Source organism: Allobosea sp. 05T433 (genome assembly GCF_056396065.1).
On the sequence record NZ_JBFTKS010000001.1, the window covers coordinates 394,725 to 450,534 of the forward strand.

The window sequence follows — 55,810 nt, forward strand, 5'->3', positions numbered from 1 at the left end:
CTCTGGCTCGTCGAGATCGAGAACCGGAAGGGCGATCCCAGACTGGCCCTTGCCGAGGGCTGACCCCCGGCAGCGTATACGAACGCTCAGCCGTGCTCGCGCCCGCCGCGAAGTCCGCGTCTGACCTCGTCGAGGACCGAGCGAGTTTCGGGCCTGGCGGCGCCGGAACGGGCAGGCGTTCCACTCGGGTCGAGGAGGGGCTGGTGCTGGCCCTTGCGGCTGGACAGACCCTTGCTCTCGCCGGATATCTGCATGACGAGCCGATAGGCCACCCCTGGGGTGACCGAGCGCATCAGCGCCACCAGGGCGAAAATGCGCTCCACCGAATGGGCGGCATCGTCGCCAAGCCGGATCAGGAGGCGCGTCGCGTCCTCGACGCTGACGCCGCCGGCGATCAAGGTCAGTGCCGTCAGGTCGCGCGAGTGATCGCGGGCCATTGCCTCGGCGAGACGGATGCCCGTGCCCAGCTGGCTCGAGAGCGCACCGAAGAGGCCATCGCGATCCTGTTCGGCGGTGGCGAGCCAGCCTGCAAAGGTCTCCGGCGTCGGCGCCGGGCGTCTCTCCGATGGGCTGACCGCCTCCAGCGCCGCAAGCGATTCGATTGTGGCGCGGCGTCGTTCGGCTCCGGCATGCAGGAAGAGCGGGATCAGATCTGCGCTGTTGATGTCTCGCCGCACAAGCAGGCCCGGCACATAGGCKGCATCGTCTCGCGCCCGGTCGAGCAGGAGGTCGAGCACGGGCCGGGGCAGGGGGGCGGACGGGTTGGCGAGGAGCGCCAGATCGACTGCCCGCTCGCCCCGACCCGCCAGCATCAGGCTGGCCTTGGCCGGCAGGTCGGCCCGTTCGGCAACGACAATGGCAGCTGCTGCGTCGCCATGGGCTGCAATGTCTTCGAGCTCGGAGGGCGAGATCGGGCCGCCATGGCGCATCAGCGTCGACAGAACAGCCCCACCGCGTGCCTTGAGCGCCTGCAGGACATCAGCCTGCGCATGGCGCCACCCGGCAAGCTTGCGCGCCAGGATGATGGCTGTGCCCTCATCGATGGCGGGAATCAGGGCGAGTGCCATCTCCCGAAACGCCTCCAGATCCTCGCTGGAGGGCTGGGCAGTCGACATCAGCAGATCGGCTTTCACACGCAGTGAAACCTGGCTGAGATCGAGCCCGCCGTCACGCGCGAGACGAGCGAGCTGCGCAAGATCGGCGGAGATTCGGGACGGCATACTGACAACTCGTCGGAGACTCGGGTGGTTTCCGTCAACTTATGCCCGACGCGTTAATGTGGCGTTAACCATGTCGGGGCCTGATGCGGTTTGAGGGCCTCGGCTGCCGGCGCCGGCCCGCGCCGTGCCATCCGTTCCCTGCCTCGACCGCAACCAAGGCGCCAACCAAGGAGGCGCATCATGGCCGTCGTCATTCCTTTCGCGCCGCGTCGGCGCAGGGTTGCTGGCCTGCTCCCGGCCATTCCCCGGGAAGCCGGAACGATCCTGTTCTTCACCGGTGTTCGCTACGAGCGCCCGCCGGAGCCGCGCGCTTCCGGCAGGCCGGAGCGCAAGCCGAGCACCCGGTCCCGTGCCAAGTCCGCTCCGAAGAGTGTCAGGCAGCCGGCGTGATGCTCCTGTTGCGGCGTATGCGTTCCGGTGCGGGCAGGGGGAGCCTGCAATGGGCTCTGGCGGTGGCCCTGTCGGCAGCGGGCTGTGCGCCGGGCAGCGGCGACTTCGGCCGCCCGCGTCCCGGTATCTGGAACGATACCATTGCGCCAAGCATCGGCCTCGGCTCCGCAATCGCACGTGGCGAGGCCGTATCGTATTTCCATATGACAGACGACGAGGAGCAGTTGCGCGATCGCGCCTGGCGCTTCGTCATGCCGGCACATGAACGCAATGTCTTCGAGCGCCAGGTCTCCGATCTGGCCTATGCCCGAATCCTGCCGGCAGCCGCTCAGTCCAGCAACATCTCCGATTATCATCGGTCGCTGATATCCGGCTCCTTTCGGTCGCAGGCCTCGCGCTACAATCGGCTGGCCGAGGATGCCCACGCCGACCGCCTGCTGATCGGGCCGTTCCGGGGCAATGCAGCCAGGGTGGTAGCGGCAGACCGGATCCGGATGAAGACGCTGGAGGCATCGCCTCTCGTGCCGCCCGATCAGAACGATCCGGCCCTGGCGCGCGTGATCGAGAATGAAGGCCTGATTCTCTGGGTCTGCGAGCGTGTCGCCTTCCGGCTGGAAAGCTACCGCTATGCGCTGGCCAATCTCGTCGTCGAGATGCCGGCGCGCGACGCGGTCAGGGCCGAACGCAGCATCATGGCGCTCGAGGCCGAGGCCGGGCCCCTCTGCAAGTTGCCGCTGATCGGCACCTTCCGGAGTGACGAGCCGTCCAGGCCGGTGGTCTACAAGGGCTGATCAATCCGCCAGGCCGCAGGCGACGCCTTTGGCCATCGCCTCGGCATCGGGCCGGTCGGAAGGCAGCTTCGCCAGGACACGCGCGACGATCAGGCCTTGCTCCGTGTCGGACACGACACGCAGTTCGCGGGTGGTCTCTCCCTCCTCGTCGCGTGCCAATCGCTCGTCGAGCTGTTCGCTGGTCATCACCACGAATTCCAGAACCCCGCGGATCGCGGCCCGGTCCGTGATGGCGTAGCCGACACCGCCGCCACGCCGGTGCAGCGATAGTCCCAGCGGCAGTGATCCGACGCGAGCCACCACCCGCATCGGGCCGGCACTCAGATCATAGCTGCAAACGGCGGTCACCAGGGCAGGGTCGGCATCACGCGGGGCCGGCAGGCCTGCGGTCTGCGCCGATACCAGTTCGGCCTGCCCCCCGGCGCCCAAGGCCGCATAAGCCGTTGCCGCATCGCGCTCCGACAAGAGCGGGATCAGCAGCACGATCACGATATGGACGATTCCGGCCAGCACCAGCCCGGCCAGCGTCGCCAGTGCGAAGCGGCGGATCGCGGTCGTGATGCGCAGACGCCAATTCATCGCCCGCTTTGCCTTCGCGACGACCGGACCGGAAACACCGTGGGAGGGCTCGAAACTTGTCATCGGCAATCGATCCGGCCGATGCGGGGAAGGGACTCGGGGCGCAGTTCGCTGGCATGTCCAGAGATCGGGGTATCATAGAGCCTCAGCCKAAACTGGAACCGCCCGCGAATGGGCAATGGCAGCCAGTTCCCCGCCTCCGGCGTCGTCCCGGCAACCACCCGGACACCGGCGCTCTCGTCGCGCACGATCTCGGCATCGGTGAATCCGCTGCGTTCGAGCGGCAGGTGAAAGGCGTGGCCATCGGCGTCCGTGACGTTCAGTGTCCAGCCTCGCGTCGTCGGCGTCGTTCCGGTGACGAGATAGCGGCAGCGCCCGTCGAGCACCTGGCCGCTCTCGTCGCGTTCGGCGATGAACTCGAGCCCTTCGCCGGAGCCAAGGGGCAGATGCACGCCGCGGGCCAGATAGGCCCGCATATAGGGATCGACATCACGCCCGCCGCTGCGCGGCCAGGCGGTCCATGAACCGACCTGCAGCCGTCCGAGCGGAGGGCGCTCCGCGACGGCATAATGCGCCGAGGCGAGCCCGAGCCCGGCACCGAGTGCGATGATGTAGGAGAGCGTTAGGAGGCGCACGGCTAAGCCTGTTCAGCGGATGCGGCTTGCGCCACCCGGTGGCGTCAGGTCCTGGATGCCGGCCTGGGCCGTCCGTCCTGCCGCCCGCACCGGCTCGATCGTGCGGAACATCGCGCCGACCGCCGAGAGAACCTCGAAGGACTGGCGCGGCATATGTCCTGCGCCGGCGCCCAGCGCTGCGGCATCGGCTGCCGGAGCATTGGCCTTGGCGAGTGCTGCGACCTTCGGGTCGGTCACAGGCGTGACACCCGGGATCGGTTTCAGCTCCAGCCCCTGATGGGCGAACTGCATGATCTCCTTCCAGGTCATTGCCGGCAGGGAACCACCCGTCATATTCGCCGTCTCCGACGAGTCGTCGTTGCCGAACCACACCGCGCCGACCAGATTGCCGGAATAGCCGACATACCAGGCGTCCTTGTAGCCATTGGTGGTGCCCGTCTTGCCGGCCGTCACGACGCCGTCGAGCGCGGCGCGACGCCCGGTGCCTTCGGTCGGAACCTTGGACAGCATGAAGTTCATGTCCTGCGCGACCTGGACGCTCAGCACGCGCTTGCCGGTGCCGTCGTCGCGATCATGCCGGTAGATCAGCTCGCCCTGCGAATTATGGATATCGATCGCGGCATAGGGCTTGGCCCGCAGCCCGCCATTGGCGAACACGGAATAGCCTGCGGCCATATCCATGACCGTGACTTCGGCTGCGCCGATGGGCAGCGAGACCGTGTCGGTCAGCGGCGTGGTCAAGCCCATGGCGTGCGCCGTCTCGATGATCTTCATCCGGCCGATGCGTGCCGCGCGCGCCTCGTGGGTCTCGCCGGTGGCGCGGCCGATCGCGATCGACATCTGCACCGGGATCGTGTTGATCGACTTCGCCAGCGCCACCGTCAACGGCATCGACCCGGCATAGGAGCGTCCGTAATTGTTCGGGCACCAGTTGCCGATGCAGACCGGGCGGTCGGTCACGATCGTGTTAGGACGATAGAGCCCCGCGGAGAGTGCTGCCGCATAGACGAACGGCTTGAACGAAGAGCCGGGCTGCCTTGCGGCCGTCGCGCGGTTGAACTGGCTCGCACCATAGTCGCGCCCCCCGACGATCGCGCGCACGGCGCCGTCAGGGTCCATCACCACGGTCGCCGCCTGCTTCGCATGATAGGCCGGGCCGTGTTGGCGCAGGACCGTCTCGATCGCGTGGTCGGCGCGATCCTGGATCGCCGGATCATGCGGCGTCTTGACGGTCAGGACCCGGTCCGGGCCGATCTTGCCCTCATCAGCCAGCTTGCGAACCTCTTCGAAGGCCCAGTCGAGATAGTAATCGGGGCTGACGTCGCGCTTACGGTCGACCGGGGTCGCCGGGTTGCGCTTCGCGCTGTCGATCTGGCCTGCGGTCATGAACCCGGCATCGACCATCGCGTTCAGCACGTCATTGGCGCGGGCGCGGGCTGCCGGCAGATTGACATGCGGCGCATATTTGGTCGGCGCCTTGAACAGTCCTGCCAGCATGGCGGCCTCGGCCACGCTGACATCCTTCACGGATTTGCCGAAATAATATTCTGACGCAGCCGCCACGCCGAAGGTGCCGCCGCCCATATAGGCGCGGTCGAGATAGAGCTTGAGGATCTCGTTCTTGGTCAGCCTGTATTCGAGCCACAGAGCCAGGAACGCTTCCTTGATCTTGCGGTCGAGCGAGCGCTCATTGCTCAGGAAGAGGTTCTTGGCGAGCTGTTGGGTCAGCGACGAGCCGCCCTGCACCACGCCCGAGGCGCGCGCGTTCACGGTGATCGCGCGAAAGGTGCCGAAGATGTCGATGCCGAAATGGTCGTAGAAGCGCCGGTCCTCGGTTGCCAGGACGGCCTTGATGAGATGGTCCGGCAGTTCCTCGAGCTTCAGCGAATCGTCATGGCGCGCGCCGCGATGACCGAGCTCGGAGCCGTATCGGTCCAGGAAGGTCACCGCGAAGACTTGATGCTTGAGCGCCTCCTCGCGGCCTTCGTGGAAGGCCGGGATTGCGAGCATGAGCATGACGAGAGCGCCGGCGATCCCGACATTCAGGCCCTCGCTGGCGAACTCCGCTGCGAGCCGCTTGCCGCCGGAGACGGTCAGCCGGTCGGCATAGCTGCGCAAACGTTCATAGGCTTCGCCCGCGCGACGGCCCGCGCCCCAGAGCGTGTCGTCGATCCATGAATCGACGGCAAGCGCGAAGCGCTTGAGACGGGTCGTCCAGTTTGCCTTCCTGAACTCCATCGCCGCCCGGGCCACCCTGACGAAAAACTGCGGTTATCTCCTGCCGCGACCGGATGGTGTTGGCAACCCAAAGTGCCCCTTGGTAGGGACATAGGATCGACCTTCGCGCGCGTGAAGGCCAGTGTCATCCTTTAAGCAGATGAACAGCAGGTTTCGCGCCAGACGATCCGTGCCATTGCGAAACAGTCCGCCCGGATCGACGTGCAGCTGGGATGCGCGGCATCGCGGCGCTTCCCACGAACCCCACGAGGGCGCATAAGCGCCTTCATGACGGACGCACCCATCCGGCCAGAGCCATTCTGGCTTAGCAAGACGCTCGACGAGATGACCATGCAGGAGTGGGAATCGCTCTGTGACGGCTGTGGGCGCTGCTGCCTGGTGAAGCTCGAGGACGACGATACCGGCCGCATCCACGCGACCGATATTGGCTGCCGATTGTTCGATGCCGGGACATGCCGCTGCAAGGATTACTCCCATCGCTCGACGCTCGTTCCCGATTGCGTGACGCTGACCCCGGAAGACGTTCGCACGCTGCCGTGGTTGCCGCCGACCTGCGCCTATCGGCTGGTCGGGGAGGGGCGTGACCTGCCCTGGTGGCATCCGCTGGTGTCTGGCGACCCCGAGACGGTCGTCACGGCCGGCGTCTCCGTGCGCGGCCGGGTCTTCGCCAGTGAAGATGACGTCGATGAGGACGACCTGCCCGAACGTATCGTCAATTGGCCGCTGCGTTGGCCGCGTGCGGCGCGCAACCCTTCGCGTGGCTGAGGAGCGTCGCAGATCTGCAGCAATCCTGCTGCAGCCTCGCTCATTGATTGTTCATCCGCTTTTCGGCATGACCTCGCCCGTCCCTGCCGCCCGGCTGTCTCTGCCGGCGGCGCTTCGCATGAAACTTTTGGATCGCCGGCGCGTTGCTGAGCCCGGCTGGATGAAGAGGTAGTTGTGATGGCTGGTGGGAAGTGGGTCTACACCTTCGGCGACGGCAAGGCCGAGGGTGAAGCGGGCATGAAGAACCTGCTCGGCGGCAAGGGTGCAAACCTCGCCGAGATGAGCAATCTGGGCTTGCCGGTTCCGCCCGGCTTTACGATCACCACCGAGGTCTGCACCCATTATTACGATAATGGCAAGAATTTCCCGTCCGATCTCGCCGGGCAGGTGAAGGCTGCGCTTGCCGAGATGGGGCGTCTCACCGGCAAGCTCTTCGGCGATCCTGCCAATCCGCTTCTGGTGTCGGTGCGCTCCGGCGCTCGCGCCTCGATGCCAGGCATGATGGACACCGTCCTCAACCTTGGCCTCAACGACGTCACCGTCGAGGCCGTGGCGAAGGCCTCGGGCGACGCCCGCTTCGCCTGGGACAGCTATCGCCGCTTCATCACCATGTATTCGAACGTCGTGCTCGACGTCGATCACGGCCATTTCGAGGAGGCGCTCGAAGGCTACAAGGAGCGCAAGGGCTTGCATCTCGATACCGATCTCTCGGCCGATGACTGGAAGGTGCTTGTCGGTCGTTACAAGGACATCGTGAAGAAGGCGCTCGGTGCCGAGTTCCCGCAGGAGCCGCAGGAGCAGCTCTGGGGCGCCGTCGGCGCAGTGTTCTCGTCCTGGATGAATGCCCGCGCGATCAAATACCGCGAACTCAACAATATCCCTGCCTCCTGGGGCACGGCCGTCAATGTCCAGTCGATGGTGTTCGGCAACATGGGCGAGACCTCGGCCACCGGCGTCGCCTTCACCCGCAATCCCTCGACCGGCGAGAACGCGCTCTATGGCGAGTTTCTGATCAATGCGCAGGGTGAGGATGTCGTTGCCGGCATCCGCACTCCGCAGGACATCACCGAGGTGGCGCGTCAGGCCGCCGGCTCGGACAAGCCTTCCATGGAGAAGGCGATGCCCGCGGCCTATGCCGAGCTCTGCCGGATCTACGGCATCCTCGAGAAGCATTATCGCGACATGCAGGACATGGAGTTCACCATCCAGGAGGGCAAGCTCTGGATGCTGCAGACCCGGTCCGGCAAGCGTACCGCCAAGGCCGCGCTCAGGATCGCGGTCGATCTGGCACAGGAGGGATTGATCGGCGAGGAGGAGGCGATCGGCCGCGTCGAGCCCGGCGCCCTCGAACAGCTCCTGCACCCGGCGATCGATCCCAAGGCCGAGCGCCGCGTGCTGACGACCGGCCTGCCGGCTTCGCCCGGTGCGGCGGCCGGGGAGATCGTCTTCAATTCAGACGATGCGGAGGCTGCCAAGAAGACAGGCCGCAAGGTCATCCTGGTCCGGGTCGAGACCAGTCCGGAAGATATCCACGGCATGCATGCCGCCGAAGGCATCTTGACCACGCGTGGCGGCATGACCTCGCATGCGGCGGTCGTGGCGCGCGGGATGGGCAAGCCCTGCGTCTCCGGCGCCGGCCAGATCCGGGTCGACTATGCCAAGGGCACGCTGACGGTGGGGCCGACCACGCTGCGGGCCGGCGATTTCATCACGATCGACGGCACCCTCGGCCAGGTTCTGCTTGGCGAGGTCAAGATGCAACAGCCGGAGCTTTCCGGCGATTTCGGCACGCTGATGGGCTGGGCCGACAAGGTTCGGCGCCTCAAGGTCCGTGCCAATGCCGAGACGCCGCGCGATGCCCGCGCGGCCCGCGATTTCGGCGCCGAGGGCATCGGGCTCTGCCGCACCGAGCACATGTTCTTCGACGAGGATCGCATCCTGCCGATGCGGGAGATGATCCTCGCCGGCGACGACAAGGGACGGCGCGACGCGCTGGCCAAGCTCCTGCCGATGCAGCGGCAGGATTTCGTCGAGCTCTTCACCATCATGCAGGGCCTGCCGGTCACGATCCGGCTGCTCGATCCGCCGCTGCACGAGTTCCTGCCGCATACCGACGAGGAGATCGCCGAGGTGGCGCGCGCCATGGCGGTGACGCCGGACGTGCTCCGGCGCCGGGCGGCCGAGCTGCACGAGTTCAACCCGATGCTCGGCTTCCGCGGCTGCAGGCTGGCGGTGGCGTACCCTGAAATCGCCGAGATGCAGGCCCGCGCCATCTTCGAGGCCGCCGTGATCTCGGCGCGCGAGACCGGCAAGCCGGTCATCCCGGAGGTGATGGTGCCGCTGGTGATGGGCGTCGCCGAGTTCGACCTCGTCAAGGCCCGCATCGACGCCATGGCGAAGGCCGTGATCGGCGAGAGCAAGACCGAGTTCACCTATCAGGTCGGCACGATGATCGAGCTGCCGCGCGCCGCCTTGCGTGCCGAGGAGATCGCCCGCAGCGCCGAATTCTTCTCCTTCGGCACCAATGACCTGACCCAGACCACGCTCGGCATCAGCCGCGACGACGCGGGTTCCTTCCTCGGCTCCTATACCGCCAAGGGCATCCTGGAATTCGACCCCTTCGTCACCATCGACCAGGAGGGCGTCGGCGAACTCGTCAAGCTCGCGGTCGAGCGCGGTCGCCGGAGCCGTCCGCGGATCAAGCTGGGCATCTGCGGCGAGCATGGTGGCGACCCCGCCTCGATCGGCTTCTGCGAGAGCATCGGTCTCGACTACGTCTCCTGCTCGCCCTTCCGGGTGCCGATCGCACGCCTGGCCGCGGCGCAAGCCGCACTGGGCGCGATCAAGGCCAAGGACGCCTGAGCAGGGAGATCCTGATGGTCGGCCTCGAGCCGACCATCTCCTGGACGTCGGTCCCGGGCCTGCGCCATGCTCGGCCTGAGACCGACAATCCTGCATTGCCGCGAGAACGGCCGCCGGTCTAGTTTCGCGCCATGCAGACGCGTATCGGCCAACTCTCCCGCCCCTTCGGCAAGCTCTATTACGAGGTCACGGGCTCTGGCCCGCCCATCGTCTTCGCTCATGGACTGGGCGGCAATCATTTGTCCTGGTGGCAGCAGGTCGCTCATTTCAGTCCGCAGTACAGCTGCGTCACCTTCGCTCATCGCGGTTTCGCGCCGTCGGAGCCGGTGGCCGGAGGCCCCGATCCGGCAGACTATGCCGGCGACCTCGCCGCGCTGATCACCCATCTGTCGTTGGAGCGGCCGGTTCTGGTCGCGCAATCCATGGGCGGCTGGAGTTGTATGGATTATGCGCTGGCGAACCCCGGTCGGGTGAGCGGGCTCGTCATGGCCTGCACCACCGGCACGCTCGATTTCGGCAAGGCCGGAAGGAATATCTCGAGCGAACTCGCGGCCTGGCAGCAGCGTGTCGATGAGACACTGCCGCGTTGGGCCAGGAGCGGTATCCATCCTGCCTGCGGCGAAGCCTTCGCGAAACGCTTGCCGGCGCTCTACGAACTCTACAAATCGATCGACCGCATCAATGCAGGTCTGGACAAGGCGCTGGTGCGGCAACGCATCTGGGAGGCGCGCAACCGCCCGCCGTCCGACCTCGCCGCACTCGATTGTCCAGCCTTGTTCCTGTCCGGCGCCGACGACCTCGTCGTCCCGCCTTGTGGCGTCGCGGCGGTCGCTGCCCATGCTCCCAGGGGCCGCTTCGTCAGCGTTCCCGAAACCGGCCATTCCGTCTATTTCGAGGATGCGGCGCGCTTCAATGCCGAGCTCGACCGCTTCATCTCCGAGTTGAAGGGCTGAACCGTGCCGTCTCGCGCGCTCACCACGATCGGCTTCGATGCCGATGACACGCTCTGGCAGAACGAGCAGTTCTTCCGGCTGACGGAGGAGCGTTTCGTCGCCCTGCTCGGCGAGCACGGCGAAGCCGCCGAAATCTCCGGCAGGTTGCTGGACGCCGAGCGTCGCAATCTCGGCTTCTACGGATTTGGCATCAAGGGCTTCACGCTCTCGATGATCGAGACCGCGATCGAGGTCACAGGCGGCAATGTGCCGGCTTCCGTCATCGCCGAAATCCTTGCCGCCGGGCGCGAGATGCTGGCGCATCCGGTCGAGACGCTTCCGGGGGCACAGGAAACACTGGAGGCGCTGGCCTCCGAATACAGGTTGGTCCTGATCACCAAGGGCGATCTTTTCGATCAGGAACGCAAGCTCGCCCAGTCCGGGCTGGGCGATTTCTTCCAGGCGGTCGAGATCGTCAGCGACAAGAGTGTCACGACCTATGAACGCATCTTCGCGCGTCATGGTGACGGGCCGAGACATGCGATGATGGTGGGTAACTCGCTGAAGTCGGACATCGTGCCGGCGCTGCAGGCGGGGGCCTGGGCTGTGCATGTGCCGCATGAGCTGACCTGGGTGCTCGAACATGCCGAGGAACCGGTCGCGGAGCAGCGCTATCGCCGCCTGGCGGATCTTGGCGGCCTCGTCGGGCTTCTGGGCGAGATCGAATGAGCGCTAGCGACGGCCCCTGGTCGGACCATCCGCCGCGTCAAAGCTGAGGAGCGGCCCGGAAGGCATCCGTTCCAGGGCGCAAGCGAGCAGTCCCCGTTCGAAGACCAGATCGGCAAAGAGTTCGGCCTGCCGATTGACATCGCTCATTGCGGTTATTCTGTCGGCACGCCGACGAAGACGTTGATGCGACGGGTCGAGGGATGCAGCCTCGACGCAGAGCGGGCCTCCGCGGGCCGCCTTCTCCGATGCTCCCGTCTTGCGCGGATGCCGGGAAGGGGGCGCCGTTGCGCATCAGGGCGCTGCGCTGGACCCGCATTGCAATTTATGCTAGTGCCGCCCATGTAAGACGAGATGCGGCCGGGTTCTGGCCAATCCTCCGCGCGGGATTTCCCGGTCGGCGGGCACGATTCAGATCCACCACACATCGTTATCAAGGCCACGGCGAGGCGTCCGCGCGTCAAGTCGTGTCTTCCACATACGAACGCGGATCTGAAACGTAAGGACTACCCTATGAACAAGGGCACCGTGAAGTGGTTCAACACCACCAAGGGCTATGGCTTCATCACCCCTGAGGCCGGCGGCCAGGACGTTTTCGTCCACATCAGCGCTGTCGAGCGTGCTGGTCTGCGCGAACTTCGCGATGGTCAGGTCGTCTCCTTCGAGCTGATCGCCGATCGCAAGACCGGCAAGTCCTCGGCCGGCAACCTCGTCGTCGCCTGAGGCTGAATACTGACCGGGAGGGTGCTCGCACTCTCCCGGCTCTCTCTATCGATACCTTTACAACAATACCTTTCGGCGCAGTGGCTAGCGGTTCGCCGGGCGGAATGACGTACTTCAATGCCGAACCCATTCGGTGGCGCAGCCGGTTTCCACATGCGCCCCTTGCGTTTCGGCTTCAGAAAGACCTGTTTTGACACAATTTACAGACCTCGGCCTCGCCGAGCAGCTTCTCAAGGCGCTCGCGGCTGAAGGTTATTCCAAGCCGACGCCCATCCAGGCGCAGGCCATCCCCCCTATTCTCGAAGGCAAGGATCTGTTCGGCGCGGCCCAGACGGGCACGGGCAAGACGGCCGCCTTCTCGCTGCCGATGCTGCACCGGTTGCTGAACAACCCCCGGCGCATGCAGCCGCGTTCGGTGCGCGCACTCATCCTGAGCCCGACGCGTGAGCTTGCGGCGCAGATCGAGACCAGCATCCGCACCTACGCCCAGTTCACCACGGTCAAATCGGCCGTGATCTTCGGCGGCGTGCCAGTCGGCAAGCAGATCCGTGCGCTTGGCCAGACCGTCGACATCCTCGTCGCCACGCCCGGCCGCCTGCTTGATCTCGTCGACCAGCGCGCAGTCTCGCTGCGCGAGATCGAGTTCCTGGTGCTCGACGAGGCCGATCAGATGCTTGATCTCGGCTTCATCCATGCCCTGCGCCGGATTGCGACGCTGATCCCGGCCAAGCGCCAGACGCTTCTGTTCTCGGCGACCATGCCGAAGCAGATCCGCGAGATCGCCTCGGCCTATCTGACCAATCCGGTCGAGGTCGCGGTGACGCCGGTTGCCACGACTGCCGAGAAGGTCGAGCAGCGCGTCATCTTCACCGATCCCGGCCACAAGCCGGCGCTGCTGGCGAAGACGCTCGGCGTGGCGGAGATGGAGCGCGCGATCGTGTTCACGCGCACCAAGCACGGTGCGGACAAGGTCGTGCGCCAGCTCGAGCAGTCCGGCATCAAGTCGGCTGCCATCCACGGCAACAAGAGCCAGGGCCAGCGCGAGCGCGCTCTCGGCGCTTTCCGTGATGGCGAACTGCGCATTCTGGTCGCGACCGATATCGCGGCGCGCGGCATCGATGTCGACGGCGTCAGCCATGTCGTCAATTTCGACCTGCCGAACGTGGCGGAAACCTATGTCCACCGCATCGGCCGCACCGCGCGCGCTGGTGCCACCGGCGTCGCCATTGCCTTCTGCACCCCGGAAGAGCGCGGCGATCTGGCGGCGATCGAGAAGCTGACCCGCGTTTCGCTGACCCCGGTCGGCGAGGTGCCGCACTGGGATGGTCGCACGCCCAAGAAGCCGCCGCAGAACCAGGGTCGCGGCCGCAATGGCCAGGGCTCCGGTGGCGGGCGCGATCATGGCCGGCCGCAGGGCCAGCGCCAGGGCGCGAAGCCGCAGCAGGCGGGCAAGCCCCAGCATGCCGCCGGTCAGCGCAGCGAGACTCCGCGCAATGACCGTCCGCCGCAGCGCACTGAGGCGCCTTCGGCGCGAAAAGACAGCGTTGCCGGCAAGGAAGGACTTGGCGGCGTCGCGTTCTTGCAGCAAAGAACAGAGCAACGTCGCAATGGCGGCGCCCGGCGCCGCGCGAACTGACGCGCGGATAGCCAGGGGACGATCGGGCCGGCGGATCCCTCTGATCCGGTCGTCCGCCCAAGGCGCAGAAGAAGGACCAAGGAATGGCGAAAGAAGAACTTCTCGAGTTCGACGGCACGGTGGTCGAGGTGCTGCCCGATGGAAACTATCGGGTGAAGCTCGACAATGACCATGTGATCCTGGCCTACGCGGCCGGCAAGATGAAGAAGAACCGCATCCGCACGATCGCCGGAGACCGGGTCGTCGTCGAGATGTCGCCTTATGATCTTGATCGCGGCCGCATCAACTTCCGTCAGAAGACGGCGGGACCGGCTCCGGGTGGGCCGCCGCGCAATCAGAACTTCCGTCGGCGTTGAGCCACAGCATGCGCTTCAGCCGGGTTGAACTGCTCTTCCTCGCTGCAGGCGCAGGCCTCGGAGGCCTTGTCGCACTCGCGGCTCACATTGGATGGCTGGCGGGATCGGCAGCTTTCCCGCGCTATCTGTTCGTCCTGATCGGGCTCGGCCTCATCGAAGTCGTCTTTGGTTTCGTGACGGGCCGTCCGCCCGGCGCCCTTGTCGGGATGCCCGCCCGGATCCTGGCCTTCGTGCTCGGTCTTGGCGTCCTGGCGCTGGTCACCGGCGGCATCGCCTGACTGCCTGCCATATTCCCCAAACACATGAAGGACCGCGCGCTGGCGCGGGATGCCGAGTGCTGGTCAGCATCGGGGAGACGTGCTAATATCCTTATGCTCAAAACGAGCATAGCTGGCTAGCAACAGGCCGGCGGCGACCCGGAGCGGAGCTCCGGCATCGCAGGGATGAGGAGGATGCCATGTCTTTGGGCTTGGAAAAGACTCGGGGCTTCGAGGCCGACAACGCTGTCGCCCCGGTCACTGTCGCGCGCCGCAGGGACGATCCGCGCTTCCGACCATTGCCGATGCCAGACCTGACCTGGACGCCTGAGGTCGAGGCCGCGACCGCGCATCTCTACGAGAAGGTCAAGGCCGTCATTCCGGCGGTGGAGTGGCCCTTCTTCGCGCCGACGATCAAGGCGATCAACGAGCTGAAACAGGTCCGCAACGCGGTCATCCTCGGCCATAACTACATGACGCCGGAGATCTTCCATTGTGTCTCCGACATCGTCGGCGACTCCTTGCAGCTCGCCAAGGTGGCCTCGAAGACCAAGGCAGAGGTCATCGTGCAGGGCGGCGTGCATTTCATGGCCGAGACCTCGAAGCTGCTCAGCCCCGACAAGATCGTGCTGATGCCGGACATGAAGGCCGGCTGCTCGCTGGCCTCTTCGATCACGGGCGCCGATATCCGTCTGTTGCGCGAGCGCTATCCCGGCCGTCCGGTCGTCGCCTATGTCAACACCTCGGCCGATGTGAAGGCGGAGGTCGATATCTGCTGCACCTCGTCGAATGCCGTGCAGGTGGTCGAGAGCCTGGGCGTGCCGGAAGTCATCTTCGTGCCTGACCAGTATCTGGCGAAGAACGTCGCGGCGCAGACCAAGGTGAAGATCATCTCCTGGGCAGGCGCCTGCGAGGTGCATGAGCGCTTCACCGCCGAAGAGCTCGTGCGCTACCGCGAGGCCGATCCGAGCATCAAAATCGTCGCCCATCCGGAATGCCCGCCGGAAGTCGTGGCAGTTGCCGATTACGCTGGTTCGACCAAGGGCATGATCGACTGGGTCAAGCATGAGCTGCCGGGCCGCGTCCTGCTCGTCACCGAATGCTCAATGGCGGACAATGTTGCAGCCGAGACGAAGGGCGTCGAATTCGTGCGGCCCTGCAATCTCTGCCCGCATATGAAGCGCATTACCTTGCCCAAGATCCTCGAGTCGCTGGTCTATATGCAGCACGAGGTGGTGATCGATCCGGCGATGGCCGAGAAGGCCCGGCGCTCGGTTGAKCGAATGGTCAACCTGACGATGTAAACCCGCATGCCTCTCCCTTCAGGGGGAGGGGCGCTGGCGGCGGATTGGCCCTCATGCCTGACATCCAAGCGGATATCCTCATCGTCGGCGGCGGGCTGGCGGGGCTGTTCACGGCCTTGAAACTGGCGCCGCTGCCCTGCACGGTGCTGGCGCCGCGCCCGCTCGGCGAGGGCTCTTCCTCGAGCTGGGCGCAAGGCGGCATTGCCGCGGCGATGTCCGAGGGCGACACGGCCGGCAAACACGCTGCCGATACGATCGCGGCGGGTGCCGGCATCGTCGACGAGGCCGTCGCGCATATGGTTGCCAATGAGGCTGCCGAACGCGTCCATGATCTTCTGTCCTATGGCGTCCCCTTCGATCGCGATCTCGCCGGGCGACTCGTGCAGTCGCGCGAGGCCGCGCATTCGGAGCATCGTGTCGTCCGCGTCGGCGGCGATGGTGCCGGCGCCGCGATCATGCAGGCGCTGATTGCGACGGTGCGGCAGACGCCTTCGATCACCGTCCGGGAAGGGTTCATTGCCGAGGACCTGCTTCTTACCGATGGCGCCTGCACGGGTGTGCTGGCGCGCGGCGAGCACGGGGCGGCGCGCGAGGCGACGCGATTTCATGCCGTCGCGACCGTGTTGGCCACGGGAGGCATCGGCCATCTCTACGCGCTGACCACGAACCCGGCGGAGGCGCGTGGCGAAGGACTGGCCATGGCGGCACGCGCCGGCGCGACGATTGCCGATGCGGAGTTCGTGCAGTTTCATCCAACCGCGCTGGCGCTCGGGCTCGACCCAGCCCCGCTGGCGACCGAAGCGATCCGGGGCGATGGCGGCATTCTCGTCAATGCCGCTGGCGAGCGGTTCATGCTGGCTGCCCACAAGGACGTCGAGCTCGCCCCACGCGATATCGTGGCGCGCGCCGTCTTCGCCGAGATCGCGGCCGGGCGCGGTGCCTTCCTCGATGCAAGGGCGGCGATCGGCACGGAGTTTTCCGAGCGCTTTCCCGCCGTCACCGCCGCCTGCCGCAAGGCGGGCATCGATCCAGCGACCGAGCTCATGCCGGTGGCGCCGGCCGAGCACTACCACATGGGTGGTGTGGCGACGGACGCTCATGGTTGCACGACGCTTCCCGGCCTCTATGCCGCCGGTGAAGTGGCCAGTACCGGCTTGCATGGTGCCAACCGTCTCGCCTCGAATTCCCTTCTGGAGGCGGTGGTCTTCGGCGCACGTGTCGCCGAGCACCTGAAGGGCCGCCCGTTGGTGATGAGAACCAGGGGGAAGCCTGTCCGCATGAGCGGCACGGCAGCCTGCTTGCCGACAGCCGCGGACCAGCGCGCGATCGAGCGCTTGCGCGCGATCATGTCGGATAGGGCCGGCGTGGTGCGTGGCGGGCCAGGGCTGCTTGCCGCGTCGCGTCAGCTCCAGGCCATCGCCGAGGCTGCGGACAGTTCGACGCTCGTCAACATGGCGAGCGCCGCTCTCATCATCGTTGCCGCAGCGCTTGCCCGGCGCGAGAGCCGTGGCGGCCATTGGCGCAGCGATTTTCCGCAAGCCAGCGCGGCGCTGGCGACGCGCAGCAAGCTGACATTATCGGCGCCGCCTGCCGCGCGCCGCGCCCTGTCCTGATCCGGAGCCCGACGTGAGCCAAGCCGTCCTCAATCCCCTGCTCATCACCGAAGCGGTGCGTGCCGCTCTGATCGAGGATCTCGGCCGGGCCGGTGACATCACCACCCTTGCGACGATTCCGGCCGGCAAGCGGGCAAGCGCGGTGATCGCCGCGCGCAAGAGCGGCATCGTTGCCGGGCTGCCCTTCGCCCGCGAAACCTTCCGGCAATACGACCCGTCGGTTCGCTTCGAGGCCGCCATGTCGGACGGCGACAGGCTCGAACCCGGCGCCATTGTGGCTCGCATCGAGGGGGAGGCCCGCTCTGTCCTCTCGGCAGAGCGTGTCGCCTTGAATTACATGGGCCGACTCTCGGGCATCGCTACACTGGCAGCGGCCTATGTAGCCAAGGCCGCGGGCACGAAGGCGATGATCGTCGACACCCGCAAGACCACGCCAGGCCTGCGCGCGTTCGAGAAATACGCCGTTTGCTGCGGTGGCGCCGGCAACCATCGCTATGGGCTCGATGACGCCATCCTGATCAAGGACAATCATGTCGCCGTCGCCGGCGGCATTCGCCCCGCCTTGCAGGCGGCCAAGCGCCAGGCCGGTAACTTCGTCAAGATCGAGATCGAGGTCGATACCCTGGCCCAGCTCGAGGAGGTCCTCGCCGAGGGGGCCGACATCGTCATGCTCGACAACATGTCCGTTGCGGATCTGACCACGGGCGTTGCGATGGTCGGCGGCCGCATGAAGGTCGAGGCCTCCGGCGGCATCACGCTCGACACTGTCGCGGCGATTGCGGCGACCGGCGTCGACATGATCTCGGTGGGCGCCCTGACCCATTCCGCCAGCGTGCTCGACCTCGGGCTCGATATCGAGATCGCATGAAAAAAGCCCCGGCCGAAGCCGGGGCGTAAGGTCGTTTCCGTGGTTAAAAGGGTCTGCGTCTAAACTCTTGGTAGGCGTGAACTCAATAGCGGCCGCGCGCCCAGTATTGCGAGCCAGGGCTCATCAGCACCTGGCGTTGGCGGGTTTCGTAGAGAGCGGGGATCGTCTCGTGCACGACCTGCGTCTGGCGCACCATGACCTTGCGCTGACGCTGGCCATAGACGGCGGGCAGGGTCTCGTAATCGGTGCTCGCCGGGCTGATCTCGACCGTACGCTGCTGGATGCCGTAGCGCGCGGGAACATCGACCCAGCAACCGGTGACGTTGCCATAGAGATCGCGGCTCACCTCCCAGCGACGCCCCGCCGGTGAGATCAGGACCTGTTCGGCAACCGTGCTGTACTGGGCCGGGCGATAGCGCGGGATGACCCGCTGCGGATGCACCATCACCTGCTCGGTGACGTATTCATATTCGGCCGGAATGATGCGCGACTGCGTCTGGGCCGGGCGCGCGACATAGGTCTCGTTGATCGTGCCATAGACCGGGGGCGACTGCTGCAGCGTGTAGCAGGCGGAGCCATAGCAGCCACCGCCAGCCTGGGCGCCCTGGGCGCCGAGCAGCAGCGCGGCCGCAGCCACCGAAGCGGCCAATGCGGAAGCGGAAAGCACCTTGCCTCGCATGTCTGACTCCGACCTCCCCGGCGGCGTTCTGGCGCCGCCGTGTTGGAGGCAGAAAGCCAGCCGGCAGTGATGAACGCAAGGTAAACGCGAAAACAAGGTAAAATTAACCATGATCCGGCGCGTCCGGCAAGGCCTCGAATACTGAATTGGAATGCAAAGGCAGCAGGCCGGCGAGCCCTACGCAGCGGAAGCCTCCCGGCTCAAGGGTAGAGCGGGCCGCAAGTCCCGGCCGGGCACGGTGGCAAGAACGATTTCGTTCAGCGTGCAGCCGAGATGGACGCAGCTTCGGGCTGTATCCCCCGGGCTCAGATCACGTTCCGCTCGGACCAGCAGAGGCGCAGCAGGACAGGTTGCCGGATCCTCCGTTCACAGCCTCCTGAATGGGTGGGCAGGGAACCGAGCCATAGGAACAGAACACGCAGCAATCACCCTGCTTCGGCCGGAGCAATGCGCCGCATCCCTTGCATTCGTAGAAGAACTGGCAGGCGTCGGTCGGCATCGTCTCGGCCGCCGCGTGTCGGCAATGCGGGCAGGTAATCAGGGACTGAAGCTGCATTCAATTCACGCGCGGTTCTGAGGCATCAGGCTTCATAGATGCAATTCCAAGCGACGGGCCGGGTCAAGCTGACAGGACGACTTTCATGAGCGTCCTGCCTGGTGCTGCCCGGAAGGATCAGGTCCTGGCGCAGTGGCTTTCGCTGAGCACCCTCATTGAGCCGACAGAGGTTTCCAGGGCAGGGGGGCCTCCCGTGGGGTGACCTCCGGGCCGGCCAGAGGTGCCTCGATACAGCCTCGCTCCCGCAAGCCAAGACCCCGCATTCTCGCAAACAAGCCCGGTATTCAATCTGTTTGGAGTCAGGGCCCGCGGTTGAAAATTCAGGATAGACTAAGTCTGGCCCGGCCTCAGCTGATAGAAGACGTGCCGGCCGATCACATCCATTTTCTTCAGCTTCTTGGCCCAGTACGGCCGAACATAGTCCGCGTGGTAATGCGTGGAGGCGCCGACATCCGCGAGATAGGTCGTGCCCTCAAAGACCTCGCGTGCGATGCGCACGGAGGCGCGCCACGGCTCGGGCTCGGTGATGCGCAGCGACTTGCCCTCGCAGGCGAAGGTGAACTGGCAGGCGAGGTAGCGGTTCCGGTTCTGGTAGACCACGCCGCAGACCGAGTCCGGATAAAGCCCGCTCTTCACCCGGTTGAGCACGACCTGCGCGACCGCAGCCCGGCCTTCCTCGGATTCCGAACGAGCCTCGAAATAGACGGCTTCGGCGAGGCAGCGCTGCTCGCGCGCCATGTTCTCTGGCAGGATCAGCCCGGTATAAATCTGTTTCGGCCCCGGATCGCTCTTGCGCGCGACGCTGGTTGCGGGAGCGGCGGCCTTGCCGATGGCGGCGGGCCGTGCGGCGGCCACGGCCGGCGGCGTCGTCGGCGCGATCGTGGCGACGCTGTAGTTCACGGCCGGAGTCGATGAGGCCCGTGCTGCGGGCTGCGGAACCGAGGGCGTCGAGCCGTCGATGCTCTCGAGATGCAGTTCGGCTTCCCGCGGCGAGGTGATGATCCGCTTCGGCGAACTCGGCGAGGAGTCCGAGAGGGCTGGGTCGGTCAGTCCCTCGTCATTGGAATAGGGCTCGAACCCCACTTGCGGACCGTCGCTGCTTTCGCCCTCGCGCACGGCGTCGAGCGCAAAGCCGCCCGAAATCAGGCCCGGCTGGTTGTCGCCGAAGACGACACGTTCGAGCTCGCGTGGCTGCGGGGTAAGCGTCAGGCCCGGGCGCAGGCCGGGCAGCAGGTCGCCCTTGGCGCTGCGGTCGACCTCGGGGAAGGCGCTTGCCGTGCGCTTCATATCCTCGCGCGGCTGGCGCGGATCGATGGCGATGCGCCGTTCGGGGTCGTCGAAGGAGAGATGAGCCTGTTGGATCGAGGATGACAGCGTGAGGCCCGGCAGGCGGAAGGCGCTGGCCGCAACCAGCATCGAAGGGCCTTCCTCGAGCATGGATTCGGGCGAGGGCGCTGCGCGCCGCAGCATGGAATAGGGAATTGCGTCGCCGTCGTGATTTTGCCCGGCGGATGCGGTGAAGGAAACCAGCAGCCCGACGGACAGCGCCCAGGGCGCGACCGTGGCCAGGGCCCATTTCAGACCCAGCGCTCTGATTCGCCTCGTGCGACGCCGTAACCGCAACTGACTCAACGCTCTGCCCGCCTTGACAACACCGGGGGTCGGCCGCGCAGCCAAGGCGCGCTTTTCGACGATCCCGTTATCCATCCGGTAGGGTTGAGAGCCGGTTAATGCCGCGCTCGGGCGCGCGTTCTTCGGCGACCCGCGTTCCATGTGCGGCCGTGATGTGGAATTTCACGAAAAGACGTTGTTGCGGCGCGGGACGAAACGATAACGTGCAGCCACACGTTTAGACTTGCTCTCCTTCTGTCCTATTGTCGGAGCTCCCAATGAGTGCGGCCACTGGGCGCAGATACGCGCCCGAAATCGTCGTCGCTGCCGGCTGTCTGATCGCGCTGATCACCTTCGGCCCCCGCGCCAGCGCCGGTCTGTTCCAGATCCCGATGACGCTGGAATTCGGCTGGGGGCGCGACACGTTCAGTATCGCCATTGCCCTGCAGAACCTGCTCTGGGGCCTCGGCGCTCCCTTTGCCGGCGCCGTGGCCGACCGGTTCGGCACGGTGCGGGTGCTGTGCTTCGGTGCGTTGCTCTATGCCGCCGGCCTCGTCGTCATGGCCTATGCCACGACGCCGATGACGATGCATCTCGGCGCCGGCGTGCTGATCGGCTTCGGCCTTTCGGCCTGTTCGTTCAATCTCGTGCTGGCTGCCTTCGGCAAGCTGCTGCCGGAGCAATGGCGCCCGATGGCATTCGGTGCCGGCACCGCGGCCGGCTCCTTCGGCCAGTTCCTGTTCCCGCCGATCGGCAACATCATGATCGAGCAGATCGGCTGGCATCAGGCGCTTGTCGTCTTCGCCGGCTCGGTGCTGCTGGTGATGCCGCTCGCCATCATGCTGGGAACGCGCAAGACCGGAGAGGCCAGGCAGGTCGCTTCGGCTGTCAACCTGCCCAACCAGAGCGTCACGCAGGCCCTGTCGGAGGCTTTCAAGCATCGCAGCTACGTCCTGCTCGTGCTTGGCTTCTTCACCTGCGGCTTCCAGCTCGCTTTCATCACCGCGCATATGCCGGCCTATCTCAAGGATGCCGGGATGCCGGCCTGGGTCGGCGGCTGGACACTTGCCGTGATCGGTCTCGCGAATGCGGCGGGTTCTCTCGGCTCCGGCTGGCTGACCTCCCGCATGCCGAAGCGCCATTTGCTGGCCTGGATCTATCTGGGGCGTGCGGTTGCCATCGCCGCCTTCATCCTGCTGCCGGCCAGCCCGGCCACCGCGCTGGCCTTCGGCGTCGTGATCGGCCTGTTCTGGCTCTCCACCGTGCCGCCGACCTCCTCGCTGGTCATGCTGATGTTCGGCACGAAATACATGGCGATGCTCTACGGCTTCGCCTTCTTCTCGCATCAGGTCGGCGGTTTCCTCGGCGTGCTGCTCGGTGGCATCCTCTATGAGCGGACCGGCTCCTACGAGATCGTCTGGTGGCTTTCGGTCGCTCTGGGTGTCGCCTCCGCCCTGATCAACCTGCCGATCGTCGAGAAGCCTGTGACGCGCGCGGTGCCGCAGCCCGCCTGATCGGGACGGGGCAAAGACGCACATGCTTGCGCCTTGCGGATTGCCCGGGCTCGTTCCACTCCTGTCGTGACCAGTTGGCACGACAGGAGTGATGCATGTCCAGCTTCAAGGCGCTCGTCGCGACGAAGGGCGAAACCGGCCCGAACCTCGCCTTTACGGATTTCGCCGAAGCCGATCTGATGGAAGGTGACGTCACCGTCCGCGTCACGCACTCGACCGTGAACTACAAGGATGGGCTCGCGATCACTGGCAAGGCGCCGGTGATCCGGCGCTGGCCGATGATTCCCGGGATCGATTTCTCCGGCCGGGTCGAGACCTCCAGCCACCCCGATTTCAAGCCGGGCGATCTCGTCATCCTGGATGGCTGGGGCACGGGTGAGACCCATCTTGGCGCTTATGCCCAGAAAAGCCGGGTCAAGGGTGACTGGCTGGTGCCGCTGCCGGCCGGCATGACCCCGGCCGACGCCATGGCGATCGGTACCGCGGGCTACACCGCGATGCTCTGCGTGCTGGCGCTGGAGAGGCACGGGCTGAAACCCGCTGATGGCCCGGTTGTGGTCACCGGTGCTGCCGGCGGCGTCGGCTCGGTCGCGATCGCGCTTTTGGCGAAGGCGGGCTGGCATGTCATCGCCTCGACCGGCCGCGCCGAGGAGGCCGACTACCTCAAGGGCCTCGGTGCAGCCGAGATCATCGACCGCAACGAACTCTCCAACCCCGGCAAGCCGCTGGCCAAGGAGCGCTGGATCGCCGGCGTCGACGCGGTCGGCTCGCATACGCTCGCCAATCTGCTGGCGATGACCCGGTACGGCGGCGCCGTTGCTGCCTGCGGCCTGGCCCAGGGCATGGATCTGCCGGCTTCGGTTGCACCCTTCATCCTGCGCGGCGTCTCGCTGCTCGGAGTCGATTCGGTGATGTGCCCGAAACCACGCAGGCTCGAGGCCTGGGCGCGGCTGGCTTCCGATCTCGATCGCGACAAGCTTGCTGCCATGACCTCGACGATTCCGTTGGAGAGCGTGATCGAGACCGGCAAGGCGATCGTCGAGGGCAAGGTGCGGGGCCGGGTGGTGGTTGAGGTGGGCTGAGGCGATAAGACCTAAAACTCGGCTATTCGCTTTTCGAACAACGTCTGCAGCCTCTGATCAGCTTGCGATAGATCCGTGAACGGGGTGGATTCGTTGCCATCAACGATCCAGTACCTCACGGTTCCATCGCGGGCTTCCGTGATATCGACCAAGCGTCCCTTTCTCTCCTGTTTATAGAATACGACCATCTTTCCTTGATAGTCTCGGAATTTTACATTCGAGATTGAGTTAAACAGGTTGATGTTCCCCGAAGAAAGAAACGCAAGCCGTCGCCTAATGCTTTCAAAAGCGTCGAGTTCGGCCACCGTCGTCACAATTCCAGAAGACGAGATGGTGGGAGTTGGCGTGGCCGCCTCCTCAATCGCCGGGTCGGCTCTCGGGGTTGGCTTCGGGGCGTTCGCCGGAATGTCGAGGCGTTTCAGCACATTAGAAGTAAAGACGTCGTTGAAAGCTGCCTTGCTGATTGCTCTATACCCATCAATAGCATTGGCTCGAATGTGCTTGATGTCGTTCTCTTTGAGAAGAAAACGAGTAAATTCGACAGATGGTTCGTTGAACTGATCAGAAAGGTAGTCGAAGAAAGCTCTGTGGGTCAGGCTTCGCCTCGCGTTCTCGGCGACAGTTTCAGGGTCGAACTTTCCTTTGGTTAAAGCAAATAGGCCTTCAATTACCGTGTCTGAAATCTGGGCTTTGGCAACTTTATCGAAGTCGACGATCAAAAATGGATCATCGTCCATTAAATTGGGTTCAGCTGAATCGACGAAGAATTCGTAGATTATTCCGTCTGTCAGCATGCCCAGTTTGACGGATTTTGCGGCGTTAAAGTAGCTTTTAAGTTGACCTCGATCGTCCTTTCTGCCGTTTCCTGCGGTTTTGCATTCGATCGCTATGACTGGCTTCATGTCTTTCAGGATAGCGTAATCTACCCGATTTCTGTATTTTTCTGAGAAATCGGCCGCGTGCTCTGCCGCGACTTCGGTAGGGTCTCTGTCATCATAGCCAAGAACAGATATGAATGGCAGTATCAGTGCGACCTTAGTTGCTTCTTCATTATTGATGTGCTCGCGAACGCGTTGCACCCGCTCGCTGAAAGACACTAGGTTCGCGCGAAAATCGTCAATCGTAGCCATTTTGAATTTGCTCCCCCTCCCAAAGCAGTTAGGGCAAGCTTAGCGCGTGTCCTAAGGTATGCTCAATCTAATATGATAGCTTCCCTCTGCGTGAAGGCGGGGGCGAAGTAGGCTGACGCTCAGCCCGTCCCCTCGATCAGGCCGCGGTGCTTCGCGAGTTCGTTTCCGCAAAAGTCCATGAAGGCGCGCACCCGCGGCGCGTTGCGGATATCGGGATGGGTCAGGATCCATAGCCCCGTCGAGAAATCCGGATTGGGCGCCGTCAGGCGCGTCAGGCTGGGGCGTTGATCGGCGATGAAGCAGGGCAGGGGGCCGATGCCGATCCCCTGTTCGACGGCTTCGGTGAGGCCGAGTACGGCCGAGCATTTGAGCGCGATCCGCTCCGGCGCGACATGGTCGCGGACATGGCGTGCCGCCTTTACATAACCGAGCTGGTCGCCGAGCGTGACCCAGTCCCGTTCGAAGAGGACGGCAGGATCGGCGGCTTCCTCCGAGGTGAGCCCGTCCTCGCTGCGGCCATAGATCGCCCAGTTCAGTGTCGCGAGCCGGCGCCCGACCAGGGTTTCCCCGGGCGAATCGCTGGCCCGGATCGCGACATCGGCGTCGCGCTTCGAGAGGTTGAGCGTCTGGTAGCCGATGGCGACATCCAGCCGGATTGCCGGATGCGCCTGGCGGAACGCCGCGAAGATCGGCAGCAGCATGTTGAGGAAGAGCGTATCGGTCGTGGTGACGCGGACCTCGCCGGACGGGGCGACATCGCGCCCGGCCAGGCGCCGGTCGAAGGCGGTGACATCCTCCTCCATGCGGCTCGCCAGGACGGCCATCTCTTCGCCGGCGCAGGTAGCGACATAGCCCGTCTTGTGGCGTTCGAAGAGGGGCAGGCCGAGTTGCTCCTCGATCTGCCCGAGCCGGCGGAACACGGTGGAATGATTGACCCCAAGAGCAGCAGCCGCACCCGTCAGGCCGCCGTGATCGGCGATCGCCTTGACCAGCCTGAAATCATCCCAGGCGAGATTGGACTTCATCGACGCAGGCTCCGGTTGCGGCGGCAGCATCGCGATATCTTGCGCAATTGCAAGGCGCTGTTTGCGGGGCTCAGCGCGGTGCCGCAGCGCGCCTCAGCCGGTCGTTGATGGCTTCCCCGAGGCCGTGCGCGGGCACCGATGCGATCGCAATCGCCTTGGGGCCCTGCGCATCGAGCTGGCGCATGTAGCCGAAGAGATTGGCTGCAGCTTCCGCGAGATCGCCGCGCGGGCTCAGGTTGAGCGAAATCGCCGGCGCGACGAAGCCCGCTGGCTCCGGTCCGAAGCCGAGCCAGGCTTCTCCGGTGCGGGGCGCTTCGGCGTCCAGCCGCACCGCGGCAGCGGGCGCGTAATGCGAGGCGAGCAGTCCGGGCGAAATCGGTGCGGCGCCAGCCTCGCCGGCGAGCACCAGCGGGCGGCCGATCACGCCCTCGATCGCCGCGCGGGAGACGCCGCCCGGTCGAAGCAGCCTGGGCGCCCCATCGAGGCAGGCGATGATCGTCGACTCGACACCGACCTCGGCCGGCCCGGCATCGACCACGGCATCGATCCGGCCATCGAGATCGGCCAGCACATGCTCTGCGCTGGTGGCGCTGACCCGGCCCGACCGGTTGGCGGAGGGTGCGGCGATCGGGCGTCCGGCTGCTTCGAGAATGGCATGGGCAAGCGGATGCGACGGCACGCGCAACGCGACGGAGGCAAGCCCGGCGCGTGCCAGCTCGCTGACCTGGCAGGCGGACGAAGCCGGCACCACCAGCGTCAAGGGGCCCGGCCAGAAGGCCTTTGCCAGTGCCAGCGCATTGGCGTCGAACAGGCCCTCGCGCCGCGCTGCCTCGACGCTCGGCAGATGTGAGATCAGCGGATTGAAGCTCGGCCGCTCCTTTGCCGCATAGATGCCGGCGACGGCGTGGCCGGATGTCGCGTCGGCCGCCAATCCATAGACGGTCTCCGTCGGCAGCGCGACGAGGCCTCCGGCGCGCAGCAGGCGCGCGGCCTCGGCAATGCCTTCGGCATCGGCCTGCAGAATGCGGGTCGGACGTATCCCGGAGCCCGTTGACCTGGAATGGTTCATATATAAACTGTGTTGTGCGGCAGTGCGTATGGCGGAAAGTCGTGAGGCTGGCGCGTGGCGAAGGGGATAGTTCGTCGCTAACATCGCCGTCAACGCATAACGACGGCAGCAGACCTTGCGCCGGCACATTGCCAGGCGGGCAGGGCATTCAGGGAGAAGGCCATGAGCTATCGCGCCCCGGTCGAGGACATCGTCGCCACCTTGCGCCATGTGGCAGGGCTGGACCGGCTCGTTGCCGATGGCCTGGCCCCCGAGCTCGACGGCGGAATGACCGAAGCGATCCTCGGCGAGGCGGCGAAATTTGCGGGCGATGTGATCGCGCCGCTCAATATGGTCGGCGACAAGGTCGGTTCGACGCTGAGGGATGGCGCGGTGTCCACGCCGCCCGGCTGGAAGGAGGCCTACAAGGCCTGGGCCGAGGCTGGCTGGAACGCACTGCCGGCTCCGGAAGCCTATGGCGGGCAGGGCCTGCCGGCGCTGGTGCAGTCGGCCTGCACCGAGATGTGGAACTCCGCCGCCTTCGCCTTCGCGCTTGGTCCGCTGCTCACCGTCGGTGCGATCGAGGCACTGCATACCCATGGCTCGGCGGAACTGAAGGAGACCTATCTCGCCAAGCTCGTCTCCGGCGAGTGGATGGGTACGATGAACCTCACCGAACCGCAGGCCGGCTCCGACCTCAACGCGCTGCGCTCGAAGGCCGAGCGCGCCGGGGACGGCACCTATCGCATCACCGGCCAGAAGATCTTCATCACCTATGGCGAGCACGACATGACCGAGAATATCGTGCATCTCGTCCTTGCCCGACTGCCCGATGCGCCTCCCGGCACACGCGGCATCTCGCTCTTCCTCGTGCCGAAATACCTCGTCAACGCAGATGGAACGCTCGGCGGCCATAACGACCTGCGCTGCTCCGGGATCGAGCACAAGCTCGGCATCCATGCCTCACCGACCTGCTCGATGGCCTATGGCGACAATGGCGGAGCGATCGGTTGGCTGATCGGCGAGGAGAACCGTGGCCTCGCCTGCATGTTCACGATGATGAATAACGCCCGGCTGAACGTGGCGCTCCAAGGCGTCGCCATCGCCGAGCGGGCCTATCAGCAGGCGCTCGCCTTCGCGCATGAACGCAAGCAGGGCGCGGCACTCGATGCGCCGAAAGGCGCGCCGATGAGCCCGATCATCGTGCATCCCGACATTCGCCGTATGCTGATGGAGATGCGGGCCAAGACGCAGGCGGCGCGTGCGATTGCCTACATGGTCGCGGAAGCGCTCGATCGTTCGCATCGCGAGACCGATATCGGCAAGCGCAAGCAGGCCGCCGAACGCACCGCGATTCTGACGCCGGTGGCGAAGGCCTATGCGACGGATATCGGCGTCGAAGTCGCCTCGACAGGCATCCAGGTCCATGGCGGCATGGGCTATGTCGAGGAGACCGGCGCGGCCCAGCATCTGCGCGATGCCCGCATCGCCACGATCTACGAGGGGACCAACGGCATCCAGGCCATCGATCTCGTGCAGCGCAAGCTGCCGCTGTCCGGCGGCGATGCCGTCAGGGCGTTGATCGCCGAGATGCGGGGCGTGGCGGACGAGGTTGCGGCGGCCAACACGCCCGGCTTCGGCCGCACCGCCGATCGGCTGAAGAGCGCGGTCGACGCGCTGGAGCGTGCAACCGAGTGGATGCTCGCGACCATGGGGGCGAAACCTGCCGAGGTGCTCGCCGGTGCGACGCCCTATCTCAAGCTCTTCGCGCTGGCGCAGGGTGGAACCGGGCTGGCGAAGAAGGCGCTCGCCATGCGCACTGAGGAAGGCGGCGCCGCAGCCGTGGCGACTGCCCGCTTCTTTGCCGAGCATGGCGCCATCGAGGCCCCGGGGCTGGAACTCGCCGTGACGGAAGGCGCTGGCGCCGTGACCGAGGCCGACATGGTCTTCGCCGCGTGAACGGGGCGCCGTGCGCCTCAGCCGGCCTTGCGCACGCGCATGTGCAGGAACAGCGGCGCGACGCGGGTATCCGCGAGATAGGGCTCGCGCGCCGCCGTTTCGGCATCGACCGTCGGCTCGTGCATATGCTCGATGGTGAAGCCCGTCGTGATGAGGAGGTTGACCCACTCGCTCAGTGTGCGGTGGAAGCGCGGCACCTTGAACGGCTCGACCTTGGCCTTCTCATGCTCGGGCGCAGCGCCGAAGCGCCAGGTCTCGATCTCGCCATCGGTGGCGCGGAAATACTCGCGCACCTCGATCCCGAGTACGGTCTTGTTCTCGTCGCGCAGAACCCGCCGGAACGGCGTGGCGAAGCAAGGGTGCAGGATCGAGAATTGCAGGAAGCCGCCGGGTCGCAGGACGCGTTCGGCTTCGGCCAGGACGCGATCCTGCCGCGGCATATCCATCAGGGACATGAAGGCGGTCGCGAAATCGAAACTCCCGTCGGCGAAGGGCAGATCCATGCCGTCGGCGACCTGGTAGGCGATGCCGAGCGGAGCGACCGCTTCCGCCTCCCGTGCATGCCGAATGAAGGTCGGCGCGATATCGATGCCGGTCATCCGCGCGCCGGCCTGCGCAATGCGGCGCGTATTGGCGCCTTCGCCGCAGCCGATGTCGAGCCCCTCGATCCCGGCGACAGAGGGCAGGTTCGCCATGAAGGCCGGCGTGTTCTGGGCATCCCGATAAAGGTCGTAGCCGGCGCGCGCATGGCGCGTCCAGGTTTCGGCATTGGCCTCCCAGCAGGCGGCGACGTCTGCGCTGTCCATTCCGGCTCTCCTGATTCGGGGGACGGTCCGTCTAGAGGATTGCCGATGCCTGCGCTACCGGAATTGTCGCTCCGGTGGTGACCAGCGCCGACCTTGCGGCAGCGCCGCTCGCTAGCCGCATCTGCCTCGTTGCGGGAGCCTCGCGCGGCCTGGGGCGCGGCATCGCGCGGGCCCTGGGCGAAGCAGGGGCAACCGTCATCGTTACCGGCCGCTCCAGCGAGGCCGGCCCCCGCACGGACCAGCGGCCGGAGACTTTTGAGGACACGGCGCGCGAGGTCGAGGCGGCCGGCGGCAAAGGGCATCCCTATCGCTGCGACCATACGCAGGAGCGCGAGGTCGATCAGCTTGTCTCCTGGGCTCTGCGACGCTTCGGCCGGCTCGATTGCGTCGTCGATGCGGTCTGGGGCGGCAATGAGGGCTATGACGGCGACAGGTACCCCGACGGATCGGCCTTTGGCACGCCGTTCTGGCGCCGCCCGGCTGCACGGTTGGGCCAGGGCTTCGAGAGTGGCGTCTATGCGCAGTTCCTGCTGGCGAAGGCCGTTGCGCCGGCCATGGTCCAGATGCGCAAGGGGCTGATCGTCACCGTGGGTTTCGATACCGGTGCGGGCTATCTCGGCGATGTCGTCTACGATCTCGCCAAGGCTGCGATGAACCGGCTGACCTTCGCCATGGCGCAGGAACTCAGGCCTTACGGTGTCACCGCGCTCGGCCTCTCGCCCGGCCATGTCCTGACCGAGCGCGTGCAGGATGCCGGCATGGCGGCCGAGACGACGGAGACGCCACTCTATGCCGGCAGGGCCGTCGCCGCGCTCGCCGCTGATCCCGATGTCAACCGGCACGCCGGGACCGTGCTGCATGTTGCCGATCTCGCGCGAGCCTATGGCTTCACCGATAAGGACGGCACTCAGCCGGACCGTTTCACCATTCCAGATTGAGAGGGAGAGAGACCATGTCGCTCAAGAACAAGACGCTCTTCATCACCGGCGGCTCGCGCGGCATCGGGCTCGCGATCGCGCTCAAGGCGGCCCGCGACGGCGCCAATGTCACCATTGCCGCGAAGACGGCCGAGCCGCATCCGAAGCTGCCGGGCACGATCCATACCGCCGCCGCCGAAATCGAGGCCGCCGGCGGAAAATGCCTGCCGCTGATGGTCGATGTGCGCGATGAGGCTGCGGTCGCGGACGCCATTGCCAAGACGGCAGCCACCTTCGGCGGCATCGACATCGTCGTGAACAATGCGAGCGCGATCAATCTGACCAACACGCAGATGACCGACATGAAGCGCTTCGATCTGATGCACCAGATCAACACGCGCGGCACCTTCATGGTCTCGAAATATGCGATCCCGCATCTGGAGAAGGCGGAGAACCCGCATATCCTGATGCTCTCGCCGCCGCTCGACATGAAGACGCACTGGTTCGCGCCGCATCTCGCCTATTCCATCGCGAAATACGGCATGAGCCTGTGCGTGCTGGGCCTGGCCGGCGAACTCGCCCCGAAGGGCATCGCGGTCAACGCACTCTGGCCCCGCACCACCATCGCGACAGCGGCCGTCCAGAATCTGCTCGGCGGCGACAAGATGGTGCAGGCGAGCCGCACGCCCGAGATCCTGGCCGATGCGGCGCATATGATCTTCCTGAAGTCGTCGCGGCAGTTTTCCGGCAATTTCCTGATCGACGACAGCTTCATGGCCGGCGAAGGCGTCACCGACTTTTCGGCCTACCGCGTCGATCCGTCAGTGCCGCTGATGCCGGACTTCTTCGTGCCCGCCGACAGCAAGCCGCCAGCCGGTGTGAAGGGCGGGGTGTGAAGCGCGCCGCGAGGCGCGTCATCGGTTTGACATCGTTGGTGGCTTGGAGTTCCTGCCCTGCAGCAAAGCGGCCTGTCGGCTGCCGACGAGTCGCTCCCCTATGCTCCTGATCCACAGCATCTGCCCCGACCATGGCGACCGGTTGGCCCATCGCCCGCTCTCGGAGGATGAGCCGATCCCGGTGGGAGCCGTCTGGATCGATCTCCTCAATCCGACCTCCACGGACGACAAGCGGGTCGAGGCCCATCTCGGCATCTCGATCCCGACGCGCGAGGAGATGCATGACCTCGAGCCGTCCGAGATCATCTATACCGAGAACGGCGCCCATTACATGACGGCGCGGGTAATCTGCCAGTCGGACAGCAATGTCCCCAAGCTGGCGGACGTCACCTTCATCCTGACCGAGAAGGCGCTGGTGACCGTGCGCTATGACGAGCCCGGTGCCTTCGGCATCTTTCTCAACCGGGTCGCCAAGCCGGGCGGCTGCGGCATGCAGCCAGAAGCCATCATGGAAGGGTTGATCGAGGCCATCGTCGACCGAGCCGCCGAGGTGCTGCGCGGTGTCGGCGACAAGATCGACGGTGCCTCGCGCCGGATCTTCGACGGCAAGGCGGCCGAGGTCGAGCAGGGCAGCGCCTATCAGGGCGTGATCCAGAAAATCGGCCAGTACGAGCACATCATCTCGAATGTGCGCGAGAGCATGGTGGCAATCGAGCGCGTGCTGCTCTTCCTGTCGGCCAATTACAAGCGGCCGAAGAAGGCCGCGAGCGGCTTCGCACCGGAATGGCGGACCTCGATTCGCGACGTCCAGGCCATCGAGGAGCACGCGACCTTCCTCTCGAGCAAGCTGCAATTTATGCTCGATGCCACGCTGGGTCTGGTCAGCATCGAGCAGAACAAGATCATCAAGCTGTTCTCGGTCGTCGCCGTCGCCCTGATGCCGCCGACGCTGATCGCCTCGGTCTACGGCATGAACTTCAAGACGATGCCGGAATTGGATTGGCAGTTCGGATACCCGATCGCGGTCGGCATGATGATCGTCGCGGCCGTGGTGCCCTATGTCTTATTCCGCTGGAAAAAGTGGCTCTGACGCCTGGATTGAAGATTGCCCGGCCCGCGATAATGGCCAAAGGTCAGGGGCTTTCCAGGCGCTGTGCCGGAAGCTTCCTTGGACCAACATCACATGAAGCGAATTCTGGCGGCGGTCGCCCTTCTGGGCGTGCTCGCGACATCGGCCCATGCGCGCAATTTCGCGGTTCCCGACAAGGATCCTGCCGTCACCATCACCGTGCCGGACAATTGGGCCACCGAGGAGATCGCCTATGGCTACTCCGCCCAGTCTCCCGGCAAGGACGTCTTCTTCTCCGTCGAATATGCCAGCGCCCGCGATGTCGAAGCGATGCTGGACAATAACGAGAAGTGGATGAAGGAGAACAACATCAAGAAGGTGCCGCCGAAGAAGGCCGAGGCGCCTCTGAATGGCATTCCTGCGACCATCTTCCAGTTCGAAACCAGCGACGACAACGGGCCGACGACAGTCGAGTTCATCATGATGTCGGCCGGCAAGAACCGCATGATCATGCTGACGCTCTGGGGCTCCGATGAGGAGCGCACGAAGCATGGCAAGGCGATCGACACGATCATGAGCAGCGTCAAGCCGATCCAGTAGATCGCTGCTCCGTCATCGGGGCGAGAGGCGCTGGAGCAGCGCCTCTCCGCGCGGCGACAGGCGATAGCCGCTCGTCAGGCTTTCCGTCAGCCCGAGCGCCTTGAGTTTGCGCACATCCTGCTTGAACGGAAGGGTTTCTCTGCCAAGCAGTGCCGCAAGCTCTGGTGCGCGCCGTGCCGGATGAGCCGCGATCAGTGCGAGCGTCGCCAGCGTCCAGGCCCGGCGCGCGTCGAGGCGCATGAGGCGCGTTTCGATGTCGTGCATCTCCGGCTCGCCAAGCTCGGCCTCCGCCCGCAAGGCGATGCGTGGATCTGGCCCGGCAAGCCGCAGGCGGATCCGGTAGAGCTGGCCCTCGCGGCTCGAAAGCTCTGCAAGCAGGCTTTCACGCATGACATGTCCTCCGGCACGCGCGTCGTCCTCGCTGATCTCCGCGACCGGATCGACATCCTCGATCGCCAGCAGGCCGATGCTCGTCAGGAGCGTGCCGCCCGCCCTGACGCTGGGCCGGCGCCAGCGGCGGAACACAAGCGTGACGCGCCCGGCTGCGATGCCATCCAACGTCCTGCGGTTCAGCAGCACGGTGTCACGCCAGCACGCGGGCCATCACGTCCTTCAGGCCCTCGCTGCCGCGTGTCAGCCAGCCAGGAACGGGCAGGCCCTTCGAGCGCAGGAATTCCGGATTGAACAGCTTTGACTGATAGCGTGTGCCGTAATCGGCGAGGATGGTCACGATGGTGTGGCCCGGACCCATCTCCTTTGCCAGCCTGATCGCGCCGGCGACATTGATGCCGGAAGAACCGCCGAGGCAAAGCCCTTCATGCTCCAGCAGTTCGAAGACGAGCGGGATCGCCTCCTCGTCAGGGATCTGGAAGGAGACGTCGATCGGAGCGCCCTCGATATTCCGGGTGATCCGGCCCTGACCGATGCCCTCTGTGATCGAGGAGCCTTCCGCCTTCAATTCGCCGGTCGTGAACCAGGAATGCAGGGCCGCCCCCATCGGATCGGCAAGGCCGATGCGGATCTTTGGGTTGAAACCCTTCAGCGCGATCGCGGCGCCGGCAAGCGTGCCGCCGGTGCCGACCGCGCAGATGAAGCCGTCGACCTTACCGTCGGTCTGTCGCCAGATCTCCGGCCCGGTCGTCTCGATATGCCCCTGCCGATTGGCGATGTTGTCGAACTGGTTGGCCCAGATCGCGCCGTTCGGCTCACTCTTCGCCAGTTCCTCGGCGAGACGGCCCGAGACCTTCACGTAATTATTGGGATTGGCGTAGCCGACCGCAGGCACCTCGACCAGCGTCGCGCCGGCAAGCCGCAGCATGTCCTTCTTTTCCTGCGACTGCGTCTCGGGGATCACGATCACCGAGCGATACCCAAGTGCATTGCCGACGAGGGCAAGCCCGATGCCGGTATTGCCGGCCGTGCCTTCGACGATCACGCCGCCGGGTTTCAGGAGGCCGCGCGCCTCGGCATCGCGTATGATCGCGAGGGCGGCGCGGTCCTTGACGGATTGCCCCGGGTTCATGAACTCGGCCTTCCCCAGGATCGTGCAACCGGTCATCTCCGAGGCACGCTTGAGCTTGATCAGGGGCGTATTGCCGATGGCTTCGATGACACCGTTGCGGATCGTCATGATGGAAATCGCTCCTCGGGCCGAGACGCGTCTCCGGTCGGGCCGGAGCGGCGCTGCACGTCAAGATAGAGAATTTTCTTCTCGTTTCACGGGAAGAATTTTTCGAATTGCGTGGATTGGGCGACCGAATTTCCCTCTTTCGGTTCAACCTGATAGGCGAACCTAAACCGAAGGTCACAAACGTAAATCCGCATGTCCATTCTCGCCATGAACGAAACCCTCACGATCGCGCATCTCGGCCAGCGCGGCGACGGCATTGCCGAGACGTCCCAAGGGGCGGTCTTCGTGCCCTATACCCTGCCCGGGGAGACGGTGCGGGTCGTTCGCGATGGCGACCGCGCGCAACTCGTCGAGATCCTGGCGCCCGCTGAATCGCGGGTGGCGGCGATCTGCCCGCTCTTTACCCGCTGCGGCGGCTGCGCGGCGCAGCATATGCCTCCGGCACTCTATCAGGACTGGAAGCGGCAGCAGATCGTGACCGCGCTCGCCCGTGTCGGGATCGATGCGCCGGTAGCGGCGGTGGTCGATGCGCATGGAGTGGGTCGGCGCCGTGTGACCTTCCACGCCCGGCGCGAAGGCGCGGGCATGATGGTCGGCTTCATGATGGCCCGCAGTCATGACCTCATTGCCGTCGAGGCCTGTCCGGTTCTGGCTCCCGGCCTTGCGCGCGCTCCTGCCGTCGCGCAGCTGCTCGCCAACCGGCTGGGGGGCTCGAACAAGCCGCTTGACCTTCAGGTTACGACCTCCGAGGCCGGGCTCGATGTCGATATTCGCGGCCACGGCCCTGCCGGAGGCAAGCTGCGCCTCACCCTGACTGAGGTGGCCGAACGGCTCGATCTCGCCCGGCTCGCCATGCATGGCGATGTCATCGTCGAGCGCCGCCCGCCTTTGCAGGCCATGGGGCGAGCCTATGTTGCGCCCGGCCCCGGCGGTTTTCTCCAGGCGACGGCGGAAGGCGAGGAGCGTCTCGCTGCGCTCGTCGTCGATGCGCTGCCGAAGGTGAAGCGCGTGGCGGATCTTTTCGCGGGATGCGGACCTTTCACCTTCCGGCTGGCGGAGAAGGCGCAGGTTCATGCGCTTGAGAGCGACAAGGCAGCCGTGCAGGCTTTGCTCAGGGCCGCGAGCGCAACGCAAGGGCTGAAGGCCGTCACGGGCGAGCAACGCGATCTCTTTCGCCGGCCTCTGCTTGAGTCCGAGCTGAACGGCTTCGATGCGGTGGTGCTCGATCCGCCTCGCGCAGGCGCGGAGGCGCAGGTGAAGCGGCTGGCCGCGTCCAAGGTCGCGACCGTCGTCTATGTCTCCTGCGATGCCGGGAGCTTCGCACGCGACGCGGCGCTTCTGGTCGCGGGCGGATATGCGCTGGACGGTGTCACGCCGGTCGACCAGTTCCGGTATTCCGCTCACATAGAGCTGGTCGCCCGGTTTCGGCGCTCAGGCAAGAAGTGACCCCGGAGACCCTATGAGCGCTCAAGTTCTGGACCGGATGGCCGGCATCGTCGGCGCGCGCAACATCATCGCCGAGCCTGATGCGATGCTGCCCTATCTCAAGGAATGGCGGGATCTGTTTCGCGGCCAGGCGACGGCAGTCGTGCGGCCGGGCTCGACCGAGGAGGTCGCGGCGATCGTCAGGCTTGCAGCCGAGACCGGGACGACGCTGGTGCCGCAGGGCGGGAATACCGGGCTTGTCGGGGGGCAGATCCCGGTTGCCGACGGGCGTGAGATCATTCTCTCGCTGCAGCGGCTCGACAAGGTTCGTGCCGTCGATGCCGAAGGCGACACCATGATCGTCGAGGCCGGGGTTACGCTCCAGCGTGCGCAGGAGGCGGCTGAAGCGGCCGGACGGCTCTTCCCGCTCTCGCTCGCCTCGGAGGGCACTTGCACCATTGGCGGCAATCTCTCGACCAATGCCGGTGGCACCGCCGTGATCGCTTATGGCAATGCTCGTGAGCTCTGCATGGGGCTCGAGGTTGTGCTGGCTGACGGCCGCATCTGGAACGGGCTCAGGCAACTCCGCAAGGACAATACCGGCTACGACCTGAAGAACCTCTTCATCGGAGCCGAAGGAACGCTCGGCGTCATCACCGCTGCGGTGCTCAAGCTCTTCCCGCTTCCCGCGGCGCGCGCCACGGCCTTCCTTGCGCTGCCGGGGCCGGCGGAGGCGCTGGCCTTGCTCAACGCCGCCAAGGCCGGTGCGGGCGGCACATTGACGACCTTCGAACTCATGCCGCGCATCGGGCTTGAATTCGTGCTGCGCCATGCGGCCGGCACCCGTGACCCGCTTTCGGAGCCGTCGCCCTGGTACGTGCTGATGGAGGTTTCGGCTCAAAGCGCGGTCGGTCTCAATGAGGCTGTCGAATCCTTCCTGGGCGAGGCACTGGAAAACGGCCTGATCACCGATGCCGCGCTGGCCGGCTCGCTGGAACAGCGCAAGGATTTCTGGAAGCTGCGCGAGATGCTGTCGGAGGTGCAGCGTTTCGAGGGCGGCTCGATCAAGCACGACATTTCCGTGCCGTTGCACGCAACGCCGGATTTCCTGGCTCGCGCCATTGCGACGGTCGAGGCGATGATCCCCGGCTGCCGCGCGGTGCCCTTCGGTCATCTTGGCGACGGCAATATCCATTTCAATGTCAGCCAGCCGGTCGGGGCCGACAAGGAGGCCTTCCTGGCGCGCTGGAATGAGATCAATCGCGCCGTCCATGCCATCGTCACCGAGATGCATGGCTCGATCTCGGCCGAGCACGGCATTGGCCGGCTCAAGCGCTACTTGCTCCCGAGCGTGAAGGATCCGGTCGAACTCGCGCTGATGAAGACATTGAAGGCGACGCTCGACCCGCAGGGCATCCTGAACCCCGGCGCCGTGCTGTAGGACGACAGCCCGTCAGGCTTGGCTGCAGACGGGCACGCTGCTCAGAACAGGCTCCCCTGCGCCGGTGGCTCCACCGGCCGGCGCGGCTTTGCGGGCGGTGCCCGGTTTTCCGTTGCCGCGTCATAGGGGGCCTGGACTTCAGGCCCGTCATTGCTGACCCGGTTCACCGCGGTCCCGATCCGGACCGCTTCCAGCAAATCCTCCGCCGGAGGCTTCAGCAGCGTTGCGACATCGTCGTCGCGCGCGCTGGCATCGAGCCAGGCTGCGTGATCCGCAGGTGCGAGGATGACGGGGCAGCGGTGGTGGAAGGCTGACATCAGGCCGTTGGCCGGACCCGTGACCATCGCAACCGTGTCGATCTCGGAGCCGTCCTGCGAATGCCAGGTCTCCCACAGGGCGGCGAAGGCAAAGAGGCCGTGATCCGGCTTTCGGAACAGATAGGGGCGGCTCTCCTTGTCGAGCCGATGCCATTCATAGAAGCCGTCGACCGGCATCAGGCAGCGCCTGCGGCTGAAAGCAGCGCGAAAGGATGGCTTCTCGCGTGCACTCTCGCTGCGGATATTGATCACCAGCGGAAAGTCCCTGGTGTCCTTGACCCAGCCGGGAATGAAGCCCCAGCGCATCAGCAGGAACTGTCGTCCGCCTTCATGATTGCGGATGACAGGCACGGGCTGCGTCGGCGCGATGTTGTAGCGCGGCGGAAAATTGGGCTGCTCGGGATAGGCGAAGTGTTCGCGCATCGCCTGAGGCGGAAGGGTAATGGCGTAGCGACCACACATGTCGCGCTGGATGTGCCAAGCCTTACCGCTCGGATCAACACTTTATTCGGGTTTGGTCGAGCATAGTCCCGCCAATTCAGAGGCCTGAGGATGACCGCCCCCGCGATGAGAGCGCTGGCCGTTGACGCGGATGAACGGCTGGGTCCGACCGGGAAGCCCCCGCTCTCGACCGACTATCTCAATCGCTATGGCGAAGCGCTGATGCTGATCGAAATGGTGCCGGTGGATCGCGGCATCATCGAGGAACTCCGAAGCTGGCGGGCCGTTGGCTATCGCGAGCATTTCCAGACCTCGCGGCTGCGCTGCGCACCTGAGGCGCTTGCTGCCTACGACCAGCTCGACGCTCGTCAGATCGAGGCTTTTGAAGAACTCTGCCGCACCATGAGCCAGTTGATCGCTGCGGCGACCGCGCTGCTCGGGGATCTGGATGAAGGCGAGGATGTCGCGGCAGTCGTCGAGGTCGCAGCTGGAGCGTTGCGCAGTCTGATCGGTCACACCACGCTCTTCATCAACGTCAACGGCCAGATCGACACCGACGACTTCGATGTCCGCTCACTGCAGAGCAATATCGACGCCCTGTTCGCGAACTGAGTTAGCGTCCTAAGCATCGGCCCGAAAAGTGGATTGCGGTTTGATCTAACCTGGCCGGTAGCCCCCGATCAGAAACTCGCGATTGCCGTCGCCGCCCTCGATCGGTGAGGGGATCGGACCGCTGACCGCGAAGCCCAGTTCCGCGAACAGCGTCGAAATCTCCGCGCAGACTTGGGCGTGCACGGCTTCATCGCGCACCACGCCCTTCTTGAGCGCCGCTCGTCCGGCTTCAAATTGCGGCTTGATCAGCGCCGCGATCCGGGCCTCGGGCGTCAGCAGGCCGGCAACGGTCGGCAGGACGAGCCTCAGCGAGATGAAGCTGACATCGATCACGGCGAGCGCCGGAGCCGGCGCAAATTCTTCCGCAGCCAGTGCGCGGATATCGCGCGCCTCGAGGCTGGTGACGCGCGCAAGGTTCCTTAGGCTGGGATGAAGCTGGTCCCGCCCGACATCGACGGCGAACACGTGGCTCGCGCCCCGCCGGAGCAGGACGTCGGTGAAGCCACCGGTGGAGGCGCCGACATCGACACAGGTCAGCCCGGCCGGATCGAAGCCGAAGGCATCGAGCGCGGCCGCCAGCTTGAGGCCGCCACGCGAAACATAGGGATGCGGTGCCTCGGCCAGGATCTCGGCATCGCGCGCGATCATGTCCGAGGCTTTTCGCACGGTGACGCCGCCCGCCGAGACGAGGCCCGCAGCAATCGCCGCCTGTGCCCGTGCGCGGCTCTCGAAGAAGCCGCGCTCGACGAGAAGCTGGTCCGCCCGGCTCTTCATGATTTCAGCCGCCCGCGCTCAGGCGCGGCGCACGGCGTCCGGCGTGCCCAGCACCTGCTCGACGCTGCGCACGATGCCTGCGGCGTCGAGCCCGGCCAGCGCGTACATCACATCCGGCTTGTCCTGGTCCTGATAGAGATCGGGCAATGTCAGTGTTCGCACCTTCAACCCGCCGTCGAGCATTCCGGTTCTCGCCAGCAGGTGAAGGACATGGCTGCCGAAGCCGCCAACCGAGCCTTCCTCGACGGTGATCAGGATCTCGTGCTCGCGGGCGAGCCGCAGGATCAGCGCCTCGTCCAGCGGCTTGGCGAAGCGCGCATCGGCGACCGTGGTCGAGAGCCCGCGCTGAGCGAGCAACTCGGCGGCCGCAAGGCTCTCCGCAAGCCGTGTGCCCAGCGACAGAATGGCCACGCGTGACCCTTCGCGGACGATCCGGCCCTTGCCGATCTCGAGCGGAATGCCGGTTTGCGGCATCTCCACGCCGACGCCTTCGCCGCGCGGATAGCGGAAGGCGATCGGCCCGGAATCATAGGCGGCGGCGGTCGCAACCATATGGGTCAGTTCCGCCTCGTCGGCTGCGGCCATCACCACCATGTCGGGCAGGCAGGCGAGATAGGCCACATCGAAGGCCCCGGCATGGGTCGCGCCATCGGCGCCAACAAGGCCGGCCCGGTCGAGCGCGAAGCGCACCGGTAGCTTCTGGATGGAGACATCATGCACGACCTGATCATAGGCGCGCTGCAGGAAGGTCGAGTAGATCGCGCAGAACGGCTTGTAGCCCTCGCTTGCCAGGCCGGCGGCAAAGGTCACCGCATGCTGCTCGGCAATGCCGACATCGAAGGTCCGGCCCGGAAATTCCTTGCCGAATGCATCGAGACCGGTGCCCGAGGGCATGGCGGCGGTGACGGCAACGATCTTCTCGTCCTCGCGCGCCGCCTTGATCAGCGCATTGGCGAAGACCTTGGTGTAGCTCGGAGCATTCGCAGGAGCCTTGGCCTGTTGCCCGGTGACGGGATCGAACTTCACCACGGCGTGGTGCTTGTCGGCGCTCGCCTCGGCAGGGGCATAGCCCTTGCCTTTCTGCGTCACGACATGGACGAGGATCGGCCCACTCTGCGCATCGCGGACATTGCGCAGCACCGGAAGCAAGTGGTCGAGATTGTGACCGTCGATCGGCCCGACATAATAGAAGCCGAGCTCCTCGAACAGCGTTCCACCGGTCCAGAAGCCGCGCGCGAACTCCTCGGTGCGCCTGGCCTTCTCGTGGAAGAAGCGAGGCAGCTTCTCCGCCAGATATTTTGCCACCTCGCGGAGCGAGCGATAGGTGCGTCCAGAGACCAGCCGCGCGAGATAGGCTGACATCGCGCCCACCGGCGGCGCGATCGACATGTCGTTGTCGTTGAGAATGACGATCAGCCTGGAGCCGAGAGCTCCGGCATTGTTCATCGCCTCATAGGCCATGCCCGCCGACATCGCTCCATCGCCGATCACCGCGATGACATTGTTGGGCTTGCCGGCGAGATCGCGCGCGACCGCCATGCCGAGCCCGGCCGAGATCGAGGTCGAGGAATGAGCGGCGCCGAAGGGGTCGTACTCGCTCTCGCTGCGCCTGGTGAAGCCGGAGAGGCCTCCGGGTTGGCGCAAGGTCCGGATGCGGTCGCGCCGGCCGGTCAGGATCTTGTGCGGATAGGCCTGATGGCCGACATCCCAGATCAGGCGGTCATCCGGGGTGTCGAAGACGTGGTGCAGGGCGACGGTGAGCTCGACCACGCCGAGGCCAGCGCCGAGATGGCCGCCGGTGACCGAGACCGCATCGATGGTCTCGGCGCGAAGTTCGTCGGCGAGCTGACGCAACTGGACATCGTCCAGGCGACGCAATGCGGCGGGATCGGACACTTGATCGAGAAGTGGAGTGGCAGGGCGGGGCACGGTTGAGCGACACGTTCCTTCGAGGTGATCGACTTCGAATAAAGCCTGCGAGCGGCGCTGGCAAACCGGCGGGTCGTCACAGCGCCGGAAGACAGGAAACGGGTGGGGCTGATGTCCTCGGCGTGGGACGCTGGCGGCAACCTCGCAAAGACGGAAACCCGCCATGTCGTCGCACCTTCCCCTCGGCCTGCTCCTGGCCGGCATCGTCGCGCAGTTCGCCGACAAGCTGGCGCTCGACACTATCACGCTCGCAGCGACGGAGGCTGGCGCCAGCAGTCGGCTTGTCGGCCTGCTTGTCGCGGCTCAGTCGGCGGCATGGCTCGTCGTCTCGCTGCCTGCGGGGGTGTGGGCGGACCGGGTTGCGCCCCGCTCACTGATTCTCGCCGGAGGCGGGTTGTTGCTGTCGGGCTCGCTGATCGGCGCGGCGCTGCTCATCTCAGGGCATACGAACTGGGCGTTGGCACTCTCGGCCTTCATTGCCGCGACCGGCCCGGTTGTCATCGCATTGTCCATTTTCGTGCTCTTGCCGCGCATGGTGGCGGTTAGGGATCTGCCGCGTGCCAATGGTCGGATGGAACTCGGCCGTGCGGTGCTGAGCCTGGCCGCGCCGCTGCTCGCCGGCTGGGCTGTCGCAAGAGGCATCGGCGCGCTCGGGCTGGCGCTGTGTGCCCTATGTGGAATCGTGGTCCTGGCGCTTGCCATGCGCCTGCCGTCTGAGCGGCCGGTGGCAGCCGCACGCCAGCCGTTGCACCGGGCCATTGCGGAAGGCGGGGCCTTCGTCCTGCAACATCCCTATCTCAGGCCGATCGCGCTCTGCGCCATCGCCTGGAACCTTGCCTTCTTCGCCTTCATGGCGCTGTTCGCACCCTATGCCGCGCGCATTCTGCTGCTCGCCCCGGAGACGATCGGTCTCTCCTCGTCGGTCTATGGTGCCGGCCTGATCCTTGGCGCGTTCTTCGGCGCCACACTGATCGCGCGCCTGCCAACCGGGCTGCTTCTCGTGTTCGGCCCAGCTTCATCGCTCCTCGGCGCGCTGTTGCTGGCCATCGCTCCGGCGACGCTCGGCCTTGCGGCGCTGGCGCTCGCCTTCTTCCTCTTCGGCTTCGGACCGATTCTCTGGGGCATCATTCAGACCAGTCTGCGCCAGGCGGTGACGCCGCCGGCTTTGCTCGGTCGCGTCAGTGCCACGCTGACGACGGCGATGTATGGCATGCGTCCGTTAGGCGCGATTGCGGGGGGGCTTGCTGGCGAGTGGCTCGGGCTTGAGCTGGCGATCTGGCTCCCCGTCATCCTCTTCGCGCTCTCGGTCGCCGCGATCCTGGCCTCCCGCATGCCGGCGCTGAGGGCGATTCCTTCGGGCGAACTCTCTTCGGCCGAGCTGCGATCAGGGTTGCAGGCCGGATAATGGGCAGGCTTCGAATGGCTGTGTGTCCGACGACCTGCAGGTTCATCGTTTCCCACGGATCTGGACACGCACGGCCCGGAGGCTCAGGCCAGCAAGCGTGCAGCCCTGAGCTATGGGGGACTGCCCTCAGCTCTCCGGCAAGGGAATGAACTCGGCTTCGTCGCCGGGAACGGTGTCGAAGCGGCCGGCTTTCCATTCCTCCTTCGCCTGGTCGATGCGCTCCTTCGAGGAGGAGACGAAATTCCACCAGATATGGCGCGGGCCATCCATCGGTTCGCCGCCGACCAGCATCAGCCGGCTCTGGTCGATCGCGAGGATCGAGATGCGGTCGCCCGGCTTGAAGACGAGCAACTGCCCGGCGCCGAACTCCTCTCCGGCAATGTCGATCTTGCCGGAGACGATATAGACCGCGCGCTCGTCGTAATCGGGGTCGAGCGGCAGGATGGCGCCGGGTGCCAGCACCGCCTCGGCATAGAGCGTGTCCCAGGGGAATTTCACCGGCGAGGTCTGGCCGTAGGCCGAGCCCATGATCAGGCTGATGCGCTTGCCGCCTTCGACGATGCGCGGCAGTTCGGGCGCGGCGTGATGGATGAATTCCGGCGCGACTTCCTCATGGCTCTTCGGCAAGGCGAGCCAGGTCTGGATGCCATAGAGCTTCGGCGCCTTGAGACGCTCTTCTGGCGCCGTGCGTTCGGAATGGACGATGCCGCGTCCCGCCGTCATCAGGTTGACCGCACCGGGGCGAATGGGCAGCGCCGTGCCGAGCGAGTCGCGATGCATGATCTCGCCGTCGAAGAGATAGGTCACGGTCGCCAGCCCGATATGCGGGTGCGGGCGCACATCGATACCTTCGCCGAGCAGGAATTCGGCCGGGCCCATCTGGTCGAAGAAAATGAACGGTCCGACCATCTTCCGGCCGATCGAGGGCAGGGCGCGCCTGACCGAGAACCCGCCGAGGTCATGAGCACGGGGCACGATGACCTGCTCGATCGCCTGGCAGGAGCGGGCATCACCCAGGATCGGGTCATCGGCGGGGTGATGCGACATGAGGGATCTCCCAGGATCTGACGGTGAGTCTGGCCGCAACGCCGCGACGGGGCAAGCGGCATCGGTATGCGCCGGGAATCCGAAGCGCTCGACAGGAGATCACAACAAAATTATCTATAAAAAATGACCAGCGAACAGAAAGACACGCTCGCCATCCGGATCAGCCGCGCTCTGGCCGACCGGATCATTTCTGGAGCGATCGAGCCCGGCACCCGCTTGCGCCAGGACCATGTCGCGGCCGAGTTCGGCGCCAGCCATGTGCCGGTGCGCGAGGCCTTTCAAAGGCTGGAAGCGCAGGGGCTGGCCGTCAGCGAGCCGCGCCGGGGCGTGCGGGTTGCCGCTTTCGATCTGCGGGAGGTCCGCGAGGTCGCGGAAATGCGGGCGGCGCTGGAGGTGCTGGCGCTGCGCCATGCCGCGCCACATCTGACCCGGGCGATCCTCGAACAGGCTGAGGAAGCGACGCGTGCCGGCGACAAATCGCAGGATGTGAGGTCATGGGAGGATGCGAACCGGCGCTTTCACAAGCTGATCCTCGCTCCCTGCGCCATGCCGCGTTTGCTGGCTGCGATCGATGATCTGCATGCGACCAGCGCCCGGTTCCTGTTCGCTGCGTGGCGTTCGGAATGGGAGTCGCGCACCGATCATGACCACCGTGCTATCCTCTCCGCGTTGCGCGAAGGACAAATCGAGGCCGCGGCGGCGACGCTTGCGCGGCATGTCCAGTGGATCGGGACCAAGCCGGTCCGCACGTCCTCCGGTGGCACGCGCGAGGCCTTTTCGATCGTCGGATGACAGCTGCATGGCGGCAGGGGGCTTGCATTCTTCGCCGCGATGTGGAGTCCATCATAGATCGGATGCATAAATTATAGATAATATGCATCTGATCACTGATGGAGATCGCAATGAACGAAATGACCCATGCTCCGACGCAGCTGGCGGGCGGTCCGCTGCGCCTGAGCCGCCGCCCTGTCCTCGTGCAGGCGGGCGCCGTGCTGTTCGGAACCCTGCTCCTGGCGCTGGCCTCGCAAATCAGCGTGCCGATGGTTCCGGTGCCGATCACGATGCAGACGCTGGCGGTGACGCTGATCGGCGCATTCTATGGCTGGCGTCTTGGCGCCGTCACTGTCCTCGCCTGGCTGTTCGAGGCGGCGCTCGGGCTGCCGGTTCTCGCCGGCGGCGCGTCCGGCCTGCCGCATTTCATGGGCCCGACGGGCGGCTATCTCTTCTCCTTCCCGATCGTGGCCGCGATGGTTGGCTGGCTTGCCGAGCGCGGCTGGGGCGGGAGCAGGCTCATGCGGTCCTTCGCCGCGATGCTGCTCGGCAATGCGCTCTGCCTGGTGATCGGCGCGGCGTAGCTTGCAACCCTGATTGGCGTCGAGCGCGCGGTGCTCCTTGGCGTCGTCCCGTTCATGGTGGGGGCCGTCCTGAAATCCGCCTTGGGAGCTGCGATCCTGAAGGCGTCCAGCCGCTCGGAACAGGCAGGCTAAGCCTGCGGGCGTGCCGCGCCCGGCTTCCGGCGCGCGGCAGCTCTGCCATATCCAAGCCCGTGCAGGTCGCAGCTAACCTGTCGTCCTCGCGAGGCTGGTTCCGGCCAGCAGCAGGGGGGCGGCATTGGCGGCGTGCAGGGCCTGGATCGGTTCCCGCACTGGTTCCGGGACGGGCCGCGGAAGGCGGCTGATCCGGCCGGCATAGTGCTCTCCGGCGAGCTACAGCGCCTCAGTGTCGGCCTTGCGTGTCTCGTAGATCAGGAAGGGTTCCTGCCAGGCAAGGCCGCAGCGATTACGTCGTGGCGATGCGGAAGGAGCACCCGGCGGCGCAAGCCTTCGATCTGGATCGCTGGCTCGCCTATCCGCATGTTCTGGTTTCGGGCCGCAGCGAAACCTTCGGCGCGCTTGACGAAGCGCTCTCGGTCCTCGGCAGGAAGCGCCATGTCGGCATGGTCGTGCCGAGCTTCCTGATCGTTCCGCCGCTGCTGCTCGATTCCAACCTGATCGCGCTGCTGCCGAGCCGGACGCTCCCTCGCGATAGCGGCGAGCACTATGCGGTGCGGGAGCCGCCGATTCCGGTGCCGGGTTTTCCGCTCCATGTCGCCTGGCACAGGCGCAGTGACCGCGATCCGGCGGTGCAGCATGTGGCGGGGCTGATCGAGGCGCTGCTCTCCGCCTAAATCATCGGACCGGATATCGTATCCAATCCGATGATCTAACCCTTTGTCTTTGCATCGGCTTTGCCCCGAAAACCGCAATCCACTTTTCGGGCCGATGCCTTAGCCCGTGGGCCGCGCCGGCTTACTTGTCGACGTCCAGCGGCGTCGTGCCGGCCGGTTTGCCGTCGGCGCCGAGCGTGATCTTTTCGATACGGGCCTCGGCCTGCTTCAGCAGGGCGTCGCAGCGTGCCTTGAGCGCTTCGCCGCGGGTGTAGATGTCGATCGATTCCTCGAGTGGCACGTCGCCGCGCTCGAGCCGGGCAACGATGCTCTCGAGCTGCTTCAGCGCCTCTTCGAAGGGCAGGGCGGCGATATCGGAATTGGTTTTGGCGTCGGTCAAGATCGGCGATTCCCGTTGGGCCACTCTTATCGGCTCTGGCCCTGTTCGCTGCAACCCTGCATCAGACCGGCAATGCGGAGGTCTTCTTGATCGTGCGCAGCGTCAGCGTCGATTGCACGCGCGTGACGCCCGGCAGCTGGGTGATGATGTCGGTGTGGATGCGCTCGAAATCAGCGCTGTCGCGATAGATGACCCGCATCAGATAGTCGTGCGCGCCAGCCAGCAGATGGCATTCCAGGATTTCGGGCAGATTCTGCACCGCCTGCTCGAACCCTTCAAGCGAGGCACGCCCCTGCTGGTCCAGCGTAACGAAGACGAAGGCCGTGCCGGGGAAGCCGGCGATCTTGTCGTCGAGCATCATCGCATAGCCGCGGATCAGCCCGCTTTCTTCCAATTGCCGGACGCGGCGCAGACAGGCGGACGKGGAGAGGTGAACCCTTTCGGCGAGGTCCGAATTGGTGATCCGCCCATCGGTCTGCAGGATGCGCAGAATGGTCCGGTCGCGGGAATCGAGTTCGATCGTCATGGCTTTGGCCCCTCTCGAGGGCGATGCATTGTCGCAAATTTCGTAAGAAGCAAGCAATTTTCTGCTCAGTTTCTCGGCTGTCGCGCTGATATGCACGACAACTCCCTTCGCATCCCGCACAAAACTACCGCTCCCCTCCGAGGTTGCGCCCGCCGACGCGCAGGCCCGGAGCCGGCCTCTCGGCAATGACTTCTCGGCGATAGCGGAAGAGCGCGGCGGGGCGCCCGGCGGTGCGGGTCATCGTGCCAGTCGGCTCCACCAGCGCTGCGCTTTCGACCAGCCGCCGAAAGTTCTGTTTGTGCAGGTGCCGGCCCGAGATCGCCTCGACCGTGTTCTGCAGCGCGGTAAGGGTGAAGGCGTCCGGCATCAGCTCGAATACGACCGGGCGGTATTTGAGCTTGGCGCGCAGCCGGCCGATCGCGGTCGCGAGGATGCGGCGATGGTCGAAGCGCATCGGCCGGCCCAGCAGGGGACTGGGGGAGCGCGGCAGTGCATCGGGGCGCCGGTCGCGCAGCGCCTCATAGGCGAGCCCGGCATCGTAGAGCAGTTCGTAGCGCTCGAGCGTCTTCTCCTCGTCCCAGGGCACGCCACCGAGTCCGAAGCAACTTGCGATGCGCTGTTGGCGCGACAGGGCGCGCCTCTCCTGCTCCGCGCGTTCGGCTGCCTTGTCCTGCGCCCAATCGTCGAGCTGGGGCAGGATGGTCGTGTCGAGTACGGCCGGGCGGCCGGCGCGCCAGTCCTCCCAGGGAAAGAAGCCATACCAGGGCTGGAATGCGACCTGCTCCGGAAGGGATGGCGCGCGCGTCAACGCGAGATAGCCGACCGAGACGACATGGGGGCCGGTGTCGCGGATCTCCGCCTGCCGCCCGCGATCCCCGAACGTGTAGAGCTGTTCGACATAGCCGAGCGACAGTTCGGTCTGGTCCGCAACCCAGGAGCGCAGGCCGATTTCGAAGGTGCGATGCGCCAGCGGGTCGAACGGGCCGTAGGGGAGCCCCGGCGTGGCGTCTCCGTCGTGAACCTGCGCCGTCAGGATATGCGGCTGGTTGCCGGTGAAGGCGACGATCGCTGCCGCGAGGCCGATCTCGATGGCGGGGGGTGTGACTTTGGGCATGTCACCACCACGATGCAGCAAGGCCGGCGCCGCCTCAATCGAGATCGATGCAGAACGGAGTGCCTTCGAACGCGTCCGCGCCCCGGCCGATGCTCTCGATCGCGGTGGTCATGCGACCGGAGCGTCCGAGGATCTGGTCTGCGATCGAGACGAGCCGGGCGTTGGGCGTGGCCGAGGCAGATGCGCTGCGCAGCGCAAGCGCAATCTCCGCCTCGTCACGCTGGGGCCGCAGGGCGCAGGTCGCGATGTAGGCCGCCGCGGTCGAGCGGCTGATGCCCGCCCAGCAGTGAAAGACGATCGGCGCGGCCCGGTCCCAGTCGCGGATGAAGCTCAGGAAGCGCTGGACATGGTCCTCGTCGGGCAGGACATGCCCGTCCAGCGGCGCCGTGATGTCCGACATGCCGATGAAGAGATGCCGCTCGGGCAGAATGCCGGCCGGGCGTTCCACGACCGTGTTGACGTTGATCAAGGTCACGACATGGCTGGCACCGACCGATGCGACCGTCTCGTGAAGCCGGGCGAGGGACGAAACATGGAGTGTCGGCATGGCGAGTTCCGCTGCAGGACGTGCGAAAGAGTGGCGCGAGTCGGTGACGATGATATGGCCAATCATCGCGACATCGGGAACGGGGCGCGCCGTCTGACGGCGACACTCCACAGGAGCCTGCATGAACCTCTGGCTGCGCCTGCTCTGGCTTCTTGTCACCACGCCCTTCCGATCCAGGCTGAAGCCACCTTTCGACATGTCGGTCCTGCCGTTCCGCGTCTGGTTTCACGATCTCGACACCAGCCTGCACATGAACAATGGCCGCTACTGGAGTCTCATGGATCTCGGGCGGACCGACCTGATGCTGCGTACCGGGCTCTGGCGCACGGTGCTGCGGGAGGGCTGGGTGCCGGTGGTCAATGCCGGGATGATTCGTTTCAGGCGTGAATTGCGCCTGTTCCGCCCCTTCGCGCTGGAGACGCGGATCCTGTGCTGGACCGAGAACTGGCTGGTGATGCAGCATCGCATTCTCAGCCGGGGGCGCGACGGCACGGAGATCGTCGCTGCCGTGGCGCTGGTGCGGGCTGCCCTCTACGATCGTGCGACCAGGAGATACGTGCCGGTGACCCGCATTCTCGCCGATATCGGAATCAGCGCCGAGAGCCCGCCGCAGAGCGCCGAGGTCGCGGCCTTTCTCGCCTCGGAGGAGGCGATGCGCCAGGCCGGCGCCGCCGAGCGCTGAGTGGGGCAGGTCTCCCTGCTATTCAGCGGCGAGACGCATCGCGCGCCATTGCGCAAGCAGGGCGCGGAGTGCTCCGGGCTTCAGCGGCTTGTTGAGGATATGCACGTCGAAGGCCGCAGCGGCCTCCCGCACTTGAGGCGAGCGATCGGCCGTCAGCAGGATCGCGGGAACGCGCCTGGCGGAACGATCGCGCAAGGCTGCGATTGCGCTCAGCCCGTCGCCATGGTCGAGATGGTAGTCGGCGATGATCACGTCCGGCATGCCGTGGGCCTGAAGCTGCGCAAGCGCTTCGTCCAGCCCGGGCGCTGTCGCGACCGCACAGCCCCATCCTTCGAGCAGGCGCTTCATGCCATCGAGGATCGTGGGTTCGTTGTCAATCGCCAGGAGCTTGAGACCGGCCAATTGCCCCGCAGGCGTCGGGGGCGGGGTGCTGCTGGTCGCCATGGCCGGGAGCGGCGCCGTTCGCGGCACCATCACCGAGAACCGCGTCCCGCGCCCTGGCGTGGAGGTCAGCGTGAGCTTGTGGTCGAGCGTGCGGGAGATGCGTTCGACGATTGAAAGCCCGAGCCCGAGGCCACGGGCGACCCTGGCCCCTTGATCGAGCCGCTGGAACTCGCGAAACACCGTCTTCTGCTTGCTGGCAGGAATTCCGAGGCCGGTATCGAGCACCTCGATCGAAACCTGATTGCCGCGGCGGCGGCAGCCGACCAGGACCTTGCCGTTCGGCGTGTATTTGATCGCGTTCGATATCAGGTTCTGCAGCAGCCGGCGCAGCAGGCGCCGGTCCGAGCGCAGGGCGACGGAACTGGGCGAAAACACCAGTTGCAGGCCTCGTTCCTGAGCGCTGGGCTCAAATTCGCGCTGGAGTTGGCGCATCAGTTCGTCGAGCCTGAAACTGGTCAGTTCCGGCTTGAGTGCGCCTCCGTCGAGACGCGAGATCTCCAGCAGTGCCGTCAGGATTTCCTCGACCGCGTCCAGCGACGCATCGATATTCTCGGCGAGTTCGGGGCTGGTGGCGATCCGGTCACGCTCGACCAGTGCCGTCGCATAGAGCCTCGCGGCATTGAGGGGTTGCAGCAGGTCGTGGCTGGCGGCGGCCAGGAAGCGCGTCTTGGACGCATTCGCCTCCTCGGCTTCGGCCTTGGCGCGCTGAAGCTCGGCGTTGACGTGGAGAATTTCCTCGGTGCGTTCGGCGACGCGTCGCTCGAGACTTTCATTGGTCCGCTCGAGCTCTACATGCGCGGCGACGGTCTCGGTGATGTCGGTATAGGTCGTCACCAGGCCGCCATCGGGAAGCGGATTGGAGCGGATCTCGATGACCTTGGTCGAGGGAAAGAGCTTGAGCCGGACTGGCTCGCGGTCATTGACAAAGCTCTCGAGCCGCGCGGCCATCAACTCATCCTGCTCGCCATCGCCATAGGCGCCGCGGGCAGCATTGAAACGGACGATCTCGTCGAGCCCGGTGCCGAACCGCACCAGCGACTGCGGCAGGTCATAGAGCTCTATGAAGGCCTGGTTCCAGGCGAGCAGCCGCAGGTCTCGGTCGAGCACGGTAATGCCCTGGCCGGCATGGTCGAGCCCGTGCTGCAGAATGTCTCGATTATATTGCAGGGCTGCCGAAGCATCATCGAGCAGCTTGAAGGCGGCTTCCGTCGACAGGTTCCGGCGGCGCAGCAGCAGGGAGAGCACAAGCCGTGAGGATGCCGCGCCGATGGCCGACGAGAGCAGATGCTCGCCGAAGCGCAGCATGTGGATGTCGGCCTCGCGATTGCTGCTGCTGGCAACCTCGCCACGCCCGATGGAGAAGCCCTCGAATGCGCGCTGCGTCCGCTCCTGGCCGAGATAGCGACCGATGGTCGATTGCAGCTCGGCCTCCGTGACGCTGGACCGCCAGAGCGAGAAGGACTGGGCCATCGTTGCGCGATCGGAGGTGACGAAGGAGTTGGCCTGCAGGCGCTCCATGGCATTGGCCGGTCGCAGCAGGGAGAAGCCGACATAACAGAGAAGGTTGAGGCCGAGGCTCCACAACACGCCGTGCGGCAGGGCCGGCAGATCGAGGCCGAGCAGGGCTTCCGGCCGCAATGACGTGATGCCCAGCGGCCCCTTGGCCACGATCTCGCTCCAGACGCTGGTGGGGTATGCGAGGCTGGGGACCAGCAGCGTGTAGGCCCAGGTCAGCGTGCCCGTCGTCAAGCCTGCGACGGCGCCGAGCGCGGTGCCGCGCCGCCAGAGCAATCCGCCGAAGAATGCCGGCGCGATCTGTGCGGTTGCCGCAAAGGACAGGAGCCCGATCGAGACCAGTGCCGCTTCACCTGCCGCCCGGTAATAGGCGTAGCCCATCAGGATCACGGCGAGGATGGCGAAGCGCCGGATGATCACGACCTGCGAACCGAGGTCGCCGCCGGTCGGGCCGGAACGCAGCGATCTCGGGATGGCCCGGTCCGGGTCGCTCAGCAGGCCACGGCCGCGCACCAGCAGCGGCATGACGAGATGGTTCGAGATCATGATGGCGAGCGCGACCGAGGCGACGATCACCATCGCGGTCGCGGCGGAGAGCCCGCCGATGAAGACGAACAGCGCGAGCCAGCCTGCACCCCGCTCCAGCGGCAGCAGCAGCACGGTCATGTCGCGATCGATGCCGCTTCCCGGCATCAGCAATTCGCCCGCCGCCGCCAGCGGCAGCACGAAGAGATTGATCAGGACGAGATAGAGGGGAAACATCCAGGCGGCGCGGCGGACGTCGCCCGGGTCCCGGTTCTCGACGATCGTCATGTGGAATTGCCGCGCCAGCAGCAGCGCGGCGAAGGACGAGAGCAGCGTCAGCGTCAGGAAGGTCGGCCAGCTCGAGGTCCGCTCCCAGATCGGAGGCGCCCCGTCCGGCATCTTCGCCGCCCGGGCGAGGAGGTCTCCGAAGCCATCGAACAGGCCATAGGCGACGAAGATCCCGAGCGCGAGAAACGCCACGAGCTTGACCAGCGACTCGGCCGCAATCGCCAGCACCAGCCCGTCCTGGTGCTCGGTTGCATCGATATGGCGTGTGCCGAAGGCACAGGCGAAGCCGGCGAGCACCATGGCGACGAGGAAGGCGAGGTCGCTGAGGACCGGGACATCCGGCGTCAGCGCCTGGCCGCCGGTTGCGGTCAGGAACACCGAGAGCGAATTCGCGACGGCCTTGAGCTGCAAGGCGATGTAGGGCAGTGCGCCGATCACGGCGACGAGACAGACGAGCGCGGCCACCCGCTCGCTCTTGCCGTAGCGCGCGCCGACGAAATCCGCGATCGAGGTGATGTTCTGCGACTTGGCGATCTCGACGATACGCGTGACGAAGCGATAGCCGAAGCCGATGACCAGGATCGGCCCGACATAGATGCCAAGGAAATCGAAGCCGGCGCGATTGGCGAAGCCGACGGAGCCGTAGAAGGTCCAGGAGGTGCAGTAGACGCCGAGCGCCAGCGCATAGATCGTCGTGCGCGCCGGCCCGCCCATCAGCTTGCGGCCGAAGGTATCGGCAGCGTGCGCGATGGCGAACAGCACGCAGAGATAGCCGAGCGCGACCAGAACGACGGACCAGGCCGGGATCATCTTGCCTCCATGCCAGAGCGGCAGCAGCGCAGCGTAGTGCATGTGCGCGCCCAGCGCGATGCGGCTTTCGGCCGAGGCGCTGCCTAAGCTCTTGATCTCGCGAGGCCTTGGACCGGAGATTTCCCGCTGGGCGCGGGCTGCTATTGCCCAGCCGTTGCGCTGCGGCAGCGTGCTATCGTCCGTTCAACCCCGGCCAAGACTGTGCACTGACGAAAGGTCGGCGCCCTGACGGGCTTCTAACCGCTGCAACTCTCAATTAGCCTGCGACATCCGTGCACGCCGTCCGGTAGGCGTGAAGCCGATCATCCCGAGGTGAAGGGGCAGGGCAATGCTGAAGGAATTCAAAGAATTTGCAATGAAGGGCAACGTCATGGACCTCGCCATCGGCGTGGTCATCGGCGCGGCCTTTGGCAGGATCGTCGACTCTCTCGTCAGCGACATCATCATGCCGATCTTCGGCGCGCTGGGCGGTCTCGATTTCTCCAATTACTTCTTCGGCCTCAATAGCGCGGTCACCAGCCCGATCCTGTCCGAGGCCAGGAAGCAGGGCGCCGTGTTCGCCTATGGCAGCTTCGTCACTGCAGCCATCAATTTCCTGATCATCGCCGTTGCCTTGTTCCTGGTCGTGAAGGGCATCAACCGGGTGAAGCGGGACCAGAAGGCAGCTCCGGCCGAGCCGCCGGCCCCGCCGCAGGACGTCGTGCTGCTCGGCGAAATCCGCGATCTGCTGAAGCAGAAGAACGCCTGATTTCGCTCACCGCTCGCGGGCAATTCATCACCGCGAGCGATCAACCCGATCTCGCGATTTCATGCCTCCCGCTCGCCGCTTCGGCTAAAGGTGAGGCATTGAACTTGCGAGGTCGAAGCCGATGACGACGAGCACGCTGCCGGGCGCCAGCCTGATTGCCGAGTTGAGGCCAGAGGCCCGTAATGCACCCGAAAGCGGCATCGTCGAGGTGGTCAATCACGGCCGGCTGAAGCCTGGCCTGATCCCGCTCTGGGTCGGCGAGGGCGATCTCTCGACGCCCGATTTCATCGTCCGTGCCGCCAACAAGTCGTTGGCTGATGGCGAGACCTTCTACACCTGGCAGCGCGGTATTCCGGAGCTGCGCGAGGCGCTCGCGCGTTACCACACGGCGCTCTACGGTCAGCCGCTTTCCGCCGACCGCTTCTTCGTCACGGGCTCGGGCATGCAGTCCGTTCAGATCGCCGTCAGGATGATTGCCGGACCTGGCGATGAACTCGTGATTCCGACGCCGGCCTGGCCCAATTTCGCTGCGGCCATCGGCGTGGCGGGAGCCAAGGCTGTCTGCGTGCCGATGGATCTGGAGCACGGCCGCTTCACGCTCGATCTCGACAAGCTCGCCGCGGCGATCACGCCGAAGACGCGCGCGCTCGTCATCAACTCCCCGGCGAACCCGACCGGCTGGACCGCGACCAAGGACGAGATGGCCGCGCTGCTTGCCCTGGCTCGCAAGCACGGTATCTGGATCATCGCCGACGAGATCTATGGCCGCTTCGTCTATGGCGGGGCGCCGCGCGCAGCCTCCTTCCACGACGTGATGGAGGCGGAGGATCGCGTCCTCTTCGTCCAGACCTTCTCGAAGAACTGGGCCATGACGGGTTGGCGCATCGGCTGGATCGAGGTGCCGGCCGCCTTCGGCCAGGTGGTCGAGAACCTGATCCAGTATTCGACCTCGGGGTCGCCGGTCTTCGTCCAGCGCGCCGCGATCGCCGCTCTCACCGAGGGCGAGCCCTTCGTCGCCGAGCAGATCGCGCGTGCGACCGAAGGCCGGAAGATCATCTTCGAAGGCCTGAAGGCGACGAACCGGGTTTCGCTGACCGCGCCGGATGGCGCCTTCTACCAGTTCTTCAGTGTCGACGGCCGCGAGGATTCGCGCGCGCTGGCGATCGAACTGGTCGATGAGGCCAATGTCGGCCTGGCGCCGGGCACCGCTTTCGGCCCCGGAGGCGAGACGGGCCTGCGGCTTTGCTTTGCGCGCAAATCCTCTGACCTCGTCGAGGCGGTGGCGCGGCTGCAAAGGGCGCTGACGTCATAGGCCCCGCTGGGCGCAGCCCAGCCTTGCGCGGCGATAGCATCTCCTTGTTTGACCGGATTGCGCGCCGCGTTCATTGATCGGCCCTGCGTCGTGTCTCCTCGGCGCTTGCTCCGAGTGACATGACCGGCCCGGCTTACATCCCCTACAGGCTCAAGACATTGTCGCGTGAAGCGGCCGTGATTGCCTGCGCCGCCCTCGGCGGCGCCATTTTCGCGCTGTTCGACGTGCCGGCCGCCTGGCTCTCGGGTTCGATGCTGATCGTCTCGATCGTCGGCGTCGCCAAGCGCCTGCCCGATCTGCGCAAGCCCTGGTTCGATGCGACCATGCTGATGTCGGGGGTGCTGATCGGCTCCTCCGCGACGCCCGAGGCGCTTGCGGCAACGGCGCGCTATCCCGGTTCGCTGGCGGTCCTGTTCGTCGCGCTCGCGGCCATCATGCTCACCACCGGCGCCTATCTGCGTTACGTCGCGCGCTGGTCCTGGATTGATTCCCTGCTGGCCGCCGCGCCTGGCGCGCTGTCGGCGGTCATCGCCGTTGCCCATGCCAAGGGTGCCAATCTTGGCCGCATCGCGGTGATCCAGCTCTTCCGCATCCTTGTCCTGGTCGCGATCCTGCCCAGTCTGATGCGGGCCTTGAGCGATGGCAGCGTCGGTCAGATGCCGGCGGTGATCGTCGCCAGCGCACCGGATATGGCGCTGGTTCTTGGTGTGGCCCTGGTCACCGGGCTCGTCTTCGAGCGCATCGGCGTCACCGCGCCCTTCATCCTGGGCGCAACCATGGCCAGTGCCGTGCTGCATGGCACCGGCGTGGTCCATGGCACGCTCCCGCCCGAGATCGCGACCGTGGTGATGGTCATGCTGGGCGCGGCGATGGGCGGGCGCGTCTCCAACCTCAAGCGCGGCGAAATCGCCGGGCTGTTCCCGCTCGCCATTGGCGGCTTCTTCG

At 65.7% G+C, this 55,810-nt stretch carries 54 protein-coding genes and 1 pseudogene (2 of these 55 only partly in view); 32 read left to right on the top strand and 23 right to left on the bottom strand.

All coding sequences use genetic code 11. The annotated features are described in order from the left end of the window. A protein-coding gene (locus AC1DGP_RS01805) for a DUF1491 family protein (protein ID WP_069877409.1) crosses the window boundary here: on the top strand, positions 1–63 show its end. Its footprint begins 273 nt before the window's first position; 63 of the gene's 336 nt are visible here — the last part of the coding sequence; its start codon lies off the left edge, out of view; its stop codon occupies positions 61–63. A gap of 23 nt (positions 64–86) precedes the next feature. On the opposite strand, the gene AC1DGP_RS01810 is transcribed toward AC1DGP_RS01805, so the two are convergent. Continuing rightward, positions 87–1,220, bottom strand: a complete 1,134-nt coding sequence (locus AC1DGP_RS01810; protein WP_441506503.1) for a DUF2336 domain-containing protein — start codon at positions 1,218–1,220, stop codon at positions 87–89. A gap of 180 nt (positions 1,221–1,400) precedes the next feature. Between AC1DGP_RS01810 and AC1DGP_RS01815 the strand changes: the two genes are divergently transcribed. Both AC1DGP_RS01815 and AC1DGP_RS01820 read left to right on the top strand, forming a co-directional pair. Continuing rightward, positions 1,401–1,610 carry a hypothetical protein gene (locus AC1DGP_RS01815; protein ID WP_441506504.1) on the top strand — a complete coding sequence of 70 codons (210 nt, stop codon included), beginning with the start codon at positions 1,401–1,403 and terminating at the stop codon, positions 1,608–1,610. Further along, positions 1,607–2,401: a hypothetical protein gene (locus AC1DGP_RS01820; protein WP_441506505.1), complete on the top strand. Its 795-nt coding sequence runs from the start codon at positions 1,607–1,609 to the stop codon at positions 2,399–2,401. Before AC1DGP_RS01815 ends, AC1DGP_RS01820 begins: the two co-directional genes overlap by 4 nt. Here AC1DGP_RS01820 and AC1DGP_RS01825 read toward each other — a convergent pair whose 3' ends face one another. The 3 genes from AC1DGP_RS01825 to AC1DGP_RS01835 are packed head-to-tail and all read right to left on the bottom strand — an operon-like array spanning position 2,402 to position 5,853. Further along, complete coding sequence (locus tag AC1DGP_RS01825) at positions 2,402–3,043, bottom strand: DUF1254 domain-containing protein (RefSeq protein ID WP_441506506.1); 642 nt, start codon at positions 3,041–3,043, stop codon at positions 2,402–2,404. It lies immediately after the preceding gene. Continuing rightward, positions 3,040–3,615, bottom strand: coding sequence for a DUF1214 domain-containing protein (locus AC1DGP_RS01830; protein ID WP_441506507.1), 576 nt, complete (start codon positions 3,613–3,615; stop codon positions 3,040–3,042). Before AC1DGP_RS01830 ends, AC1DGP_RS01825 begins: the two co-directional genes overlap by 4 nt. A 12-nt stretch (positions 3,616–3,627) precedes the next feature. After that, the gene (locus tag AC1DGP_RS01835; RefSeq protein ID WP_441506508.1) at positions 3,628–5,853 is read right to left on the bottom strand and encodes a transglycosylase domain-containing protein; all 2,226 of its coding nucleotides are present in this window, start codon (positions 5,851–5,853) and stop codon (positions 3,628–3,630) included. 267 nt (positions 5,854–6,120) lie between these two features. Here AC1DGP_RS01835 and AC1DGP_RS01840 point away from each other — a divergent pair, with 267 nt between their 5' ends. The 4 genes from AC1DGP_RS01840 (at position 6,121) to AC1DGP_RS01855 (ending at position 11,141) form a co-directional block, all read left to right on the top strand. Next, positions 6,121–6,618, top strand: coding sequence for a YcgN family cysteine cluster protein (locus tag AC1DGP_RS01840; RefSeq protein ID WP_476831684.1), 498 nt, complete (start codon positions 6,121–6,123; stop codon positions 6,616–6,618). A 177-nt stretch (positions 6,619–6,795) separates the two neighbouring features. Then, positions 6,796–9,480, top strand: coding sequence for a pyruvate, phosphate dikinase (ppdK, locus tag AC1DGP_RS01845; protein WP_476831685.1), 2,685 nt, complete (start codon positions 6,796–6,798; stop codon positions 9,478–9,480). Positions 9,481–9,611: 131 nt separating this feature from the next. Continuing rightward, positions 9,612–10,433 (top strand): alpha/beta fold hydrolase, encoded by an 822-nt coding sequence (locus AC1DGP_RS01850; RefSeq protein WP_476831686.1) that lies wholly within the window; start codon positions 9,612–9,614, stop codon positions 10,431–10,433. Between the two features lie 3 nt (positions 10,434–10,436). After that, positions 10,437–11,141 (top strand): HAD-IA family hydrolase, encoded by a 705-nt coding sequence (locus AC1DGP_RS01855; RefSeq protein WP_441506512.1) that lies wholly within the window; start codon positions 10,437–10,439, stop codon positions 11,139–11,141. A gap of 3 nt (positions 11,142–11,144) precedes the next feature. On the opposite strand, the gene AC1DGP_RS01860 is transcribed toward AC1DGP_RS01855, so the two are convergent. Further along, positions 11,145–11,288, bottom strand: a complete 144-nt coding sequence (locus tag AC1DGP_RS01860) for a hypothetical protein (RefSeq protein ID WP_476769646.1) — start codon at positions 11,286–11,288, stop codon at positions 11,145–11,147. A 363-nt stretch (positions 11,289–11,651) separates the two neighbouring features. Between AC1DGP_RS01860 and AC1DGP_RS01865 the strand changes: the two genes are divergently transcribed. The 7 genes from AC1DGP_RS01865 (at position 11,652) to nadC (ending at position 17,895) form a co-directional block, all read left to right on the top strand. Continuing rightward, a complete protein-coding gene (locus AC1DGP_RS01865) occupies positions 11,652–11,861 on the top strand; it encodes a cold-shock protein (RefSeq protein ID WP_043233725.1) in 210 nt (69 codons plus the stop codon). A gap of 190 nt (positions 11,862–12,051) precedes the next feature. Next, the gene (locus tag AC1DGP_RS01870; protein ID WP_441506513.1) at positions 12,052–13,497 is read left to right on the top strand and encodes a DEAD/DEAH box helicase; all 1,446 of its coding nucleotides are present in this window, start codon (positions 12,052–12,054) and stop codon (positions 13,495–13,497) included. Between the two features lie 83 nt (positions 13,498–13,580). After that, positions 13,581–13,853 (top strand): translation initiation factor IF-1, encoded by a 273-nt coding sequence (gene infA, locus AC1DGP_RS01875; RefSeq protein WP_054207590.1) that lies wholly within the window; start codon positions 13,581–13,583, stop codon positions 13,851–13,853. A gap of 8 nt (positions 13,854–13,861) precedes the next feature. Beyond that, positions 13,862–14,131, top strand: coding sequence for a hypothetical protein (locus AC1DGP_RS01880; protein ID WP_441506514.1), 270 nt, complete (start codon positions 13,862–13,864; stop codon positions 14,129–14,131). A 179-nt stretch (positions 14,132–14,310) separates the two neighbouring features. Beyond that, entirely contained in the window at positions 14,311–15,414 is a 1,104-nt protein-coding gene (gene nadA / locus AC1DGP_RS01885) for a quinolinate synthase NadA (protein ID WP_476831687.1), read from the top strand. A gap of 53 nt (positions 15,415–15,467) precedes the next feature. After that, positions 15,468–17,027 (top strand): L-aspartate oxidase, encoded by a 1,560-nt coding sequence (locus AC1DGP_RS01890; protein ID WP_441506516.1) that lies wholly within the window; start codon positions 15,468–15,470, stop codon positions 17,025–17,027. A gap of 13 nt (positions 17,028–17,040) precedes the next feature. Continuing rightward, entirely contained in the window at positions 17,041–17,895 is an 855-nt protein-coding gene (nadC, locus tag AC1DGP_RS01895) for a carboxylating nicotinate-nucleotide diphosphorylase (protein WP_441506517.1), read from the top strand. A gap of 82 nt (positions 17,896–17,977) precedes the next feature. Here the strand turns inward: nadC and AC1DGP_RS01900 are convergent, their stop codons facing one another. From AC1DGP_RS01900 to AC1DGP_RS01910, 3 genes are all read right to left on the bottom strand, one after another. Then, positions 17,978–18,574, bottom strand: coding sequence for a hypothetical protein (locus AC1DGP_RS01900; RefSeq protein WP_441506518.1), 597 nt, complete (start codon positions 18,572–18,574; stop codon positions 17,978–17,980). Between the two features lie 310 nt (positions 18,575–18,884). Continuing rightward, the gene (locus tag AC1DGP_RS01905) at positions 18,885–19,130 is read right to left on the bottom strand and encodes a GDCCVxC domain-containing (seleno)protein (protein ID WP_441506519.1); all 246 of its coding nucleotides are present in this window, start codon (positions 19,128–19,130) and stop codon (positions 18,885–18,887) included. 330 nt (positions 19,131–19,460) lie between these two features. Beyond that, complete coding sequence (locus AC1DGP_RS01910) at positions 19,461–20,546, bottom strand: cell wall hydrolase (protein WP_476769642.1); 1,086 nt, start codon at positions 20,544–20,546, stop codon at positions 19,461–19,463. Positions 20,547–21,019: 473 nt separating this feature from the next. Here AC1DGP_RS01910 and AC1DGP_RS01915 point away from each other — a divergent pair, with 473 nt between their 5' ends. Both AC1DGP_RS01915 and acuI read left to right on the top strand, forming a co-directional pair. After that, positions 21,020–22,255 carry an MFS transporter gene (locus AC1DGP_RS01915; protein ID WP_441506521.1) on the top strand — a complete coding sequence of 412 codons (1,236 nt, stop codon included), beginning with the start codon at positions 21,020–21,022 and terminating at the stop codon, positions 22,253–22,255. A gap of 95 nt (positions 22,256–22,350) precedes the next feature. Continuing rightward, positions 22,351–23,337, top strand: coding sequence for an acrylyl-CoA reductase (NADPH) (acuI, locus tag AC1DGP_RS01920; protein WP_441506522.1), 987 nt, complete (start codon positions 22,351–22,353; stop codon positions 23,335–23,337). Between the two features lie 11 nt (positions 23,338–23,348). Here the strand turns inward: acuI and AC1DGP_RS01925 are convergent, their stop codons facing one another. From AC1DGP_RS01925 to AC1DGP_RS01935, 3 genes are all read right to left on the bottom strand, one after another. Further along, the gene (locus tag AC1DGP_RS01925; RefSeq protein ID WP_476831688.1) at positions 23,349–24,467 is read right to left on the bottom strand and encodes a type I restriction enzyme HsdR N-terminal domain-containing protein; all 1,119 of its coding nucleotides are present in this window, start codon (positions 24,465–24,467) and stop codon (positions 23,349–23,351) included. Positions 24,468–24,586: 119 nt separating this feature from the next. Continuing rightward, complete coding sequence (locus AC1DGP_RS01930) at positions 24,587–25,492, bottom strand: LysR family transcriptional regulator (protein WP_441489010.1); 906 nt, start codon at positions 25,490–25,492, stop codon at positions 24,587–24,589. 70 nt (positions 25,493–25,562) lie between these two features. After that, entirely contained in the window at positions 25,563–26,561 is a 999-nt protein-coding gene (locus AC1DGP_RS01935) for an L-threonylcarbamoyladenylate synthase (protein ID WP_441489011.1), read from the bottom strand. Between the two features lie 162 nt (positions 26,562–26,723). Between AC1DGP_RS01935 and AC1DGP_RS01940 the strand changes: the two genes are divergently transcribed. Then, entirely contained in the window at positions 26,724–28,499 is a 1,776-nt protein-coding gene (locus AC1DGP_RS01940) for an acyl-CoA dehydrogenase family protein (RefSeq protein WP_441506524.1), read from the top strand. A 17-nt stretch (positions 28,500–28,516) separates the two neighbouring features. On the opposite strand, the gene AC1DGP_RS01945 is transcribed toward AC1DGP_RS01940, so the two are convergent. Continuing rightward, entirely contained in the window at positions 28,517–29,305 is a 789-nt protein-coding gene (locus AC1DGP_RS01945; protein WP_476831689.1) for a class I SAM-dependent methyltransferase, read from the bottom strand. A gap of 77 nt (positions 29,306–29,382) precedes the next feature. On the opposite strand from AC1DGP_RS01945, the gene AC1DGP_RS01950 reads away from it, so the two are divergent. The 4 genes from AC1DGP_RS01950 to AC1DGP_RS01965 all read left to right on the top strand — a co-directional run bounded on the left by AC1DGP_RS01950 (position 29,383) and on the right by AC1DGP_RS01965 (position 32,787). Beyond that, entirely contained in the window at positions 29,383–30,243 is an 861-nt protein-coding gene (locus AC1DGP_RS01950; protein ID WP_476831690.1) for an SDR family NAD(P)-dependent oxidoreductase, read from the top strand. Positions 30,244–30,257: 14 nt separating this feature from the next. Then, positions 30,258–31,118: an SDR family oxidoreductase gene (locus AC1DGP_RS01955; RefSeq protein WP_441489015.1), complete on the top strand. Its 861-nt coding sequence runs from the start codon at positions 30,258–30,260 to the stop codon at positions 31,116–31,118. 100 nt (positions 31,119–31,218) lie between these two features. Beyond that, on the top strand, positions 31,219–32,208 hold the full coding sequence (locus AC1DGP_RS01960) for a magnesium transporter CorA family protein (RefSeq protein WP_441506527.1): 990 nt from the start codon (positions 31,219–31,221) through the stop codon (positions 32,206–32,208). A 93-nt stretch (positions 32,209–32,301) separates the two neighbouring features. Next, positions 32,302–32,787 (top strand): hypothetical protein, encoded by a 486-nt coding sequence (locus AC1DGP_RS01965; protein WP_476831691.1) that lies wholly within the window; start codon positions 32,302–32,304, stop codon positions 32,785–32,787. A gap of 12 nt (positions 32,788–32,799) precedes the next feature. Here AC1DGP_RS01965 and AC1DGP_RS01970 read toward each other — a convergent pair whose 3' ends face one another. Beyond that, complete coding sequence (locus tag AC1DGP_RS01970; protein ID WP_441506529.1) at positions 32,800–33,366, bottom strand: hypothetical protein; 567 nt, start codon at positions 33,364–33,366, stop codon at positions 32,800–32,802. A 4-nt stretch (positions 33,367–33,370) separates the two neighbouring features. Then, on the bottom strand, positions 33,371–34,417 hold the full coding sequence (locus AC1DGP_RS01975; RefSeq protein ID WP_441506530.1) for a cysteine synthase A: 1,047 nt from the start codon (positions 34,415–34,417) through the stop codon (positions 33,371–33,373). A 192-nt stretch (positions 34,418–34,609) separates the two neighbouring features. On the opposite strand from AC1DGP_RS01975, the gene AC1DGP_RS01980 reads away from it, so the two are divergent. Together AC1DGP_RS01980 and AC1DGP_RS01985 are read left to right on the top strand one after the other, a co-directional pair. Continuing rightward, the gene (locus tag AC1DGP_RS01980; RefSeq protein WP_441489019.1) at positions 34,610–35,863 is read left to right on the top strand and encodes a class I SAM-dependent RNA methyltransferase; all 1,254 of its coding nucleotides are present in this window, start codon (positions 34,610–34,612) and stop codon (positions 35,861–35,863) included. Between the two features lie 13 nt (positions 35,864–35,876). Next, positions 35,877–37,283: an FAD-binding oxidoreductase gene (locus AC1DGP_RS01985; RefSeq protein ID WP_441506531.1), complete on the top strand. Its 1,407-nt coding sequence runs from the start codon at positions 35,877–35,879 to the stop codon at positions 37,281–37,283. Positions 37,284–37,324: 41 nt separating this feature from the next. On the opposite strand, the gene AC1DGP_RS01990 is transcribed toward AC1DGP_RS01985, so the two are convergent. After that, positions 37,325–38,062 carry an SOS response-associated peptidase gene (locus AC1DGP_RS01990; RefSeq protein WP_441489021.1) on the bottom strand — a complete coding sequence of 246 codons (738 nt, stop codon included), beginning with the start codon at positions 38,060–38,062 and terminating at the stop codon, positions 37,325–37,327. Positions 38,063–38,152: 90 nt separating this feature from the next. Here AC1DGP_RS01990 and AC1DGP_RS01995 point away from each other — a divergent pair, with 90 nt between their 5' ends. Further along, entirely contained in the window at positions 38,153–38,653 is a 501-nt protein-coding gene (locus AC1DGP_RS01995; RefSeq protein ID WP_441506532.1) for a hypothetical protein, read from the top strand. Positions 38,654–38,698: 45 nt separating this feature from the next. Here the strand turns inward: AC1DGP_RS01995 and AC1DGP_RS02000 are convergent, their stop codons facing one another. Together AC1DGP_RS02000 and dxs are read right to left on the bottom strand one after the other, a co-directional pair. Then, positions 38,699–39,427 carry a TlyA family RNA methyltransferase gene (locus AC1DGP_RS02000; protein WP_441506533.1) on the bottom strand — a complete coding sequence of 243 codons (729 nt, stop codon included), beginning with the start codon at positions 39,425–39,427 and terminating at the stop codon, positions 38,699–38,701. 18 nt (positions 39,428–39,445) lie between these two features. After that, on the bottom strand, positions 39,446–41,356 hold the full coding sequence (gene dxs, locus AC1DGP_RS02005) for a 1-deoxy-D-xylulose-5-phosphate synthase (protein ID WP_476831692.1): 1,911 nt from the start codon (positions 41,354–41,356) through the stop codon (positions 39,446–39,448). A 163-nt stretch (positions 41,357–41,519) separates the two neighbouring features. Here dxs and AC1DGP_RS02010 point away from each other — a divergent pair, with 163 nt between their 5' ends. Continuing rightward, positions 41,520–42,761: an MFS transporter gene (locus AC1DGP_RS02010; RefSeq protein ID WP_476831693.1), complete on the top strand. Its 1,242-nt coding sequence runs from the start codon at positions 41,520–41,522 to the stop codon at positions 42,759–42,761. Between the two features lie 126 nt (positions 42,762–42,887). On the opposite strand, the gene AC1DGP_RS02015 is transcribed toward AC1DGP_RS02010, so the two are convergent. After that, positions 42,888–43,808: a pirin family protein gene (locus AC1DGP_RS02015; RefSeq protein WP_476831694.1), complete on the bottom strand. Its 921-nt coding sequence runs from the start codon at positions 43,806–43,808 to the stop codon at positions 42,888–42,890. A 123-nt stretch (positions 43,809–43,931) separates the two neighbouring features. Here AC1DGP_RS02015 and AC1DGP_RS02020 point away from each other — a divergent pair, with 123 nt between their 5' ends. From AC1DGP_RS02020 to AC1DGP_RS02030, 3 genes and pseudogenes are all read left to right on the top strand, one after another. Further along, positions 43,932–44,600, top strand: a complete 669-nt coding sequence (locus AC1DGP_RS02020; protein ID WP_441489027.1) for a GntR family transcriptional regulator — start codon at positions 43,932–43,934, stop codon at positions 44,598–44,600. A 110-nt stretch (positions 44,601–44,710) separates the two neighbouring features. Continuing rightward, a pseudogene (locus AC1DGP_RS02025) lies at positions 44,711–45,295 on the top strand (biotin transporter BioY). Between the two features lie 245 nt (positions 45,296–45,540). Then, positions 45,541–45,975, top strand: coding sequence for a LysR substrate-binding domain-containing protein (locus tag AC1DGP_RS02030; protein WP_476831695.1), 435 nt, complete (start codon positions 45,541–45,543; stop codon positions 45,973–45,975). Between the two features lie 121 nt (positions 45,976–46,096). On the opposite strand, the gene AC1DGP_RS02035 is transcribed toward AC1DGP_RS02030, so the two are convergent. The 4 genes from AC1DGP_RS02035 to AC1DGP_RS02050 form a co-directional block, all read right to left on the bottom strand. Beyond that, on the bottom strand, positions 46,097–46,354 hold the full coding sequence (locus tag AC1DGP_RS02035) for an exodeoxyribonuclease VII small subunit (RefSeq protein WP_441489029.1): 258 nt from the start codon (positions 46,352–46,354) through the stop codon (positions 46,097–46,099). Positions 46,355–46,415: 61 nt separating this feature from the next. Continuing rightward, a complete protein-coding gene (locus AC1DGP_RS02040) occupies positions 46,416–46,880 on the bottom strand; it encodes an Lrp/AsnC family transcriptional regulator (RefSeq protein ID WP_476831696.1) in 465 nt (154 codons plus the stop codon). A gap of 124 nt (positions 46,881–47,004) precedes the next feature. Next, entirely contained in the window at positions 47,005–47,994 is a 990-nt protein-coding gene (locus AC1DGP_RS02045) for an NUDIX hydrolase (protein WP_441489031.1), read from the bottom strand. A gap of 34 nt (positions 47,995–48,028) precedes the next feature. Further along, positions 48,029–48,541: a tyrosine phosphatase family protein gene (locus AC1DGP_RS02050; protein ID WP_476831707.1), complete on the bottom strand. Its 513-nt coding sequence runs from the start codon at positions 48,539–48,541 to the stop codon at positions 48,029–48,031. A gap of 121 nt (positions 48,542–48,662) precedes the next feature. Here AC1DGP_RS02050 and AC1DGP_RS02055 point away from each other — a divergent pair, with 121 nt between their 5' ends. After that, a complete protein-coding gene (locus AC1DGP_RS02055) occupies positions 48,663–49,223 on the top strand; it encodes a thioesterase family protein (protein WP_476831697.1) in 561 nt (186 codons plus the stop codon). 18 nt (positions 49,224–49,241) lie between these two features. On the opposite strand, the gene AC1DGP_RS02060 is transcribed toward AC1DGP_RS02055, so the two are convergent. Continuing rightward, on the bottom strand, positions 49,242–52,805 hold the full coding sequence (locus AC1DGP_RS02060) for a hybrid sensor histidine kinase/response regulator (protein WP_476831708.1): 3,564 nt from the start codon (positions 52,803–52,805) through the stop codon (positions 49,242–49,244). 328 nt (positions 52,806–53,133) lie between these two features. Here AC1DGP_RS02060 and mscL point away from each other — a divergent pair, with 328 nt between their 5' ends. The 3 genes from mscL to AC1DGP_RS02075 form a co-directional block, all read left to right on the top strand. Further along, complete coding sequence (gene mscL, locus AC1DGP_RS02065) at positions 53,134–53,553, top strand: large conductance mechanosensitive channel protein MscL (RefSeq protein WP_441489033.1); 420 nt, start codon at positions 53,134–53,136, stop codon at positions 53,551–53,553. Positions 53,554–53,674: 121 nt separating this feature from the next. Next, positions 53,675–54,865, top strand: coding sequence for a pyridoxal phosphate-dependent aminotransferase (locus AC1DGP_RS02070; RefSeq protein WP_476823349.1), 1,191 nt, complete (start codon positions 53,675–53,677; stop codon positions 54,863–54,865). 119 nt (positions 54,866–54,984) lie between these two features. Further along, positions 54,985–55,810: the 5' portion of an AbrB family transcriptional regulator gene (locus AC1DGP_RS02075; protein WP_441489035.1), read on the top strand. The gene runs 239 nt beyond the window's last position; 826 of the gene's 1,065 nt are visible here — the first part of the coding sequence; its start codon is at positions 54,985–54,987; its stop codon lies beyond the right edge, outside the window.

What these genes read in the sequence shown, in the direction of transcription:
- AC1DGP_RS01815 (WP_441506504.1), top strand. Translation starts at nt 1,401, where the DNA reads ATGGCCGTCGTCATTCCTTTCGCGCCGCGTCGGCGCAGGGTTGCTGGC.
- AC1DGP_RS01825 (WP_441506506.1), bottom strand. Translation starts at nt 3,043, where the DNA reads ATGACAAGTTTCGAGCCCTCCCACGGTGTTTCCGGTCCGGTCGTCGCG.
- AC1DGP_RS01835 (WP_441506508.1), bottom strand. Translation starts at nt 5,853, where the DNA reads ATGGAGTTCAGGAAGGCAAACTGGACGACCCGTCTCAAGCGCTTCGCG.
- AC1DGP_RS01840 (WP_476831684.1), top strand. Translation starts at nt 6,121, where the DNA reads ATGACGGACGCACCCATCCGGCCAGAGCCATTCTGGCTTAGCAAGACG.
- ppdK (WP_476831685.1), top strand. Translation starts at nt 6,796, where the DNA reads ATGGCTGGTGGGAAGTGGGTCTACACCTTCGGCGACGGCAAGGCCGAG.
- AC1DGP_RS01850 (WP_476831686.1), top strand. Translation starts at nt 9,612, where the DNA reads ATGCAGACGCGTATCGGCCAACTCTCCCGCCCCTTCGGCAAGCTCTAT.
- AC1DGP_RS01860 (WP_476769646.1), bottom strand. Translation starts at nt 11,288, where the DNA reads ATGAGCGATGTCAATCGGCAGGCCGAACTCTTTGCCGATCTGGTCTTC.
- AC1DGP_RS01865 (WP_043233725.1), top strand. Translation starts at nt 11,652, where the DNA reads ATGAACAAGGGCACCGTGAAGTGGTTCAACACCACCAAGGGCTATGGC.
- infA (WP_054207590.1), top strand. Translation starts at nt 13,581, where the DNA reads ATGGCGAAAGAAGAACTTCTCGAGTTCGACGGCACGGTGGTCGAGGTG.
- AC1DGP_RS01880 (WP_441506514.1), top strand. Translation starts at nt 13,862, where the DNA reads ATGCGCTTCAGCCGGGTTGAACTGCTCTTCCTCGCTGCAGGCGCAGGC.
- AC1DGP_RS01890 (WP_441506516.1), top strand. Translation starts at nt 15,468, where the DNA reads ATGCCTGACATCCAAGCGGATATCCTCATCGTCGGCGGCGGGCTGGCG.
- AC1DGP_RS01900 (WP_441506518.1), bottom strand. Translation starts at nt 18,574, where the DNA reads ATGCGAGGCAAGGTGCTTTCCGCTTCCGCATTGGCCGCTTCGGTGGCT.
- AC1DGP_RS01905 (WP_441506519.1), bottom strand. Translation starts at nt 19,130, where the DNA reads ATGCAGCTTCAGTCCCTGATTACCTGCCCGCATTGCCGACACGCGGCG.
- AC1DGP_RS01910 (WP_476769642.1), bottom strand. Translation starts at nt 20,546, where the DNA reads ATGCTGGTTGCGGCCAGCGCCTTCCGCCTGCCGGGCCTCACGCTGTCA.
- AC1DGP_RS01915 (WP_441506521.1), top strand. Translation starts at nt 21,020, where the DNA reads ATGAGTGCGGCCACTGGGCGCAGATACGCGCCCGAAATCGTCGTCGCT.
- acuI (WP_441506522.1), top strand. Translation starts at nt 22,351, where the DNA reads ATGTCCAGCTTCAAGGCGCTCGTCGCGACGAAGGGCGAAACCGGCCCG.
- AC1DGP_RS01925 (WP_476831688.1), bottom strand. Translation starts at nt 24,467, where the DNA reads ATGGCTACGATTGACGATTTTCGCGCGAACCTAGTGTCTTTCAGCGAG.
- AC1DGP_RS01930 (WP_441489010.1), bottom strand. Translation starts at nt 25,492, where the DNA reads ATGAAGTCCAATCTCGCCTGGGATGATTTCAGGCTGGTCAAGGCGATC.
- AC1DGP_RS01935 (WP_441489011.1), bottom strand. Translation starts at nt 26,561, where the DNA reads ATGAACCATTCCAGGTCAACGGGCTCCGGGATACGTCCGACCCGCATT.
- AC1DGP_RS01940 (WP_441506524.1), top strand. Translation starts at nt 26,724, where the DNA reads ATGAGCTATCGCGCCCCGGTCGAGGACATCGTCGCCACCTTGCGCCAT.
- AC1DGP_RS01945 (WP_476831689.1), bottom strand. Translation starts at nt 29,305, where the DNA reads ATGGACAGCGCAGACGTCGCCGCCTGCTGGGAGGCCAATGCCGAAACC.
- AC1DGP_RS01955 (WP_441489015.1), top strand. Translation starts at nt 30,258, where the DNA reads ATGTCGCTCAAGAACAAGACGCTCTTCATCACCGGCGGCTCGCGCGGC.
- AC1DGP_RS01960 (WP_441506527.1), top strand. Translation starts at nt 31,219, where the DNA reads ATGCTCCTGATCCACAGCATCTGCCCCGACCATGGCGACCGGTTGGCC.
- AC1DGP_RS01965 (WP_476831691.1), top strand. Translation starts at nt 32,302, where the DNA reads ATGAAGCGAATTCTGGCGGCGGTCGCCCTTCTGGGCGTGCTCGCGACA.
- AC1DGP_RS01975 (WP_441506530.1), bottom strand. Translation starts at nt 34,417, where the DNA reads ATGACGATCCGCAACGGTGTCATCGAAGCCATCGGCAATACGCCCCTG.
- AC1DGP_RS01980 (WP_441489019.1), top strand. Translation starts at nt 34,610, where the DNA reads ATGTCCATTCTCGCCATGAACGAAACCCTCACGATCGCGCATCTCGGC.
- AC1DGP_RS01985 (WP_441506531.1), top strand. Translation starts at nt 35,877, where the DNA reads ATGAGCGCTCAAGTTCTGGACCGGATGGCCGGCATCGTCGGCGCGCGC.
- AC1DGP_RS01990 (WP_441489021.1), bottom strand. Translation starts at nt 38,062, where the DNA reads ATGTGTGGTCGCTACGCCATTACCCTTCCGCCTCAGGCGATGCGCGAA.
- AC1DGP_RS01995 (WP_441506532.1), top strand. Translation starts at nt 38,153, where the DNA reads ATGACCGCCCCCGCGATGAGAGCGCTGGCCGTTGACGCGGATGAACGG.
- AC1DGP_RS02000 (WP_441506533.1), bottom strand. Translation starts at nt 39,427, where the DNA reads ATGAAGAGCCGGGCGGACCAGCTTCTCGTCGAGCGCGGCTTCTTCGAG.
- AC1DGP_RS02010 (WP_476831693.1), top strand. Translation starts at nt 41,520, where the DNA reads ATGTCGTCGCACCTTCCCCTCGGCCTGCTCCTGGCCGGCATCGTCGCG.
- AC1DGP_RS02015 (WP_476831694.1), bottom strand. Translation starts at nt 43,808, where the DNA reads ATGTCGCATCACCCCGCCGATGACCCGATCCTGGGTGATGCCCGCTCC.
- AC1DGP_RS02020 (WP_441489027.1), top strand. Translation starts at nt 43,932, where the DNA reads ATGACCAGCGAACAGAAAGACACGCTCGCCATCCGGATCAGCCGCGCT.
- AC1DGP_RS02045 (WP_441489031.1), bottom strand. Translation starts at nt 47,994, where the DNA reads ATGCCCAAAGTCACACCCCCCGCCATCGAGATCGGCCTCGCGGCAGCG.
- AC1DGP_RS02050 (WP_476831707.1), bottom strand. Translation starts at nt 48,541, where the DNA reads ATGCCGACACTCCATGTTTCGTCCCTCGCCCGGCTTCACGAGACGGTC.
- AC1DGP_RS02055 (WP_476831697.1), top strand. Translation starts at nt 48,663, where the DNA reads ATGAACCTCTGGCTGCGCCTGCTCTGGCTTCTTGTCACCACGCCCTTC.
- AC1DGP_RS02060 (WP_476831708.1), bottom strand. Translation starts at nt 52,805, where the DNA reads ATGATCCCGGCCTGGTCCGTCGTTCTGGTCGCGCTCGGCTATCTCTGC.
- mscL (WP_441489033.1), top strand. Translation starts at nt 53,134, where the DNA reads ATGCTGAAGGAATTCAAAGAATTTGCAATGAAGGGCAACGTCATGGAC.
- AC1DGP_RS02070 (WP_476823349.1), top strand. Translation starts at nt 53,675, where the DNA reads ATGACGACGAGCACGCTGCCGGGCGCCAGCCTGATTGCCGAGTTGAGG.